Origin of the sequence: Vibrio stylophorae (genome assembly GCF_921293875.1) — a bacterium.
GTDB lineage: Bacteria > Pseudomonadota > Gammaproteobacteria > Enterobacterales > Vibrionaceae > Vibrio_A > Vibrio_A stylophorae.
In genome coordinates, this window is record NZ_CAKLDI010000001.1 from 2,133,103 (window position 1) to 2,190,773 (window position 57,671).

General features: G+C 48.7%; 55 protein-coding genes and 7 tRNA genes (2 of these 62 only partly in view). 13 read left to right on the plus strand and 49 right to left on the minus strand.

Annotated elements, in window-relative coordinates; genetic code table 11:
- The 20 genes from fliO to L9P36_RS09945 all read right to left on the minus strand — a co-directional run.
- A protein-coding gene (gene fliO, locus L9P36_RS09850; protein ID WP_237466505.1) for a flagellar biosynthetic protein FliO crosses the window boundary here: on the minus strand, positions 1 to 317 show its 5' portion. 136 nt of this gene lie to the left of the window's left edge; 317 of the gene's 453 nt are visible here — the first part of the coding sequence; the start codon lies at positions 315 to 317; its stop codon lies off the left edge, out of view.
- A gap of 10 nt (positions 318 to 327) precedes the next feature.
- Positions 328 to 738 (minus strand): flagellar motor switch protein FliN, encoded by a 411-nt coding sequence (gene fliN / locus L9P36_RS09855; protein ID WP_237466506.1) that lies wholly within the window; start codon positions 736 to 738, stop codon positions 328 to 330.
- 14 nt (positions 739 to 752) lie between these two features.
- The gene (fliM, locus tag L9P36_RS09860; protein ID WP_237466507.1) at positions 753 to 1,799 is read right to left on the minus strand and encodes a flagellar motor switch protein FliM; all 1,047 of its coding nucleotides are present in this window, start codon (positions 1,797 to 1,799) and stop codon (positions 753 to 755) included.
- Positions 1,800 to 1,810: 11 nt separating this feature from the next.
- Positions 1,811 to 2,284, minus strand: a complete 474-nt coding sequence (fliL, locus tag L9P36_RS09865) for a flagellar basal body-associated protein FliL (protein ID WP_237466508.1) — start codon at positions 2,282 to 2,284, stop codon at positions 1,811 to 1,813.
- Between the two features lie 20 nt (positions 2,285 to 2,304).
- Complete coding sequence (locus tag L9P36_RS09870; protein WP_237466509.1) at positions 2,305 to 3,987, minus strand: flagellar hook-length control protein FliK; 1,683 nt, start codon at positions 3,985 to 3,987, stop codon at positions 2,305 to 2,307.
- Positions 3,988 to 4,228: 241 nt separating this feature from the next.
- Positions 4,229 to 4,678 carry a flagellar export protein FliJ gene (gene fliJ / locus L9P36_RS09875; RefSeq protein ID WP_237466510.1) on the minus strand — a complete coding sequence of 150 codons (450 nt, stop codon included), beginning with the start codon at positions 4,676 to 4,678 and terminating at the stop codon, positions 4,229 to 4,231.
- Positions 4,679 to 4,690: 12 nt separating this feature from the next.
- Positions 4,691 to 6,010: a flagellar protein export ATPase FliI gene (fliI, locus tag L9P36_RS09880; RefSeq protein ID WP_237466511.1), complete on the minus strand. Its 1,320-nt coding sequence runs from the start codon at positions 6,008 to 6,010 to the stop codon at positions 4,691 to 4,693.
- Complete coding sequence (locus L9P36_RS09885) at positions 5,997 to 6,899, minus strand: flagellar assembly protein FliH (protein WP_237466512.1); 903 nt, start codon at positions 6,897 to 6,899, stop codon at positions 5,997 to 5,999. Before L9P36_RS09885 ends, fliI begins: the two co-directional genes overlap by 14 nt.
- Before the next feature lie 20 nt (positions 6,900 to 6,919).
- On the minus strand, positions 6,920 to 7,966 hold the full coding sequence (gene fliG / locus L9P36_RS09890; RefSeq protein ID WP_237466513.1) for a flagellar motor switch protein FliG: 1,047 nt from the start codon (positions 7,964 to 7,966) through the stop codon (positions 6,920 to 6,922).
- A complete protein-coding gene (gene fliF / locus L9P36_RS09895; protein ID WP_237466514.1) occupies positions 7,947 to 9,698 on the minus strand; it encodes a flagellar basal-body MS-ring/collar protein FliF in 1,752 nt (583 codons plus the stop codon). Before fliF ends, fliG begins: the two co-directional genes overlap by 20 nt.
- 17 nt (positions 9,699 to 9,715) lie before the next feature.
- Entirely contained in the window at positions 9,716 to 10,027 is a 312-nt protein-coding gene (gene fliE / locus L9P36_RS09900) for a flagellar hook-basal body complex protein FliE (RefSeq protein ID WP_237466515.1), read from the minus strand.
- A gap of 183 nt (positions 10,028 to 10,210) precedes the next feature.
- Positions 10,211 to 11,719, minus strand: a complete 1,509-nt coding sequence (locus L9P36_RS09905) for a sigma-54-dependent transcriptional regulator (RefSeq protein ID WP_237466516.1) — start codon at positions 11,717 to 11,719, stop codon at positions 10,211 to 10,213.
- Entirely contained in the window at positions 11,716 to 12,759 is a 1,044-nt protein-coding gene (locus tag L9P36_RS09910; protein ID WP_237466517.1) for a sensor histidine kinase, read from the minus strand. Before L9P36_RS09910 ends, L9P36_RS09905 begins: the two co-directional genes overlap by 4 nt.
- Before the next feature lie 138 nt (positions 12,760 to 12,897).
- A complete protein-coding gene (locus tag L9P36_RS09915; protein WP_237466518.1) occupies positions 12,898 to 14,361 on the minus strand; it encodes a sigma-54 dependent transcriptional regulator in 1,464 nt (487 codons plus the stop codon).
- Positions 14,362 to 14,524: 163 nt separating this feature from the next.
- Complete coding sequence (gene fliS, locus L9P36_RS09920; RefSeq protein ID WP_237467908.1) at positions 14,525 to 14,929, minus strand: flagellar export chaperone FliS; 405 nt, start codon at positions 14,927 to 14,929, stop codon at positions 14,525 to 14,527.
- A gap of 14 nt (positions 14,930 to 14,943) precedes the next feature.
- Positions 14,944 to 15,249: a hypothetical protein gene (locus L9P36_RS09925; RefSeq protein ID WP_237466519.1), complete on the minus strand. Its 306-nt coding sequence runs from the start codon at positions 15,247 to 15,249 to the stop codon at positions 14,944 to 14,946.
- 3 nt (positions 15,250 to 15,252) lie between these two features.
- A complete protein-coding gene (gene fliD / locus L9P36_RS09930) occupies positions 15,253 to 16,611 on the minus strand; it encodes a flagellar filament capping protein FliD (RefSeq protein ID WP_237466520.1) in 1,359 nt (452 codons plus the stop codon).
- A 16-nt stretch (positions 16,612 to 16,627) separates the two neighbouring features.
- A complete protein-coding gene (locus tag L9P36_RS09935) occupies positions 16,628 to 17,110 on the minus strand; it encodes a flagellar protein FlaG (RefSeq protein ID WP_237466521.1) in 483 nt (160 codons plus the stop codon).
- 81 nt (positions 17,111 to 17,191) lie between these two features.
- On the minus strand, positions 17,192 to 18,319 hold the full coding sequence (locus L9P36_RS09940) for a flagellin (protein WP_237466522.1): 1,128 nt from the start codon (positions 18,317 to 18,319) through the stop codon (positions 17,192 to 17,194).
- 445 nt (positions 18,320 to 18,764) lie between these two features.
- Complete coding sequence (locus L9P36_RS09945; protein WP_237466523.1) at positions 18,765 to 19,925, minus strand: flagellin; 1,161 nt, start codon at positions 19,923 to 19,925, stop codon at positions 18,765 to 18,767.
- A gap of 483 nt (positions 19,926 to 20,408) precedes the next feature.
- Here L9P36_RS09945 and L9P36_RS09950 point away from each other — a divergent pair, with 483 nt between their 5' ends.
- A complete protein-coding gene (locus L9P36_RS09950; protein ID WP_237466524.1) occupies positions 20,409 to 22,535 on the plus strand; it encodes a tetratricopeptide repeat protein in 2,127 nt (708 codons plus the stop codon).
- A gap of 244 nt (positions 22,536 to 22,779) precedes the next feature.
- Here the strand turns inward: L9P36_RS09950 and L9P36_RS09955 are convergent, their stop codons facing one another.
- From L9P36_RS09955 to L9P36_RS10020, 14 genes are all read right to left on the minus strand, one after another.
- Positions 22,780 to 23,286 carry a M48 metallopeptidase family protein gene (locus L9P36_RS09955; RefSeq protein WP_237466525.1) on the minus strand — a complete coding sequence of 169 codons (507 nt, stop codon included), beginning with the start codon at positions 23,284 to 23,286 and terminating at the stop codon, positions 22,780 to 22,782.
- A gap of 166 nt (positions 23,287 to 23,452) precedes the next feature.
- Positions 23,453 to 24,646 (minus strand): flagellar hook-associated protein FlgL, encoded by a 1,194-nt coding sequence (gene flgL / locus L9P36_RS09960; protein WP_435532741.1) that lies wholly within the window; start codon positions 24,644 to 24,646, stop codon positions 23,453 to 23,455.
- A 9-nt stretch (positions 24,647 to 24,655) separates the two neighbouring features.
- On the minus strand, positions 24,656 to 26,536 hold the full coding sequence (gene flgK / locus L9P36_RS09965; RefSeq protein ID WP_237466526.1) for a flagellar hook-associated protein FlgK: 1,881 nt from the start codon (positions 26,534 to 26,536) through the stop codon (positions 24,656 to 24,658).
- Positions 26,537 to 26,908: 372 nt separating this feature from the next.
- Positions 26,909 to 27,832, minus strand: a complete 924-nt coding sequence (gene flgJ, locus L9P36_RS09970; RefSeq protein WP_237466527.1) for a flagellar assembly peptidoglycan hydrolase FlgJ — start codon at positions 27,830 to 27,832, stop codon at positions 26,909 to 26,911.
- A gap of 8 nt (positions 27,833 to 27,840) precedes the next feature.
- Positions 27,841 to 28,932, minus strand: a complete 1,092-nt coding sequence (locus L9P36_RS09975; RefSeq protein ID WP_237466528.1) for a flagellar basal body P-ring protein FlgI — start codon at positions 28,930 to 28,932, stop codon at positions 27,841 to 27,843.
- Positions 28,933 to 28,960: 28 nt separating this feature from the next.
- Positions 28,961 to 29,734: a flagellar basal body L-ring protein FlgH gene (gene flgH / locus L9P36_RS09980; protein ID WP_237466529.1), complete on the minus strand. Its 774-nt coding sequence runs from the start codon at positions 29,732 to 29,734 to the stop codon at positions 28,961 to 28,963.
- A gap of 12 nt (positions 29,735 to 29,746) precedes the next feature.
- Complete coding sequence (flgG, locus tag L9P36_RS09985) at positions 29,747 to 30,535, minus strand: flagellar basal-body rod protein FlgG (protein ID WP_237466530.1); 789 nt, start codon at positions 30,533 to 30,535, stop codon at positions 29,747 to 29,749.
- Between the two features lie 25 nt (positions 30,536 to 30,560).
- Positions 30,561 to 31,310 carry a flagellar basal body rod protein FlgF gene (locus tag L9P36_RS09990; RefSeq protein ID WP_237466531.1) on the minus strand — a complete coding sequence of 250 codons (750 nt, stop codon included), beginning with the start codon at positions 31,308 to 31,310 and terminating at the stop codon, positions 30,561 to 30,563.
- 199 nt (positions 31,311 to 31,509) lie between these two features.
- A complete protein-coding gene (gene flgE / locus L9P36_RS09995) occupies positions 31,510 to 32,817 on the minus strand; it encodes a flagellar hook protein FlgE (RefSeq protein WP_237466532.1) in 1,308 nt (435 codons plus the stop codon).
- Between the two features lie 27 nt (positions 32,818 to 32,844).
- Positions 32,845 to 33,558, minus strand: coding sequence for a flagellar hook assembly protein FlgD (locus L9P36_RS10000; RefSeq protein WP_237466533.1), 714 nt, complete (start codon positions 33,556 to 33,558; stop codon positions 32,845 to 32,847).
- 15 nt (positions 33,559 to 33,573) lie between these two features.
- Complete coding sequence (flgC, locus tag L9P36_RS10005; RefSeq protein WP_237466534.1) at positions 33,574 to 33,990, minus strand: flagellar basal body rod protein FlgC; 417 nt, start codon at positions 33,988 to 33,990, stop codon at positions 33,574 to 33,576.
- Positions 33,991 to 33,992: 2 nt separating this feature from the next.
- Positions 33,993 to 34,388: a flagellar basal body rod protein FlgB gene (flgB, locus tag L9P36_RS10010; RefSeq protein ID WP_237466535.1), complete on the minus strand. Its 396-nt coding sequence runs from the start codon at positions 34,386 to 34,388 to the stop codon at positions 33,993 to 33,995.
- Between the two features lie 139 nt (positions 34,389 to 34,527).
- The gene (locus L9P36_RS10015; RefSeq protein ID WP_237466536.1) at positions 34,528 to 35,364 is read right to left on the minus strand and encodes a CheR family methyltransferase; all 837 of its coding nucleotides are present in this window, start codon (positions 35,362 to 35,364) and stop codon (positions 34,528 to 34,530) included.
- Entirely contained in the window at positions 35,365 to 36,300 is a 936-nt protein-coding gene (locus L9P36_RS10020) for a chemotaxis protein CheV (RefSeq protein ID WP_237466537.1), read from the minus strand.
- Positions 36,301 to 36,488: 188 nt separating this feature from the next.
- On the opposite strand from L9P36_RS10020, the gene flgA reads away from it, so the two are divergent.
- The 3 genes from flgA (at position 36,489) to L9P36_RS10035 (ending at position 38,042) form a co-directional block, all read left to right on the plus strand.
- Entirely contained in the window at positions 36,489 to 37,214 is a 726-nt protein-coding gene (flgA, locus tag L9P36_RS10025; protein ID WP_237466538.1) for a flagellar basal body P-ring formation chaperone FlgA, read from the plus strand.
- A gap of 95 nt (positions 37,215 to 37,309) precedes the next feature.
- Positions 37,310 to 37,618 (plus strand): flagellar biosynthesis anti-sigma factor FlgM, encoded by a 309-nt coding sequence (flgM, locus tag L9P36_RS10030; protein ID WP_237466539.1) that lies wholly within the window; start codon positions 37,310 to 37,312, stop codon positions 37,616 to 37,618.
- Complete coding sequence (locus L9P36_RS10035; RefSeq protein WP_237466540.1) at positions 37,611 to 38,042, plus strand: flagella synthesis protein FlgN; 432 nt, start codon at positions 37,611 to 37,613, stop codon at positions 38,040 to 38,042. Before flgM ends, L9P36_RS10035 begins: the two co-directional genes overlap by 8 nt.
- A 414-nt stretch (positions 38,043 to 38,456) precedes the next feature.
- On the opposite strand, the gene L9P36_RS10040 is transcribed toward L9P36_RS10035, so the two are convergent.
- Positions 38,457 to 38,882 (minus strand): LPP20 family lipoprotein, encoded by a 426-nt coding sequence (locus L9P36_RS10040; protein WP_290368692.1) that lies wholly within the window; start codon positions 38,880 to 38,882, stop codon positions 38,457 to 38,459.
- 10 nt (positions 38,883 to 38,892) lie between these two features.
- On the minus strand, positions 38,893 to 39,528 hold the full coding sequence (locus tag L9P36_RS10045) for a FlgO family outer membrane protein (RefSeq protein ID WP_237466542.1): 636 nt from the start codon (positions 39,526 to 39,528) through the stop codon (positions 38,893 to 38,895).
- 179 nt (positions 39,529 to 39,707) lie between these two features.
- Here L9P36_RS10045 and L9P36_RS10050 point away from each other — a divergent pair, with 179 nt between their 5' ends.
- The 6 genes from L9P36_RS10050 to L9P36_RS10075 all read left to right on the plus strand — a co-directional run bounded on the left by L9P36_RS10050 (position 39,708) and on the right by L9P36_RS10075 (position 44,796).
- The gene (locus L9P36_RS10050) at positions 39,708 to 40,847 is read left to right on the plus strand and encodes a flagella assembly protein FlgT (protein WP_237466543.1); all 1,140 of its coding nucleotides are present in this window, start codon (positions 39,708 to 39,710) and stop codon (positions 40,845 to 40,847) included.
- Positions 40,848 to 40,965: 118 nt separating this feature from the next.
- Positions 40,966 to 41,041, plus strand: a tRNA-Arg gene (locus tag L9P36_RS10055).
- Positions 41,042 to 41,173: 132 nt separating this feature from the next.
- Positions 41,174 to 42,028 carry an SDR family oxidoreductase gene (locus L9P36_RS10060; RefSeq protein WP_237466544.1) on the plus strand — a complete coding sequence of 285 codons (855 nt, stop codon included), beginning with the start codon at positions 41,174 to 41,176 and terminating at the stop codon, positions 42,026 to 42,028.
- A gap of 325 nt (positions 42,029 to 42,353) precedes the next feature.
- Positions 42,354 to 43,208 (plus strand): thioredoxin family protein, encoded by an 855-nt coding sequence (locus L9P36_RS10065; protein ID WP_237466545.1) that lies wholly within the window; start codon positions 42,354 to 42,356, stop codon positions 43,206 to 43,208.
- A gap of 209 nt (positions 43,209 to 43,417) precedes the next feature.
- Positions 43,418 to 44,332, plus strand: a complete 915-nt coding sequence (locus tag L9P36_RS10070) for an SPFH domain-containing protein (RefSeq protein WP_237466546.1) — start codon at positions 43,418 to 43,420, stop codon at positions 44,330 to 44,332.
- Between the two features lie 8 nt (positions 44,333 to 44,340).
- Positions 44,341 to 44,796 carry an NfeD family protein gene (locus L9P36_RS10075; protein ID WP_237466547.1) on the plus strand — a complete coding sequence of 152 codons (456 nt, stop codon included), beginning with the start codon at positions 44,341 to 44,343 and terminating at the stop codon, positions 44,794 to 44,796.
- Between the two features lie 23 nt (positions 44,797 to 44,819).
- Here the strand turns inward: L9P36_RS10075 and cueR are convergent, their stop codons facing one another.
- A complete protein-coding gene (gene cueR, locus L9P36_RS10080; RefSeq protein ID WP_354004723.1) occupies positions 44,820 to 45,311 on the minus strand; it encodes a Cu(I)-responsive transcriptional regulator in 492 nt (163 codons plus the stop codon).
- 64 nt (positions 45,312 to 45,375) lie between these two features.
- On the opposite strand from cueR, the gene L9P36_RS10085 reads away from it, so the two are divergent.
- Positions 45,376 to 48,156: a heavy metal translocating P-type ATPase gene (locus L9P36_RS10085; protein ID WP_237466548.1), complete on the plus strand. Its 2,781-nt coding sequence runs from the start codon at positions 45,376 to 45,378 to the stop codon at positions 48,154 to 48,156.
- Positions 48,157 to 48,535: 379 nt separating this feature from the next.
- Here L9P36_RS10085 and L9P36_RS10090 read toward each other — a convergent pair.
- Together L9P36_RS10090 and L9P36_RS10095 are read right to left on the minus strand one after the other, a co-directional pair.
- Positions 48,536 to 48,612, minus strand: a tRNA-Pro gene (locus tag L9P36_RS10090).
- Positions 48,613 to 48,657: 45 nt separating this feature from the next.
- Positions 48,658 to 48,734 (minus strand) — tRNA-Pro (locus L9P36_RS10095).
- 238 nt (positions 48,735 to 48,972) lie between these two features.
- Between L9P36_RS10095 and smrA the strand changes: the two genes are divergently transcribed.
- Positions 48,973 to 49,551 carry a DNA endonuclease SmrA gene (gene smrA, locus L9P36_RS10100; RefSeq protein WP_237466549.1) on the plus strand — a complete coding sequence of 193 codons (579 nt, stop codon included), beginning with the start codon at positions 48,973 to 48,975 and terminating at the stop codon, positions 49,549 to 49,551.
- A gap of 41 nt (positions 49,552 to 49,592) precedes the next feature.
- Here smrA and ybaK read toward each other — a convergent pair whose 3' ends face one another.
- The 5 genes from ybaK to L9P36_RS10125 form a co-directional block, all read right to left on the minus strand.
- Complete coding sequence (gene ybaK / locus L9P36_RS10105) at positions 49,593 to 50,072, minus strand: Cys-tRNA(Pro) deacylase (protein WP_237466550.1); 480 nt, start codon at positions 50,070 to 50,072, stop codon at positions 49,593 to 49,595.
- A gap of 154 nt (positions 50,073 to 50,226) precedes the next feature.
- A tRNA-Glu gene (locus L9P36_RS10110) sits at positions 50,227 to 50,302 on the minus strand.
- 4 nt (positions 50,303 to 50,306) lie between these two features.
- Positions 50,307 to 50,382: transfer RNA gene (locus L9P36_RS10115), tRNA-Ala, on the minus strand.
- A 166-nt stretch (positions 50,383 to 50,548) separates the two neighbouring features.
- Positions 50,549 to 50,624 (minus strand) — tRNA-Glu (locus tag L9P36_RS10120).
- 4 nt (positions 50,625 to 50,628) lie between these two features.
- Positions 50,629 to 50,704: transfer RNA gene (locus L9P36_RS10125), tRNA-Ala, on the minus strand.
- A 339-nt stretch (positions 50,705 to 51,043) separates the two neighbouring features.
- Here L9P36_RS10125 and L9P36_RS10130 point away from each other — a divergent pair.
- On the plus strand, positions 51,044 to 51,217 hold the full coding sequence (locus tag L9P36_RS10130; protein WP_237466551.1) for a hypothetical protein: 174 nt from the start codon (positions 51,044 to 51,046) through the stop codon (positions 51,215 to 51,217).
- Between the two features lie 86 nt (positions 51,218 to 51,303).
- Here the strand turns inward: L9P36_RS10130 and gltX are convergent, their stop codons facing one another.
- The 5 genes from gltX to zipA form a co-directional block, all read right to left on the minus strand.
- Positions 51,304 to 52,725 carry a glutamate--tRNA ligase gene (gltX, locus tag L9P36_RS10135; RefSeq protein ID WP_237466552.1) on the minus strand — a complete coding sequence of 474 codons (1,422 nt, stop codon included), beginning with the start codon at positions 52,723 to 52,725 and terminating at the stop codon, positions 51,304 to 51,306.
- A 203-nt stretch (positions 52,726 to 52,928) separates the two neighbouring features.
- Positions 52,929 to 53,636, minus strand: a complete 708-nt coding sequence (locus L9P36_RS10140) for a YccT family protein (RefSeq protein WP_237466553.1) — start codon at positions 53,634 to 53,636, stop codon at positions 52,929 to 52,931.
- A 74-nt stretch (positions 53,637 to 53,710) separates the two neighbouring features.
- A complete protein-coding gene (locus L9P36_RS10145; RefSeq protein WP_237466554.1) occupies positions 53,711 to 54,721 on the minus strand; it encodes a porin in 1,011 nt (336 codons plus the stop codon).
- A gap of 549 nt (positions 54,722 to 55,270) precedes the next feature.
- A complete protein-coding gene (gene ligA / locus L9P36_RS10150) occupies positions 55,271 to 57,286 on the minus strand; it encodes an NAD-dependent DNA ligase LigA (RefSeq protein WP_237466555.1) in 2,016 nt (671 codons plus the stop codon).
- Between the two features lie 108 nt (positions 57,287 to 57,394).
- A protein-coding gene (zipA, locus tag L9P36_RS10155) for a cell division protein ZipA (protein ID WP_237466556.1) crosses the window boundary here: on the minus strand, positions 57,395 to 57,671 show its 3' end. 707 nt of this gene lie beyond the right edge of the window; 277 of the gene's 984 nt are visible here — the last part of the coding sequence; the start codon falls outside the window, past its right edge; the stop codon is at positions 57,395 to 57,397.

Sequence of the window (57,671 nt, forward strand, 5' to 3'; positions counted from 1 at the left end):
TGACTGAGTGGCTGCTCCAACACGGCTAATTGATTGATTTGCTGCGCAGTGACACCGAGCAATACCTGTTGCTCGCCCACTTGTACCACCATTAAACGCTCTTTGGGGCCAATGGGAAGCTGCGCCACCACTTGTAGTTCTTGATGACGCACGGCCACACCCGGTAAACGCATTTTGCGCACCACGGCCGCCAGCACAAAAATTAGCACCAGCACAAAAAACAGCGCGCTCACCGTGCTGAATAGATCTAATTTTTCAGATTCTACTGCCCACGCGCTGGGCGAAAACAGCAGAGCAATCCATAGCAATCGCGCCATGTTTCGAATCCTATCGTAGTTTTTTGATGCGCTCTGTTTGGCTGATCACGTCGGTCAAACGAATACCAAATTTATCGTTGACCACCACCACTTCGCCGTGGGCAATCAAGGTGCCGTTGACCAAAACATCCAATGACTCACCGGCAACGCGATCAAGCTCGACCACGGAGCCCTGGTTAAGCTGCAGCAAATTACGAATATTGATTTGCGAGCGCCCCACTTCCATGGAGATGGTCACCGGAATATCGAGAATCGCATCCAATTTGCGACGCTCATCATCGCTAATTGGGCTGCTTTCATCAGAAAGCTCTTCCAGCGGAGCTTGCGCCACACTGTCATTTAAGATCGCATCTGCATCACCTTGTTCAGCAAGTGCTGCGGCCCATTCATCGGCCATTTGTTGTTGATCATCAGTTGCCATGGCATGAACCTCATTTAATCATTATCGAGCGGAATACTGTCGATAAGCTCTTCAGCGAGCCCATCATCCAAAAAGGCCAGATCGGTTTTTACCATTTCGGGCCGCTTCAATTTTTCTGTAATTTTGAGCGCAATATGATCGTTGCGCTGTCCCATCTTGGCGTGATAGGTCGGTAAATCTTCAACAAAGACGGTGATATTTTCAGGCATATCAATAGGGATAATATCGCCCGCCTGCAGTTCCATTAGATCGCGCAGTGCCAAGTCCATATCTAGCAGCTTGGCACGCAATGACACAGGCACATCCAAAATTTCATCGCGCAGCGCCATGCTCCAGCGCATGTCGGTATCCATCTTGTCACTTTGCACACCAGCATCGAGCAATTCACGAATCGGCTCGACCATGGAGTACGGCATCACCACGTGGAAATCGCCGCCGCCGCCATCGAGTTCAATATGGAAAGAACTCACCACGATCACTTCCGTGGGGCTGACAATGTTCGCCATGGTTGGGTTCACTTCAGAGTCAAGATACTCAAACTCAACCCCCATTACTGGCGACCAGGCTTCTTTGTAATCTTCAAACACCAACTTGAGTAGCATTTGAATAATGCGGCGCTCTGTTGGGGTAAATTCGCGACCTTCAATTTTGGCGTGGAATCGACCATCACCACCAAAGAAGTTCTCCACCAAAATAAACACCAAACGCGCTTCCATGGTGACCAAGGCGGTCCCCTTCAGCGGGCGAAAACGCACCATGTTTAAACTGGTGGGGACATAGAGGGTATTTTGGTATTCACCAAATTTGAGCATCTGCACGCCATTGATCGACACCTCCGCTGTTTTACGCAGCATATTAAAGAGGCTAATGCGCATATGCCGCGCGAAGCGTTCATTAATAAGCTCCAGCGTCGGCATGCGGCCACGCACAATGCGGTCTTGTGATGAAAAGTCAAAGGAGGTCGCACCATCATGTGATTCCTCAATGGTCTCTGTCTCATCAACATCATCGACCCCGTGCAGCAGGGCATCAATTTCGTCTTGGGTCAGCAGATCGCTCACAGTTTACCTTCTTATTGCATCACAAAACCGGTGAATAATACGCGCTCCACCACAGGGCGACCAGCCACTTTTTGCATCGCATCTTGGACGGCTTTGGTCGCTTTATCGCGCAGCGTCGTCAGGCCATCTGTCGCGCGAAGCTCTTCTACCGTAGCACTGGAGAAGGTCGACAAAATTTGGCTCTGAATCAATGGAATATTGTTATTCGCCACTTGGTAATTGGCATCGCCACGCACCATCAGCTGAACACTAATTTGTGCCACGCGATCGCGGTTACTACCGCTCACATTAAAGATAAATGGCTCAGGAAGATCGACATACAAAGCTGGGCCGCCAACATCAACTTGTGGCTTGGTTGTGCCTGGCGCTTGCTCTGGTGGCACATCCGCTTTATCGCCACCGCTCAAGAACATCCAACCGCCCACAGCAAGTAGCACGACCACAAGGCCAATACCGGCAAATATAATCAGCTTCTTTTTGTTCATGATTTTTCCTAGCTTATCTCTTAAACATAGTCGTCAATTCCGTCGCGACGACGGCTGACCCACATTTCGACGGCGGATTCTTGCTGCTCCATCCCATCATCTCGCCAGCGCCAGCTCGATTGCTGATGCTGACTTTGTTGTCCTTGCTGATGCTGCTGGCCCTGCTGCTGCGCAAAATGGCGAGAGCTATCTTGCTGCACTGAGCTTTGAGCCAATTGCAGACCATGCTGCTGCATCAGTTCGCGCAAACGTGGCATCGCTTGTTCCACCACATCGCGGGCTTGTGAATTGGTCACATGAAATTGCACATTGGCCTGATCTTGATTGAGCGAAAGGCGAATTTGCATCCGTCCCAACTCAGGCGGATCCAAGCGAATATCCACATGACGCAAATTTTTTGACGCCATCATCTGCACTTTATCTGCGAGCTCTTCTGCGGCTTGTTCGCGATGCAATTGCAGCGTTAAATTTGGTGTTTCACCTTTGCCTTGAACATGCAAATGTTGCGCGGCTTGGTTGTTAGAAACCCCAAGCGCGGCCGAAAGAGAGGCCAGCGTGCTATCGCTTTCTGGTTTTTTATCTTGGCTGCGCAGTGGCTGTTGACCCAATTGGCCTAGGCCGCCATTAACGCCAGCAAGTTGCGCGGCCAATTCAGGTTTCACCGCCTCAGCGCTTGGCTGCATACCTAGCACAGCCATGCCATCGGTTTTACCTGTCAGTTGCTGAGCGGCTGACTGCTGAAGTAGATTTGCACCTTGCTCAGCGCTACCTTTACTATCCACTGCCGCATCAGCGGCCGTCACACCTTGCGCACTAGCCGATTGGCCATTGAGCGCTTGCCCTGGTAAACCCGCTTGCTGTGCTAAATGACCGGCCAAAAGTTTAGCGGAAGCACCATCCAAGCTGCCATCAACTTTTCCCGCGGCCTCGCTGCTAGCTTGCGCCAGCAGTGGCGAGCCTTGCAAAGCAAATCCACCTGTATCGGCAAGCTGAAGACTCGCTAAATCATGGCCATCGGTATTCGCCTCAGCGCTGCTAGATGCGCCTTCATGCGGCAATGCTTTGCCAGTCGCTGCGCCACTTGTCGCAGCCGCTTTATCACTCAGTACCGCTTCCGATGCCGCAAGCCATGCCAGTAATTCATCACTGGCGGCTACAGCCGCTTCGGCATCATCGGTTTTGCCATCACTTGAATCGCTAGCAAGCTTGGCTAAATCCGCCTCAGACAGCGCCTTATCGGCGCCCTGATTATCGGCTTTGCCCTGCACTTTACCATCGGCTACCAGCAAAGACGCAACATCGCCTTGTGCATGTGGGGTCTGTTCGCTGGCTTGCTCAAGCGCCGCGTCATGATCGGCTGTGGTTTTCGCATGGGCTGTTTTGCCATCTGATTTTTTCAACGCCTCTGCTTTAACATCTGATGTGGCTTTCGCTTTTTCATTGGATGCACTTGCTTTGGCTGCCGCTTTGTCATTGGCAGGCGCTTGCTTTTTCTGAGCAGGCTCGCTTTGCTGCGGCTTTTTAGTCGCTTGCGACTGATGAGGCTCTTTGGCTGATGTTTTTGAACTGCGACGCTCATGAGCCGAGTGCAGTGCGTGAGAGAAACGATGATCTTCAGATGAAGGGCGCGCAGTCGAGGCCGTCGATGTGCTGCGACGACTCACTGGGGCGAACTCTTTCAGTAATACGGAAGATTGCGTCATGAAAATGGGCTCTGTTTTTGTTCAGCCAGCGTTTGAAATGCTTGCCTGTGGCATTCCCCGCATCTGCGGTGTCTGGCATGGTGACTACATAAATTGGCGATACAAAAACAATGCAAAAATCGAACCAACAATATGATTTATTTTCATTAAAACCCAATCAATCCAAAATCAAGCTCGCGATCTGGACTAAACACCAATCAATCAAACACGCCAAAGGGGCTCATCACAGACATGCCGAGGATTAGTCACGTCCTTGCATACGCCGAGCAAACTGAATGGTCGCCAGCTCATCCAACATTTTTTGCTGCTGTTTCTCTTCGCGAATTCGCTTTTCCTGCGCTTTTTTATCCAGCATCCATTGATAGGATTTTTTATCTTGCCGAGCCTGCTGCCAAGCTTGGGTTTTCTCTTCAACAGCCTGCTTAAAGTGCCACTCAGCTTGCCGCTGCTGCGAAAGGGTTTCATCCAGCTGGTTGAGGAATTTATGCAAATGACCATAGCTGCTCGCGGTCAAACCCTGTTGACCGCGCTCTGCCATTTGTCGGCTGTATTCCAAACGATACTGTTCGATTTGTGCCAGCTGCTGATAATAGTTTTCAAGTGACAGCCGCGCTTGATGCAGTGCCACTGCCGCGTTGTGTTCACGCTGCTCAGCTTGCTCTAATAATAGTTGAAGTGCGTTGGTTGACATGACGGTGCCCTATTAGCCCTGTAATGTTGCGCGCAGCATATTGACGCACATCTCGTAAGGCACCACCTCTTTCATCCCCTGCTGCAAGTATTGGTCGAGGCGAGGTTTTAACGTAAAGGCTTGGTCGATGCCCGGATCGCTGCCGGGCTTATAGGCACCAATGGAAACTAAATCTTGGTTTTTACGGCAAATAGAGAGGATTTGGCGCACCGCTTTGGCCATCAATTGATGCTCCGCATCGGTAATTTGCGGCATGACACGACTGACCGAGCGTTCAACATCAATGGCAGGATAGTGACCGGCATCTGCCATCTCACGCGACAAGACAATGTGACCATCCAAGATCGCGCGCGAAGCATCGGCAATGGGATCTTGAAGGTCATCCCCTTCCGTCAGGACGGTGAAAAATGCAGTGATAGAGCCTTGACCTTCGCCGCCATTCCCCGCACGTTCCACCAGCGCAGGCAGTTTCGCAAACACCGATGGCGGATAACCTTTGGTGGCCGGCGGCTCACCCACAGACAGCGCGATTTCACGCTGTGCCTGAGCAAAACGGGTGAGTGAGTCGAGCATCAACAATACATCGAGCCCTTGGTCACGAAAATATTCAGCAATGGTCAGCGCGGTTTGACAGCCTTTTAAACGCATCAAAGGTGATGCATCGGCAGGCGCGGCGACCACCACGGCGCGATGACGGCCATCAGGCCCTAAGATCTCTTCAATAAATTCTTTGACTTCTCGGCCACGCTCACCAATCAGCCCTACCACCACCACTTGCGCTGTAGTGCCCTGCGCCATCATGCCAAGGGTTACCGATTTACCCACACCGGAGCCGGCAAACAGACCAATACGCTGGCCTTTGCCCACCGTCAATAATCCGTTGATCGCTTTAATGCCCACATCAAGCGGGGTATCGATAGGTTTTCGTGCCAGCGGGTTTAAACGCACCCCGGTAAAATTAGCGGTTTGGTCAGTAAAAATCTCGCCCAAACCATCCAAAGGATTACCCACGCCATCAATCACCCGCCCCAATAATTCAGGACCAACTGGTAAGCCTTGCTCACCCGCAATGGGGGTCACCTTAGCGCCGGGCAATACGCCGGAAATCTGTTCGCTGGGCATCAAGTACAGTACGTCACCCGAAAAGCCCACCACTTCGGCTTCCATGCTGCCCGTCAAGGTTTCCACTTGGCATAAGCTACCAATGGGCGCGCGGCAGCCAATGGCCTCTAGAGTCAAGCCAACCACGCGAACTAAACGGCCAGAAGCCACAGCTCTTGCACCAAGACCTGTGGTTTTTAATGCTTTTAATCGCTGACTAAAGTGATTCATCTGGCTGCTCATTGACCGAATCAACATCGCTCATAGGCGCATCCTGCGCGGGCATCGGCTGATCAATGGAGGAGGCGGCTGGACTGGTTTGCACTGAAGGCGTGGGACGCCCTTGCAATTGATTGGCACCGATAAAGCGCTGCATAAGATCAGCAATGCGCTGATCCATATTGTAATCTACCGTGGAATCGCCCGCTTGCACGAGCACATCACCGCGATTGAGCGATGGATCGAGGCTCAATTGCCACTGCTTTTGCGCCAGCGTCTTGGCATCATAGGTTTGCTGCATTAAAGCCAAATCGGCTTCACTCAGCGCAATGGTGATCTGCTGCTTTTGCATCGGCAGTGAGGCGATGGCCTCTTTGACCGTTTGGTGCAAAATTTGCGGATTAGTACTGAGCTCGACACGAAATAGCTCTTTGGCCAAACTCATGGCAACAGAGACCACGCAAGCCTCAGCATCGTGATCAAAGGCCGCCAATGGCATGGCCATTTGCTCCATCACCGAGCTTAGCGCAGCCAAATGGGTTTCAATTTCCCCTTGCGCCGCCGCTAAACCTTGCGCGTGACCTTCGCTTTGCCCTTGCTCTAGACCTTGGGCATGACCCTCTTGCTGGCCCTGCTCAAAACCTTGTGCGTGACCTTGGGTGATCCCTTCTTGAAAGCCCTCTTCATAAGCGGACTGACGAATGGATTCCAAATCTTCTGCGGTCAATGGCGCTGGCGCGGGTTCATCCAGCGGCTCGTCAAAATCTTGCCACTGCGGATCGTAATTGAAGGCGGTCTCACGCGGTCCATGCTCTGACTGCTCATAGTTTGGCAACTGCCAACGCTCTAGCTCATCAGACAGTTGCTCCGAAACACGCAAATAGCCACGACGTGGATTCATGGTGTCGCCTCAATGATCAATTATAAAAATTCGTCTGCGCCGCCACTGCTTAGCATGATCTCGCCTGAGTCAGCCAAACGACGGGCAATAGATAGGATCTCTTTTTGTGCCGATTCTACATCTGCCACACGAATTGGTCCCATCGCTTCCAAGTCATCTTCCATCATTTCCGCTGCACGTTTCGACATGTTGCGCAGCATCTTCTGTTTCACTTGGTCATCAGCACCTTTCAGTGCTTTTTGTAGCAACTCTTGCGGCACTTCACGCAGCAAGGATTGGATGCCGCGATCGTCCACTTCTGAGAGATTCTCAAAGACAAACATCAAGTCTTGAATCTGAGTTGCCATATCTTCATCGTTGTCACGAATCTGATCCATGAGCAACCCTTCAACGTTATTGTCGAGGTAGTTCATGATTTCAGCCGCAGCCTTCAAGCCGCCAATTTTCGCAGCCTGTGCACCAGCTTGGCCTGCAAACTGTTTCTCCATGATTTCGTTCAGCTCGTTCAATGCCGCTGGCTGAACTTCCTCAAGGTTGGCAATACGCATCATCAGATCTAAGCGCACACGCTCAGGGAACTGAGACAAAATTTCAGCCGATTGCTCTGGATCCAAATAGGACAAGACGATGGTCTGAATCTGCGGGTGCTCATTATAGATAATGCTAGCCACTTGACGCGGATCCATCCATTTCAGTGATTCCAGACCTTTGGCACCACTGCCCATGAGGATTTGGTCGACCAAGTTATTGGCTTTGTCTTCACCCAGTGCAGCCACCAGCGCATTACGCACAAAGTCTTCGCTGCCCATACCAATGGCAGTGTATTTTTGAATATCTTCAATAAAGGCGCGATGCACTGCCGCGACCTTGTCTTGACTCAAATCACGCATGCTCGCCATGGCACCACCCACACGCTGTACCTGCTTTGGTTCAAGGTGGCGAATAATGCTAGCGGCATCTTGCTCGGTCAGCGACAGCAATAAAATGGCTGCACGCTCGGTTCCCGTTAAGCTGGAAGGGTCAAACCCTTCGGTTGTTTGTTCAACCTCAACGACTTGATTTGCCATCTTCCATCACCCAATTCTTAATTACTTGTGCGGATAGATCTGGCTCGTTAGCCACCAAGGCACGAACCGCTTTCAGTAGATCTTCATCTTTGTGCAAGTTTGGTAAATCCAATGCACTGCTTAAATCGAAATTGTCACTGCCATCAAGCTCGCTACCAATCAGGCCAATCTCTTCGCCATCCGATGTGGTTGCCAAGCCATCAGAGCCCATAGGCCCGCCTTTCTCGTTGAGATTTGGATACAGTAGTTTGCGCATTGCTGGGCGCACCAAGACCAAAATCACCACGATAATCACCAGCGCAGCGGCTAGCCAGCGAACCCAATCATTAAAGTTTTGATGTTCCCAAATCGGCGTCGCCACTGGCTCCAGATCTTCCACCGATGCAAAGGGAACAGAGACCACTTCAATACTATCGCCGCGTGCTTTTGAAAAGCCGATACTGCCTTCCAGTAGGCGACGAATTTTATCCAGTTCCGCTTGCGGAATTGGCGTGAAGGTAGTTTTACCATCGGCACCTTTAACGGCATCTTCTTTCAGTGCCACAGACACAGTTTGACGGGTCACGGTACCGGTTTGGTTACGGCGATGCTGAATGGTGGTATCCAATTCAAAGTTACGGGTCGCTTCACGATGCACCGAGCCTTCAGGTGTACGCTGACCGTCCTTCATTTGCTCGATATCTTCAGGGATCGCAGAATCAGCCGGCGGCTGGTTACTGAGCGCTCCCGGAATCCCCGCAACCACATTGCCACTGTTGTAATCTTCTAGGGTAAATTCACTGCGCGTTGACGGTGTTTTGGGGTCAAAACGTTTTTGGGTTTCTTCTACAGCGCTGAAATCCAGGGTGACATCCACCTGCGCGGTGTAATTACCCATACCCAAAATCGGAATCAAAATTGCGTCAATTTTTTCCTGCAGCGCCATCTCTTGCTTGCGCTCAAGCTCATACTCTTTACGACGGGCACTGGTCATTGGATCTTCCGTACCCGAGCTGAGCAAACGGCCATTTTGGTCTGTCACTGTCACGCGTGTCGGCTCAAGGCCAGGAACCGCAGTGGCAACCATATCGACGATGGAGTCCACCTCTTGTTGGCCCAAGGTGCCGCCACTGCGCAAGGTCAAAAAGACAGTGGCAGAGGCATCTTGATTATGACGAACAAACACGCTTTGCTGCGGCAATGCGAGCATCACCTGCGCTTTTCGCACTTGGCGAATACGCTCAATGGCACTGGCAATTTGACGCTCACGACTAAGCTTTAAACGCTCTTTTTCAAGGCGCTGAGAAACACCAAAGCCCATATCTTGCAGCAGAATATCGTCACCATCATTGGTGGGGGCATTGAGCCCTGCGCGCGCAAGATTCAGTTTCAGTTGTTCATATTGGCTGGCTTCCACACGAATGGTGTTGCCATTGAGGTCATAGGTCACCCCAGATTGATCCAGTTGGTCGAGAACGGCAATCAACTCATCTGTTTCATAGGTGCCAAGAGGACGCATCTCGGGCTCTTTAACCCAGAGAAAAAGCATCACAATTAAAGAAACGCAGATAGCGACAGCAAGCACCAAAATAACCTGGCGCAGCAGATCAAGGTTGCCAAGTGCATCTAGTCCAGATGAACTCTTCTCACCAGCGTCAAGATTTTGTTCAGTCAAACCGTCACCATCGGTGGCCGCAGGCATCGCCCCACCATCGTGTATTGCTAGGTTTGAATTAGTCGTTGCTTCAGCCACAGGCGTGCTCTCTTAAATTAAACCGGCATACTCATGATTTCTTTATAAGCTTCAACCAGCTTATTGCGAACTTGTACGGTGGCATCAAAGGCGACGCCCGCTTTATTTCGCGCAATCATGACATCAGCAAGGGAGATGGTTCGATCGCCTTGGTCAAAGCGAGTCGCCAAATCACTGGAGCTTTGTTGCAGCGAATTGACGTTATTCACTGCTTGATTCAATAAATTTGCAAAGGTTTCCGATACCTGTTGCCCCGTTACCGGAACAGTTTGGCTTCCTGCCGCAAGCTTCATCGCTTGCATCTCTTGTTGTAGGTTTTGTACTTTCATCGGATTGCCGTCCTGTAAGCCAATTAATTGACAGAAAAACATTCAAACTGGACACTTTCTCATCAGTTCTTGCAATTGTGAGGCCAACATTTTCCGGCATAGCTAAAAATATAAATTCGGCGCAAACATTGATAATGATATCAATAAATTTGCGCCGAATTAAACTACAGAGCGTAAGTTTATTTAGCTCGGGATCTCGATTCCGGCATCACGCATCTTGGCTAATTTATAACGAAGGGTACGCGGGCTGATCCCCAACTTCTCAGCAACTTCTTTACGCTTACCATCACAGGCACGTAATGTGTCCATAATGATCGCAAATTCTTGCTCGCGCAGCTCTCCGCCAAGGCCTGAATCCCCAGATGGCAATTGACCCGATGGAACATGAATTGACGCGCCGCGCTCAGAGGTGCCCAGTGGCGACGCTGGCACGGCGCTTGGCATCTCTGCTGGTGTGCTTGATACCGCAGCTGCACCTGCATAAGGAGAAGCCGCCGATGCCACATTGGCCACTTGTACCTGCGTCAATTCACTGACTGCGTGCTGCAATCCTGACGCATGTTGCCAATCGAGCCCTTCCAGCAAAATATGCTCTGCACCAATTTGCCCTGCTTCGGCCAAAATCAGCGCCCGCTGCATCACGTTATCAAGCTCTCGCACGTTGCCCGGCCATGGGTAGCACTCTAACTTGGCAATGGCGTTGGCTTGTAGCTGCGGCATCGCGCAGCCCTGCTTCTTGCAATGACGCTCGATCAGATGCTGCGCCAGTGGCGCGATATCTTTTTGGCGCTCACAAAGCGCAGGCCACGTCAGTGGGAAAACATTGAGGCGATAGTACAAATCTTCACGAAAATGCCCTTCGCTGACGTACTGTTTTAAGTCGCGGTTACTGGTCGCGAGCACACGCACATTAAGCTTAATGCTCTTGCGACCACCCAAGCGTTCCACTTCACGCTCTTGTAACACGCGCAGTAGCTTGGCTTGCAGATTGAGATCCATTTCGCTGATCTCATCAAGCAAGATGGTGCCATCTTGCGCCTGTTCAAATTTACCTGGGCAGGCTTGCACCGCGCCAGTAAAGGCGCCTTTTTCGTAGCCAAATAGCGTCGCTTCAAGCATGTTATCTGGAATTGCGGCGCAGTTAATGGCAACAAAAGGACCATTCACCCGCGGTGAGGCTTGGTGAATATGACGCGCCATCACCTCTTTACCCGAACCGCTTGGTCCAAGAATCATCACGTTGGCTTCTGTAGCGGCCACTTTATCGGCCAGCGCCATCAAGGCAAGACTCTTCTCATCAGCCACCACAGCCGCGGTGCTTTCAGTACGAACTGGCGCATAGCGGCTGACCATATTGAGCAACACTTCAGGGGCAAAAGGCTTGGCCATATAGTCAATGGCACCCTCTTTCATCGCTGAAACTGCATCTTCAATATTGGCGTAAGCGGTCATCAACAAGACTGGCAATTTAGGATAAAGCGCGCGAATACTACGCAGCAGCGCTAAACCGTCCATCCCCGCCATCTGCACATCAGAAACCACGATATCAACCGCTTCGCTTTTCAGCATGATCAGCGCTTCTTCTGCGCTTTCCGCTTCAAGCCATTGGTAACCGGCTAAGGCCAAAGTGTCGACAAGCGCTTCGCGCAATCCTTCATCATCTTCAACCACTAACACGCGACTTTGATTCATTGATTGGCTCCTACAGCTTGATTGAGAGGCAAAACTAAGCTGAAGCATGCCCCTTTTCCGACTTCTGAGATCACTTTCAGCTGCCCTTTATGGGCATGACACACCATTTGCACCACGGCCAAACCAAGGCCTGTGCCCTGTTTGCGGGTGGTGAAAAATGGCTCGATAATTTTTTGTTGAATTTCGGGCGCAATCCCTGGCCCATTGTCGGTGACACTAATCAGTAAGTGCTCACCTTGCACAGTCAGGTGCAGCGCAATGGCGCACCCCTTACCGGCAACTTGAATGGCATTGACGATCAGGTTACTCACCGCGCTTGCCAGCGCATTGACATTACCCAAAAGCTGCGCGCCTTCAGCCAATTGATGAACGTGATAATCCACCTGATTTTTTTGCACCAACATTTCAACCATGGGTGCTAGTTCAGTCAAAAATTCGTCACTACTAAAGGTATTGACCACTTTATTGTCACCGCCCTTGGCAAAGAGCAGCATATCGTTGACCTGTTTTTCGAGATCTTGCAGACGATCGAGCAACTTACTTTGAAAACGGGTTCGCGTCGCCTCAGGCAGATTAGGCGCGCCCAAATTAGCGGCATAAAGCATGGCGCTCGATAAGGGCGTACGAACTTGGTGCGCCAATGAAGCCACCATTTTTCCTAGTGAAGACAAGCGCTGCAGATCGCTGACACGAGACTGAAGCAGACGGGTCTCGGTCATATCGGTAATCAAAATCAGCTGGCCACTTTCTGAAGCCGAAATCGCCAACTTAACGCGACCGCCACTACGCAGGGACACTTCGTGGCCATCGTCATCTTTGGGGTCAAAGTCACGCTGAATCACTTCAAACCAACGCTGGCCCACCAAGGGTTCAGAGAGAAGGCGCTGCGCTTCAGGATTGGCTTCTGCAACCACACCTTGGTTGTTGAGCAAAATGACGCCTGCAGGCATCACATCGATCACCTGTTTATAGCGAATCAATTGTTCATTGATTGAGCCCAAGGCTGGGTTACTCTGCGCGCAGGCAGCTTCAGACAGCATGCTTTTTTCCGAGCAATAAAAAAGGATAATAGAGATATGCATTTTACATACCAACTATTATCCTTTATTTTCAGTTACTTATCGGTTTATTTTCGGTCAAATTATTGACCAATCCGTAAGCAAGGTGCTCGCACTCAATTAGATATAAGCGCGATCGTCTCGGTTATTCAGGCCATATTTGCGCATTTTTTCCACCAAGGTGGTTCGGCGCATGCCGAGCATGTCTGCTGCGCGCGCCACAACACCGGCTTGCGCGTCTAAAGCTTGGCGAATCATATCGACCTCAAGGTCAGCCAGCATCTCTTTGAGATTCAATCCTTCTGGCGGTAAGTCAGACGCCGTCGTGTGGTGCGGTTCTGAAGCCTGATTACCAAAGATATCGGCAAAAATCTGTTGCTCTGCCATCTGCTCATTAAAGGCATCTTGCTCTGGCTGGAACTGAGGCACATCACCGTAGCGATATTTAGCCGGTAGATGATTCACATCCACCAGATCGCCGGGATACAAAATCACCAAGCGCTCCACCAAGTTGGCAAGCTCACGCACATTACCTGGCCAATCATGTTCCATCAATGAGGTGATCGCGCGCGGTGTAAAGTGCACCGCGTTCGCGCCTTCTGCTTCAAGGCGCGTCAGTAGCTCTTGCAGCAGCAATGGAATATCTTCGCTGCGATCGCGCAGTGCTGGCATCTCGATAGGGAAAACATTGAGGCGATAATAGAGGTCTTCACGGAACAAGCCTTCCTGAATCATGCGTTCAAGATGACAATGGGTTGCCGCGACGATGCGAACATCGGCCTTAATACTCTTATTGCCACCCACGCGCTCAAAGCAGCGCTCTTGAATCACCCGCAATAACTTCACTTGCATTGGCAACGGCATATCACCAATTTCATCCAAGAACAAAGTGCCGCCACTGGCTAGCTCAAAACGCCCTTTACGCGACGAAATTGCGCCTGTAAAGGCACCCTTTTCATGGCCAAAGAGTTCACTTTCCAGCAAATCTGGCGGAATTGCGCCGCAGTTCACGGGCACAAATGGCCCTTCACCACGGTTTGAATGGTAATGAATATTACGCGCCACCACCTCTTTGCCCGTACCTGACTCACCTAAAATAAGGACGCTGGCATCGGTTTTCGCCACTTGGCTAATCAAAGTGCGCACTTCACTAATGGCGTGACTGCGGCCCACCATACTGCGAAACAGTGTGGTTTTACGTCCGAGTTGAGGCACTTGATAGGCACGGCGGCCGAGGAATTCCTGACAATGACGCAAAGCATCTGTCAGTTGAGGATAATTAAGTGGCAACTCTAACTCACCGACATAGCTCGGTGTTCCAACCAAGCTTTGGTGATGGTGAGTCAGTGCGATAATTGGAATATGGTTATGCAGACGAAGCTTTTCGAGCACCTTCCCATGCTGTTTAGCAGAGTCGATATGGCCCACCAAGCTGGCCGCCCATGCTTGTGTCCAATCGACAGATTCTAGATCGTCAGAAGACACAAACTCCGATGGTTCGCCAACAAATTGAAGAATGACACTAAGGTCATGTCTGAACTGTTCGTTATCATCGATAACGAGAATTTTTGATAAGCCCTGCATGAGATAGATATAGTCTGCCTTTATATCTGGATACTGAGTTCGCTAAAACAGATACTGTCGCAAACCACTTATTGTTACTATTCTAATTAAAGAACATGATAAGGCAACTGGGGATTCACAAAAGCTGTGACCCCCGTTTCAACTCAAGCAGTATAACCCCAAATTAATCAGGTGATTGTGTTAAATTGTGAAACTCAGCAGGAATTTGATCCCATGCTGATTTGATTTCACGCAAAATCTCAATCACATCATCAATCATCTCTGGATCATTATTGGCGTTGGCAATGGTTAGACGATGAATCATAAATTCATACAATGCGTCTAAGTTTTGAGCCACTTCACCACCATCTTCCATCGATAAGCAAGCACGCAAGCTCATAATGATATCCAGCGCCTTACCCAATCGTTCACCCTTCATTGAGATATTGCCCTGCTCCATGCAGACTTTGCCTTGAATCAAACGTTCAATTGCACCAGCCATCAACATTTGCACCACGCGGTGTGGTGAGGCAGAGCTGAGCTGACTATCAACGGAAACCTTCTTGTAGGCCTGTAGCGAACCTCGCATCATAATGAACTACCTTATCTTGAAAATTGATGATAAGCCTGAATCGAACGCCGACTATATTGTTGTTGGCGTGCGTTCTGGGCATATCCATCGCGACATTGAATCATTTTTTGTTGCAGTTGCTCACTGCGCACAATGGCAGCTTGCCAGCGAACGGTATCCAGCGATGCTTGGTAGACCGAAAACTGTGCCAACAACTGTTGTCGCGCTGTTATGAGATCTTCTATATCGGCGACCGCCACGGGAACTTTAAGCAAAATTTGTTCCAACTGCTCATCAATGTGATCCAGTTGGTCAAATAGTGCATCTTGAGACGACATTGATTAGCCTCCCAACATGTTGCGCATGTAATCGAGCTGCGCTTGCATCTGGCCTGTCGCCGACTGCATGGCCGAGAATTGGTCAAATGTGCGTTTGCGCACTTGCTCCATACGCTCATCAAGCTGCGTCATATCACCGTTGAGGCTGCGCATCTGCTCATTGAGGCTTTTTTCGCGCGAGCTAATGGCACCGGTGAATTTGGTATACATGCTCAGCTGGTCACTGACCTTACGCGCAAAGCCATCTCGCCCTTCAAAAAAAGCTTCAAAAGCAGGGAAATTATTATCCAGCTGTTTGTTGAGCTGGTCTTGGTCAATTTCCAGACGCCCTTGCAAGTTGGTGGTAATCCCCACTTGGCTCAGGGTTTTCATGCTCGGTTCTGCGCTGTCGATGGGCGTACCAAAAATAGCACGCAACTGATTAATTGCACTGCGTGTGACACTCTCACCAGACAGTGGACCCGCTTCACCCGTGGCTTTATTGACCCCACCTAACTGCTGGGAAACATCATAAAACTGGTTATAAGCATTGACGAAAGCTTCCAACGACTGATGCACAGCATCTCGGTTGTAGCCAACCGTAATTTCTGGCGGTGGTTGATTGGGATCTGACAATTTTTTGACTGTCAGTGTCACCCCTTCGATGGCGGTATCAATAGTATTGGTTGGGCTGGATACATGCGACAAACCATCAATCAGCAATTCAGCATCTTGCGGGGCCTGCATCTCCGTCATGGGGTTGAGCGATTGTGCGGGATTAAAGCCAAGCGCTTGCAATGGACTATCTGGTGGCGCTTTCACATTAATATCAAGGCGATTGTCTTTGCCCGTTTTATCAGAAGCAAGCACCAAACGAGAGCCCAAATCATCCTGCACCACAGTGGCGCGAATGCCCGGGTTTTTCTCTTCACTATTAATGGCGCGAACCAGATCGATCAATTGATCGCGGGGCGAGGTCAAACTGATATTCATCACCTCACCGCCTAAACGAAGGCTGACATCACCGCCTGAGAATTTGGCATCTTCAGGTAGCGGACGAGACACCAGCTTATGACCTGCGGCCAATTGTTTGACTTCAACGTTATAACTGGCAGGCATCGCCTGATAGGTGACCGATGCATCAAACAGCTCATCATCGGCAGCGATGGTGCGCGCTGAAAATACATGGTCTCGGTCGAGGCTCGTCATCAGGTCTTCGACACCTGACATCGACTCTTTCAATTTACCGTAGGCGCTAATATCCGTTTGAATATCAGCTTGTTTTTTCTCAATTCGCTCTGCTTTTGGATCGCGCTCAGCCGCCACGATCTTATTGACCATGGCTTTTATATCTTGGCCACCACCAATTGCACCTATCGACATTGTCTCAACCTACGTTTTACACTTTGGTACGCACCAATGCGCTGGCATGACGCGCAAGCTCATTGGCGATATCAAGCATCTCTTGTTCTGGAATTTGGCGAATTACATCGCCACTTTGCACCTCAAAAATCGTCACAACCTGACGACCCGATTCTTCATCGATTCGAAATGCCAAGCCCTTATTGATCGAACTTAAAAAATCATCCATTCGCGAAACAATAAGTGACATACGCTCTTGCTGTGCCTGTTGCCGTTCATCTAACAGTTCAGCCGCTTTGGCTTTGCCCGTGACCGCTTCTGCATGTGCAATGGGATCACTGGCTTTTAATGCCGCGAGCGCCTCTAGCGGCGGTCGCTGTTGAAGCGGCAAGTGACCTGAAACGGACGAACGCAAACCATCCGGTTGTCGATCGCTTTGTCGATTATTAACAGCAATATTCGTGCCAGTCCCCTGAGCCTGGGACGGAATAGCAGGCGCAATGGATGCTGACTTATCCATAACCTTCTCCTATGGCTAACGAAAAAAACGGCAAGGCGCGAAGGCCTTGCCGTTTGTGTTGCTTGGTCAAGCCCTTACAGATTAGCCAAGAAGGCTAAGTGCTGTAGATGGTGCTTGTTTTGCCTGAGCAAGAATCGAAGTAGATGCTTGCTGTAGGATTTGATCCTTGGTCATCTTCGTGGTTTCTTTCGCGTAGTCCACATCACGGATACGACCGTTAGATGCCGCTACGTTCTCTTGAACGTTTGCAAGGTTGCTTACAGCGTGGTCCAAACGGTTTTGGCTTGCACCTAGCTCTGAACGGTGCGCATCGATGTAGCCCATTGCTGAGTCAAGGATACCCACAGCCATTTGCGCGCCGCCAACTGTACTTACGTCGATGTCAGCAACAGTTTTTGCTGCACCAGCACCCATTGCCAGTGAACCTGCAAGTTTACCGCCAAAGGTTACTGTGCTTGAACCTGCGCCAGTAAACACTTGAAGGTTACCTTTGCCATCAACAGAAGCTTTTACTTTGTCAGTTTGACCGTTGATGTAAGTTGCTAGTTCTTCAATGTTGTCGCCAGCTTTAGCGTCAATTTGAAGGTCAACTGTTTTACCTTTTGCATCAGTAAACTTCATAGTCAAAGTTGCAGCTGCGCCGTCTACGGTCCAGTTTGCATCTTTGCCTTTCGTTGCAACATAGCCAGTACCGCCCATTTTTTCTTCGTCGGCACGGATGTTGTTGATTGAAATCATCATCGCCTCACCGGAATCAGAACCGATTTGGAATGATTTAGTTTGAAAAGAACCGTTCAATAGTTTCGCACCACCGAAAGAAGTTGTTTCGGCAATACGGTTCAATTCGTCTTGAAGCTGAACCACTTCGTCTTGGATTGACGCGCGGTCTTCGTCGCTGTTTGAGCCGTTCGCAGACTGTAGGGATAGGTCACGCATACGAGTGATAATGCTCGTTGCTTCGTCCATTGCACCTTCTGCAGTTTGCGCAATTGAGATACCGTCGTTGGCGTTACGCATTGCAACGTCCAAACCGCGGCTCTGTGCAGTCAAACGGTTAGAAATTTGTAGGCCAGCTGCGTCATCTTTTGCACTGTTGATGCGGTAACCTGAAGACAAGCGCTCCATTGAAGTATCAAGTTCATTGGTTGCCTTGTTAAGGTAACGCTGAGCGGTCATTGCTGGTACGTTAGTATTCACTGAAACGGCCATGGTCATATCTCCTTTGGCATATACTCTTGGCTTCGCCCAGCGTATCCGGGAAAACCAACCTGTTTATCTCTTACACCTTCTTTAACGGCATGGTTTGGAAAACCTTTAAGCTTTTTTTGAAAATTTTTTTATTTTTTTCTAAAAGCCTGTCGAAATCTGGTGCTGCAAGTTTCTTGTGCCTAATACATCGACTCAAACTGACAAAACTTGAGTATTTTTCTATGTGAGTTTGCGCACATTTTGTAAACACTGGGTAATCGGCTATAGAGAAAGACAACCATAGGCCGCAGGAACGCAGGAACGCAGGAACGCAGGAACGCAGGAAGCGTAAAAAAGAAAGAGAAAGAGAAAGAGAAAGACCAATTAGCCAAAAATAAAAAAGCGGCAAGAGGTTGCCCTGTTGCCGCAAAAAGTAGTGACGTAATTATCGCGAGGCGATGATTTGTTATTGCAGTAGGTTGAGTGCCGCCTGCGGAATTTTCTTTGCCTGTGCCAAAATAGAGGTACTGGCTTGTTGTAGAATTTGGTTTTTCGCGAGATCGGTTGTCTCTTTTGCGAAATCCGTATCTCGAATACGACTATTCGAGGCCGATACGTTCTCCTGAACATTCGACAAGTTACTAATGGTGTGCGACAAACGGTTTTGTGCTGCACCTAGCTCTGAACGTTGCTTATCGATGTAGCTCATAGCTGAGTCATAGACACCGATTGCAAGCTGCGCGCCACCGACAGTTGAAACATCGGTATTGGCAACGGCGACATCGGTTTTCACAACGTTACCAGCAGTCAAGCCCAATGATGCAGCCAAGCCACCGGTAAAGGTTACGCTGCCAGAAATCGCATTTTCAGCAACGAACACCTGCAAACGGCCATTGCTGTCAACAGATGCTTTCACATTCTCAGACTGACCATTGATATAGGTGGCCACTTCTTCAATATCATCACCGGTTTTACCTTGGATATTGATTGAAACTGTGCTGCCTTCTTTATCAACAAACTTCATCACTAAAGTATTGTTGGTTGCACCCACTTCCCAGCTAGAATCTTTCATCGCTTGGGTTGCAGCGGCTTTAGAAATATATTGCTGACCACCCATGCGCGAGTCATCACCACGGATATTATCGATACCCATAATGATCGCTTCACCCGCATCGGCACCAATTTGGAATGAGGCTTCACCGAAGCTACCGTTAAGTAGACGGCGGCCACCAAAGGCTGTGGTTTCAGCAATTCGGTTCAATTCAGCTTTCAGTTCACCAATTTCTTCTTGAATTGATTGGCGATCTTCGTCTGAGTTCGCGCCGTTCGCCGATTGGATGGCGAGGTCACGCATACGAACCAAAATGTTGGTTGATTCTTGCATCGCACCTTCTGCGGTCTGCGCGATGGAGATACCATCGTTGGCGTTACGCATTGCCACGTCAAGACCACGAGTTTGTGCAACGAGACGGTTTGAGATCTGAAGACCTGCAGCATCGTCTTTTGCGCTGTTAATACGGCTACCCGAAGATAGTCGCTCCATATTCGTGTCAAGATCACCCGTAGCCTTGTTAAGGTAACGCTGCGCAGTCATCGCAGACACGTTGGTGTTCACTGTTACACCCATTTTGCTCTCCTTTGACTTTCGCTCTCTGTTCTGTTGCGAAACAGCCTACCCGCAACATCACTTCGAGTGACCAACGGGACCAGCCATAATTACGTCAATTTATTTTTTATCTCGTCGACATTGCCGACATGAGATTATATTCAAATAGCGTGCCAACTTTTTATTTATCTTGAAAATCATCAGGTTAAACATTTAACTTGCCGCTTTTCAAATTTAAGCCGACTCAAATCACGCTGCTTTTGCCACCGACTTGCCGCTTTTTACGGCAATCTTGCCGATGGCCTGTATTCCTAGCTCAGCAAAAAGCTTGCCAATTTATGGCAAATATAAAAAACGGCTTAAATTTTGCATTGATTTGCGATGAAAATGGGCATGTAAACTCAGTGTTTTTAACTCGCCGACAAGGTAAGAAAAACCGCACTGTAGCCCATAAAAATAGCGGCCTTTCGCTTCGATTAACCCCTCAGCAATCAGGGAGTTGCCATGACGACACAAACACCCTCGACCGACGGTCGTGACCGTGAACCAATGACATTTCAACAGGCCTTTGATTTAGGTGTTCGTCATTACCAACAAGGTGACAAAGCGCAAGCGCAAGCGATCTTTGAGCAGATCCTTGCCGCCCTGCCCGATTCATTGCCAACCTTGCAAGTTCTTGCCACCCTGATGATGGAACAGCAGCACTGGCAACAGGCGCAGCGTTATCTTGAGCAGGCGCTCAGCCACCATGGGGATAATCTCTCGGTGTGGTTTGATATGGCACAGCTTTGCCGCGCTCAGGGGAAAAATATTGAAGCGCTGCAATGGGTCGAGCAAGTTCTTGAACAAGCGCCAACCAATACCGACGCCCTTGCCCTGCGGCAAGCCTTAACCGCCACCATGGGGCAACGTAAGGCCAGTCAGCAAAGTAAACAGCAGCTCGACACAGTGCTGCAAGCGCAAGACAGCACCTTTGCCAATGAAATGGCGCAATCCCTTGAGGCCGCCCACCAGCTTCACCAGCAGGGCCATACAGAGCAAGCCAAGCAACTATTGCAAGCGCTGGTGATGGTCAGCCCTGACCAACCTATGGTGCGCTTAGCATTGGCGCGCATTTTGGGCGATCAAGGCCACTTTGATGACGCCATTGTACATTTAGAGCATGCGCAAAAATTAAGTGATGATCGCGGCTTGTTATTGCTGCTTATCGCTTGTTACGCCAAAGCCGAGCGTTATCAAGCGGGCCGTCGCTGCGCCATTGCCGCCCTGAAAATATACCCACAGGATCTCGACCTGCAAATTCAACAGCTGCGTATTTTTTGCTTAGGCAAATATTGGCCAGAAGCAGAAAAGCTGGCCATTCAGCTGATGCGCCAACATCCTGAAAATGTCGATATTCACTATCGCTTAGCACAAGCGAGCTACTACCTTTTGACCAGCAAGCATCGCTTTGAGCCTGAATATACGCAAACCACCTTAGAGCGCTTGCACTACAGCATGAGCCGCTGTTTGCCAGAACAAGCGGTGACGCTACAAAAATATATGGGCGAGGTATTGTTCTATTGCGGTGAGCTTGAGGCGGCAAGAGATATCCTTGAAGACAGCCTGAAAGTCACTGGGGAAGATGCCGACCTGCTATGGAATTTAAGCTTTATTCAGCGCGCCCAAGAGGATTGGGATAACTACTATCGCAATTTTGAGCTCGGTATTCCTCTCGGCAAGCGTATTAATGCCTACGGTAATAAGCCAATTTGGCACCCAGAAAGACAGGATCAATGCGTGCTGATTTTGGGTGAACAGGGCGTGGGTGATGAGCTGCGTTACTACCACAGTCTTGACATCGTATTAAAGCGCGTCGCCGAAGTGCATTTGGTCTGCGATCCTCGCCTGATCCCAGCCCTACAGCTGGCCTACCCGCAGGTGCATTACATTGGCTCAAAACGTGAAGAGGGGAAAACCATTGCCATTGACGCGGCATTGCTTGAGCGCATCGACAGTTGGGTGCTTGCCGGCAGCTTGCCAGGCATGGTTTATGCGCAAAGCGGCAAACACCTTGCCCTGCCCTACTATTTAAAAGCGCCAGAAGCCCTGCAAACCACTTGGCTGCAACGCATTGCCGCGCTGAAAAAAGCGCAGGGGCCAGTGATTGGTCTTTGCTGGCGCAGTGGCATGCTGGCATCAAGTCGCAATATGCACTATCTCAACATGGATGAGCTCTGTCATTTAATTCAAACCCTGACCAAGCTCAACCCAAATGTCACCTTGGTCAATCTGCAATATGGCGATACCAGCAAAGAGCGCAAACAGATTGAAAAACGCACCGGCGTCACTTTGGTCGATTTTGCCGATCTCGATCTCAAGGATGATTTTCTCTCCACTTGCGCGCTGATGCGCTCACTGGACTGGGTGATCTCAGCCTGTACGGCGGTTCATATGCTCGCCGTGGCCAGCGATGTCCCGGTGGATCTCTTTGCCGCACGCGGCAATCAAGATCAGTTTGAGGGGCAAACATTGTCCCACGACAAAGAGTTTGGCTTTTTCTATCCACCGCTGATTCGCTCCAAATACGCCCTTCTTGAGCGTATTGCCGAGCATGCGCTGACGCAATCAGCAAAAGCGGCCAAACACTAAGTACAAATTTCTCAGTCCAAACACAAAAAAGCTGAGCTCAGTGCTCAGCTTTTTTATACCCCTTCGATTTGAGACAACTTGAAGGCCTATTGGTCCAAAACGCATGCCCCAAAGAAACCAATCGAGTACGCAACGCCTTTGCTATTAGTACCTTTTCTATGAGCGCTCTACCTAAACTTAAAGTACCTAAACACAAAATAACGAAGCATCAAACACCTAAACATCAAACACCTAGCATCAACAGCTAGGCGTAGAGCGGGCCAATGCGCTCTAAATGGGTTAAATAAAGGCGGGTATCTAACTCTAGCTGATGATAGTTCGGCTCCATATGGCAGCAAAGTTGATAAAAACTCTTGTTGTGATCTTTTTCTTTTAAATGTGCCAGCTCATGGACCACGATCATACGCAGCATCTCTAGAGGGGCGCGCTGAAACACTTTGCCGATACGAATTTCATGTTTGGCTTTGAGCTTATTGCCCTGCACGCGCGAGGCGTAGGTATGCAATCCCAATGCGCGGTGCACCAATTGAAGGCTGCCATCAAAACAAACTTTACTTAGCGGCGCTGATTTTTTTAGGTATTGGCGCTGTAGCCCCACCACATAGTCATAAAGTCGCTTTTCAGTACTGTATTCATGCACCTTGGGATATTTGTTTTGCAGATAAGCGGTCAATTTTTGCTGCGCCAGCAACTGCTCGACTTGGCTCAAAATCGATTCGGGGTATCCCGCAAGATAAGTTAATTCAGACATCACTAGGCTTCTACCTTTGACCACAACAAACAACCGGCATCCATCATCAATGCGCAGCGCAAAAACAATCCCTCGATTGTACCGAGAGTTGGCGCAAAACAAAAAACCACGCCAAGCGTGGTTTTCAAAACAGGGGAGCATCACACCAAAATTTTAGGCGTTCGCACTAGATATAGTTAAACAAAGACAACTGCTTGGTTTTTTGGAACGCCTGCTGCGATGCTTTAAGCGCCATCATGTTCTCATTAAGATCGATCACCGCAGAGGAGTAATCCAAATCTTCCAAGGTGCCGCGCGCCTTTTCAAGCTCTAGGTTAAAGTCTTGGTGCATAGAGTCTTGGCGATCCAAGGTTTTCAAACGCGTGCCTAACTCTGAGCGCACTCGGTTAAAGTGCTTAAAGGAAGCACTAAACTCTTCCGCCACTTTATTAAGCTCTGCGGTTGCGGATGCATCCGAAACAGGGGCATTGGCCAGTTTTAAACCGCGCTTAAATGAGTCAAAAATATTCACGGTTTCTTGGCGTTTTAAAGCGATGGTATCGCCATCTTTGATATCGCCTTCAAAACGCAGCGCCATACCGTTCCAATCAATACCGGTTTTAGCGTTATACGCTGCGGTATTGACCACCTTGCCATCTTGCGACAGTTCATAATTTAAACCTGTCGCACCTTGCACAAAACGCACCTGATAACTGGCGTTATCGGCGCCATTGCTATTGAGCGCACTGGCAAGCTGAACCGTAGAGCCCATTTTCAAATCGTAACTTGGTGAATAATCGCCATAGGGGTTTTCCACCTCCATAAACACCCTGTCACCCGCATCACTGGTTTGCACCTTGACCGATGGCGCAACAATGGCATAGCGCTGGCTGCTATCGCCGGTATAAGTCACCTGATTATCACGATCGACAAAGAAAGGACGATTGCTGACTAACGTACCAGAAAACAGATAGTTACCAGATTCATCACGAATATTAGCCACTTCTAATAGAGCTTCAAAATTACTGTGCAGATCTTGGCGGTGCGCTTCACGGTCATCAGCAGATAACGAACCGTTAATCATCAACATCACCCGGCGCTTGGCTTCATCGGCAATCTGCTCAATCTCATTCACCGCGGTCTCTTCACGGGTTAAGCGATTTCGCGCCAAGTTAATGGTGTCTTGATATTGCTTCAGCTCCACCTGCTGTTGGTGAAAGTTCTGAATCGAGATGGAAGCCACGGGATCATCGGCCGCAGTATTGACCCGCTTACCCGTCGCGAGCTGCTCTTGGTTATGTGCCACTTTCACCTGCTGGCGCATGGTGTCATTGGCCACCGATTGGTAGTTATGAAAACTGGCGATACGACTACTGATCATGACTTACTCCTATCGCGTGGCATTGAGCAAAGCATCAAAGGTTTCATTGGCGGCGGTCATAATCCGTGATGACGCCATATAGGCTTGCTGAAATTTCATTAAATTTGCCGCCTCTTCATCAAGGTTGACCCCTGATACCGCTGCAACGCGCTCTGCCGCAGCATTGTTTTCTGCTTTTGCCACCTGCCCCATTTTGTCCACCGTGGATTTATCCACACCAATCTCAGTGGTGATCGCCTGATACAAGTCGATAATGGTGGAGCGGTGATCGTCCGTGGTTTTCTTGGTTTGTAGCTGCTGCATCGTCAGCAAGTTACTGTTGTCACCATCAGCCAATTCCATATTGATGGTAAACATATCCTGAGGATGCGCGCCGCTGGATAGCGAAAACACCGTGCCGCCTACAGTAATATCCCCTTTCGGTGGATAGGCCTGATTCGCGAGTAGTAGATTGCCCTGCATATCCAGCACATTAAATTTGTCAGCGGTATCATTGATGGCCACATGAAACTGCTTCAGCGGTCCCACGGTTTTTACTTCCAATGAAGCGCCGCCCAAGGTATGGCTGGCGTTACCGACAAAAGCTTGCGCGGCAATGTCCGCAGCATCCTTCATCACCATGGCAATATCTTGCGCGCCAGTACGTGTCGGTCTTAATAAAATTTTCTCGCCCACTTCTGGCGGCGTTTTCATCTCAACGCGCAAACCATCCAGATTAAAGGTTGGTGGCGTGCCCGTTGGCGTCACCGTGATGGTTTTGCCATCTGGATTTTTTACATGGTATTGGCTGCCATCAAATTTCAGCGCATATTCACCGGATTTCAGCGCATTCACATCGTCGATATAAACGCTGATGCGGGTTTTCGAATCAGCTGGAATTAGAGCGCGCGAGGCCGCAATTTTCGGATCATTCACGTCGGTAAACATATCGCCACCGACCGCGTTTTTCAGGGTGATCCCTTGCTTTTGCAGCGCATTGACTTGATCGGAAAACGCGATGGACATACGACCAAGCTGATCCATCACCTTTGGAATCACTTTATCGCGATACTGTGAAAGCGCCGCCAAGCGACCATCAATACCATCGGTTTGAATGGTTTTGAGCGATTTACCTTCCACTAGCGCAAATGCAAGCTGCTGTGAGTCTGGGTGCCCAGGGACCAAACGAAGCTCAGAGGACATCGGGCCTGACACCAAGTTATGGCCACTACCAATTAAAATATTAAAACCGCCATCTTCACGGCGATTTTCAGAAACGCGGGTATATTGCGATAGCTCTTTAATCAGCGAGTCGTGACGGTCCAGCAAATCATTGGCCGTGCCCGTCGGCGCAGACATCAAAGCATGGTTAATGTCACGCAGCTCATTGGCAAGGCCATTAACGCGATCAACAGCCGCATGAATCTCTTGGTTGGAGTCGAAATATTGTTGCTGCAGCGTGCTATACACATCGTTCATATTGGCGGCAAAGAGTTTGCCTTGCTCAAACAGCACCTTGCGTGAGCCCATATCATTAGGGCTATCGGCCAAGGCTTTCAGCGCTTCATACCAATCATTCATCGACTGCGGCACTTTGCTGCCACTTTGTGACAACAAGTTGTTGACGATGCCAAGACCATTATCCAGCTCATCAAAGTGGCTGACTTGGGTGGTGGTATGGTTGAGCTCACGCACCGCAAATTGGTCATAGAGTCGGCGGACACTTTCAATATGAACGCCATCACCGTAAGCATTGCCCCCCCAGAATCGCGCATCATTGGCCTGCTGCACGACTTGCTGGCGACTATAGCCCTCAGTGTTGACGTTATTGATGTTGTGACCTGTTGTATTAAGCTGGCGCTGAGTGGTCAACACCCCTTGCGAGCCGAGCGATAACAGATCAAATCCCATGTGTGCCTCCGAATATTGGCATCCTTTGCTCAATCAAATGAGCGAACCTAAGGAATACCTAGCAATTTTAAGGCCAACTTTTAAGTTGTTTATTTTCAATAAATTAGATGAAGTTCATTCTTGAGCGGCAAGGCATTGCCAATGAAAAATAGCGGGGAACGCATGGGTGAATGACATATAAGAAATGGATCAAAGTTCCAAAGGATAAGATGAAGACAGAGAATGATGCTAAGGCTGAGTCCAAGTTCAGCAGCCGCCGCAGCCATTACCGTAGCCATCATGATGCCGATTGACAAAAGACATCGACCTCAGGACATCGACTTCAAATAACCGACGAGAGCCTAACAGCTCTCGTGCTGCGGTCACTTAACCTTAAATCGAAACCACTCGCTGATAGACGCCCATCACTTTTTCGGCGTATTTCGGGTCCGTCGCATAGCCAGCTTGGTGAATGGCATTCACGAACTGCTCTGGCGACTCCGTTTGCGTCAGTGCATGTTGATAGCGTGGGTTTTGCTGCAAAAAGTTCACATAGTCATGAAAACTTTGCTGGTAGTTATCATAGGCGCGAAATGCTGCGCGCTCTTGCACGGGAATATCGTTGTAAAATTCCAAAGTCTGGGTATTAATTCGCTCACCCTGCCAGCGTGGATCGGCCTTGATGTTAAATAGGTTGTGGCTAGAGCGCTGGGCATTAGCAATCACCTTTTTACCCCAACCGGTTTCAAGCGCCGCTTGCGCAATCAAAATCGCTGGATCAACACCCAACATTTTGCCCGCCTTTTCCGCATAAGGGCGAAGCGCCTTTACGAAATCTTCAGGGGAATCAAAACGTGTCGGCAACTTGGCCATCACCTGTTCCAGCGCTTTTTGCTGCTCCATTCGGGTCGCTGCTGCCTCCGCACTCTTACGGGCTAAATCAGGATCCACAGGCAAACGCAGTGAGTTATCCATGGCCACATTGCGCATCGCTTGCGGTGTTGGCTTATCGGTTTTACCGCCAAGCTGCGCCACAATCATATCAGCCAACCCAAGCGAGCCGTTTTGGCTTAGCTCAAGTGACAACTGCTCATCGCGCATCTGCTCATAAAATCGCGTGTTTTTATCGCCAAACAGATCGGTACGAAATCCCTCGTTGGCATCACGCATCGATTTAAACAGCATCTGAGTAAAGATCGCTTCAAACTGTCTTGCCGCTTGTTTAAGCGCCGTTTGATCATCGCCCTTTGACGCTTGACGAATTCGGTCAAGGCTGGAGAGATCATTGAAAAAACCGACATCCACTGGCTCTTGCATGCTGCCTCCTAGATAATGATCAGTTGGCCTTCGATAGCGCCGGCCTGTTTTAGCGCCTGCAAAATCGACATCAAATCTGAAGGTGCTGCGCCCACCTGATTCACCGCACGCACCAAATCATCTAAGGTCGCGCCCGGCTCAAACTTAAACATGCGCGCTTTTTCTTCATCCACATCCACATTGGAGTTGGGGACCAATTTCGTCTGGCCACCAGAAAATGAGTTCGGCTGACTGGCTTTCCAGTTTTCCTTGATGGTCACGGTCAAGCCACCATGGGTAATAGCCGCAGGCTTCAAACGCACATGCTGGCCCACCACAATGGTACCGGTTTTCGAGTTAACGATGATTTTTGCCGCGCCTTCAGCGGTATTAAATTCGATATTTTCCACCACAGATAAAAAGGCCACGCGCTGACTCACTTCGCGGGGGGCTCGCACCTGAATTGAGGTGGCATCAAGCGCCTTGGCGGTTTCTGGGCCAAGGAAATTATTGATCGCATTCACCATATTCTGCGCCGTTGAGAAATCGGCATTAAATAGGTTAAAGGTAATAAAATCACCGCGCGCAAAGGGGTTCGGAATTTCACGCTCAACAATGGCGCCGCCGGAAATTCGACCCGCCGTTGGCGTATTGCCCACCACGCTAGAGCCATCGGCGCCGCTGGCACTAAAGCCACCCACCACCAAGCTGCCCTGTGCGACGGCATAGATTTGCCCATCCAAACCTTTGAGGAAGGTTTGCACCAAGGTACCACCGCGCAAACTCTTAGCAGAGCCAATGGAAGAGACATTGACATCAATGGTCTGCCCCTGCTTAGTAAATGCGGGTAGCTCAGCGCTCACGGCCACTGCCGCCACGTTCTTGGTCTTTGGCTTGGTGCCTGGCGGCAATTGAATGCCAAAATTTTGTAGCATGGCATTGAAGCTTTGATCGGTAAAAGGTGTGGACTCACCAGTGCCGGGCAAACCAACCACAAGGCCATAACCAATCAATTGGTTACTGCGCACGCCAGCAACACTCGACACATCTTTAATGCGCGCAGCATGGGCTGGGCTCAGCAGAAAACTAAAACTAATGATCAGGGTAAGCCATCTTTTCACGTCAAAACTCCGTCGCTCACGATTGCGATTAGATGGTTACATTGAAGAATCGTGCCAACCATCCCTGCTCTTGTGTATCTTGTCGATCACCCGTGCCGGAATATTGGATTCTTGCGTTAGAAATACGTGTTGAAGCAACGGTGTTGTCATGGGCAATATCGTCAGGACGAATGGTGCCACTTAAACGAATGTACTCTTCACCCGTATTTAAGGTGAGCCATTTTTCACCGCGGATCACTAAGTTGCCATTGGCCAAGACTTCCACCACTTCGACGGTGATCGACCCTTTGATGCTGTTGCTTTGGTCAGCCGTGGCTGAACCCGTGAATTTATTGTCATTGCTCATTTTATAGGACAAGGTGCGATCTTTGATTTTCACCTCTTGGCCACCCAATGACAGTGGATCCATGGATAAATCGTTGGATTTTTCCATATCTGAAGTGGCACTTTTTTTCGCTTGCGTGCGCTCTTCAAGCATCACCGTCACAATGTCACCTACCCCATGTGGTTTGGTGTCATCGTAGAGATCTTGCACTTTACCCGCATTAAACAAAGAGCCTGTGGCTGCGGTATAACTTTCTTCTGGCTGCTGCGGCTTTACTGGCGCCCAAGATGGGTCGCCTGCCACGGGATCATCACGGCGACGAATGGCATCCACCAAACCACCGCTTTGATCTTGATTGCCTTCTACGGCATCCACCGTGGTATTGGCAACTTCCTGTTTTTCAGGCTCAACGGGTTGTAGCAAAGAAGCACAACCGCTCAGCGATAATAGAACAAGCATCCATAAGATACGCATCACAGTCCCCTTAAATTAGAGTTGCTGGTTGACGTAAGAGAGCATCTGGTCAACTGAAGAGATCACTTTTGAGTTCATCTCATAAACGCGCTGCGCTTCAATCATATTCACCAGCTCTTCGGTTACATTGACGTTTGAGGTTTCAAGCATCGATTGACGGATGGCGCCCAAGCCATCAATCCCTGGAATCCCTTCAACGGCATCGCCACTGGCACCCGTTGGCAAATAGAGGTTTTGACCAATAGGCTCCAAGCCGCCGGGATTGATAAAGCTCACGGTATTGATCTGACCCAAGACTTGGTTTTCGGTCTGGCCACGAATACGTGCCGACACTTCACCGTCATTGCCCACGGTCACTTGCACCGCATCTTCAGGAATTTGAATTTCAGGTTGCAACACGTAGCCACTGCCCGTGGTGACCATCATCCCTTCATCATTGACGGTAAATTGACCATTTCGGGTATAACCGATGTTGCCATCTGGCAATTGAATTTGGAAAAAGCCTTTGCCTTCAATCATCATATCCATGGCGTTGTTGGTGGTTTGCGCATTGCCCGGGGTGAACACTTTCTGTGTTGCCACCACTTTGGAGCCAGCCCCCAACATCAAGCCACTTGGTAGCTCGGTATCTTGCGACGAGCGGCCACCCGGTTGGTTGATATTTTGATAAAACAAATCTTCAAACACCGCACGACTCTTTTTAAAGCCAATGGTTGAGGCGTTGGCCAAGTTGTTTGAAATGGTTGAGATATTGGTTTGTTGGGCATCTAAACCTGTTTTACTAACCCATAATGCTGGATGCATGTGCGTTATCTCCTGAACTCAGACCTTAACTTAGGCGCAACAACGACGCAGAGGACTCATCCATCTGTTCGGCGGTTTTCATCAGCTTCACTTGGGTTTCAAAGTGACGCTGCAAATCAATTAAATGTGTCATTTCGCCCACGGCGTTGACGTTACTACCCTCAAGGGCGCCTGATAACAAGCTCACGCCAGCATCAGCGGCGACAAATTGCCCCGGGGTTTTGGTCTTAAATAGACCGTCGGTATCTTTATAGAGATTTTTATTGCCTGGATTGACCAACTTCAAGCGGTCAACAATCTCCATCGCCTCAGCAGGCGCACCTTGTGGCAATACAGAGATGGTACCGTCGGTGCCAATTTCGATTTTACTGATCGGAATCGGCAGCAAAATTGGCCCGCCGCTTTCACCCACCATCAAATTGCCGCGGCCATTGTGTAGCAAACCGGTTTGGTCGATTTTTAAATCGCCCGCGCGGGTATAGGCTTCATTGCCGCTGGCATCTAACACCGCAAACCAACCTTGGTTTTCAATGGTCACATCCATATCGCGACCTGTGGTGATCACAGAGCCTTGCTCAAAATTTTGCGATGGGCGCTCAGTCATACTGAACACGCGAGTCGGCAAACCTTCGCCATAGGCCTGCATGGAGCGCGCATTTTCCAGATCCGCGCGAAAGCCAGTAGTGCTGACGTTGGCGAGGTTATTGGCACGAAGTTGCATCGCATACATATCTTGTTTAGCGCCACTCATGGCCAGATACAGTGCACGATCCATAACAGATTCCTTAGCGAAAAATAGAACTAAGGAAGATAAAGCAAGGATGATGCCAATTTTTTAATCAGTTGATAATTATGAGGAAAGGAGATGATTAAAGGGATGGGAGGTCAGCTGGGAGCAACAGAATGCGCATCAAACGGCGCACAGTTGCCGCCTACTCAAGTAAGCGGCAACTGTATATTCAGAGATCAATCGATTAGCGAATTTGCAAAATCGTTTGTTGCAATTGGTTGCCCACTTCCAAAGAACGGGAGTTGGCTTGGAAGTTACGCTGGGCGGTAATCAAATCCACCAGCTCTTGGGTCATATCGATATTCGATTGCTCCAAGGTACCGCTTTTCACTTTACCAAAAGCGCCCTGCGCCGCTTCACCCCAAAGGGCTTCGCCTGATTCTTGACTCACTTTCCATTGGGTACCGCCAATTTGCGATAGACCTTGGTCATTGGCAACGCGCACCATGGCAACGCGGCCAAGGTTGACGTTTTCACCGTTACTATAGGTGGCCATAACGTTACCGCGTGGGTCAATATCCACTTTTGATAGGTAACCTGTGGTCGCGCCATCTTCAGAGAAACGGCGAATTTCAAAAGGTGCCGCATACTGGGTTGGTGAATCAAAATTAAAGGTCAGGGTTTGCTTTTCATCGGCACCGTTCAAGTCAATTTTTGCCCCAGTGCCGCCCAGTGGCACGGTTACAATTGGCTTGCCGCCATTGATGCTTTTGACTGAACCATCTGGGTTAAAGGTCAACGGGTGACCCAAATGACCATTGGCACCAGCACTGGTCCCTTCTGCCACGTTCAATGGTTTTTCACCATTGGCATCGGTCACGGTATAAAACGCCGCCCAACTATTTGGCGCCGCATTATCTTTGACGTAATAGGTGGTCATTTTATAAGGCTGACCCAGTGAGTCATAAATGGTCGCTGAGGTCGACTTGTTGTATGTGTCCGGATCTGAGAAATCAAACTTGCTGACATCTTTTGCCGCCCCTGCCGCTGGCAAGTTCATGCTGATATCCACATTTTGAGAAGGTCGTGGCTGACCAAATTTATCGGGCACATTCAATGGGCGCGGCTCGTAAGAGGTCACTTGCCCGGTGTCTTTGTCCACGTCATAACTTTGTAGATATTGCCCTTCTGAGTTGACGATATCGTTGTTTTTATCAAGGTGGAAAGCACCGTTACGGGTCAAGCTCACATCAGCAGAGCTCAGCTTATCGTTAGACAGGGCAAAATACCCAGTCCCGGTAATTCGTAAATCCAGCGGGTTATTGGTGTAAACGCTTGAGCCCTCATGGAACTGCTGCGCAACCGTTGAGGTTTGCACACCGCCACCCGTGGTGGTTTTGCTATTTGAAAAAATAGAGGTTGAATAAACATCGCCAAATTCGGCACGCGACTCTTTAAAGCCAAACGTATTTGAGTTAGCAATGTTATTACTGGTGGTATTCAGGTCTTTTTGTGACGCTGATAGACCACTCAATGAAATACTGAATGACATAGCTCGCCTCCTTTGGCGGTGTATCGGTTAGGCTTCGCCTACTTGTTTCACGTCAGCCAACTTCACTGGCGCATTAAAGCCGGCGAGGTTGAGTAGGACATTGCCATCCCCTTTGCCCATCAATACGCTATTGACGCTGGCAAAGACCGACATATCAAATTCCTGGTTTTCACCATTGATCAAAGCATTTGCCTTAATGCGGTAGTTCCCCGCAGGCATAACTTGTCCTTGATCATCACGGCCATCCCAATGGATGCTTTGCTCGCCCACCGCTTTAGCGCCCATATCAATGCTACGTACCAATTCACCTTGTTGGTTTTCGATACGAACCATTAAACGGTCAACCGCTTGCGGCAAGTTTGCCACTGCATCCAAACCAGTTTCTGCGCTCTTGGTGGCTTCGTTGCCTGACACCAACACGTTGCGACCCACTAAAGAGGACGCTTGTAGTGCTTGGTTCGAAGTCATCGCGGCGTTCAAGCTGGTGAACTGACCATTCATCTTATTGATGCCATCGACAGTGGCAAAAGATGCCATCTGCGCGATCATCTGGTCATTACTCACTGGCTTAAATGGGTCCTGCTGCGCCAGCTGTTTGGTCAGTAGCGACAAGAAGTCTTCCTGCTTGAGCTCATTTTGACCTGTGGTCTTTTGCTCTTTTTGGACTTTCTTCTCTTGCAGTTCCTTTAACTGGTCAACATAGGACAAGCCACTGTTGCCAACGCCGTTAATACCGGTCATGACATGCTCTCCTTATTACTGACCCATCTGCAATGTACGCATCAGCATTTGCTTGCTGGCATCTGCCACTTGTACATTGGTCTGATAGGAACGTGATGCAGAAATCATATTGGCCATCTCTTCAACCACATTGATATTCGGTTTGAAGATATAACCTTCCGCATTCGCCATGGGATGGTTTGGATCGTACTCAGCCACCAAAGGCTTCTCACTTTCCACAATACCCAATACACGAACAGGTACACTGTCTTGCTGGCCAAATGTTGCCTTATCCAGTTCAGCGGCAAATACAGGGTGGCGAGCGCGGTAGGTCTCATTGGCTGAGCTACTGACGCTATTGGCGTTCGCAAGGTTACTGGAGGTGGTGTTGAGTCGCACTGACTCTGCACTCATGGCAGATCCAGCAACATTAAAAATATTAAATAGACTCATCATTATTCTCCTTTAATTGCTTTACGCATGTTCTGAAACTTGCCGCCTAAGAAATCCAAAGACGCTTGGTATTCCAAGGCGTTTTGCATAAACAAGTTGCGCTCAAGTTGAACATCCACTGTGTTGCCGTCGCCGGTATCAGGCTGAGTTGGCACGCGGTAGAGGGTTTCGCCCATCACATTGGCGGTGGCAGCAATATGCCGCCCATTGGTACGACTTAGGCTAACACTTGCCCCTGCCGTTGCCGCTTCCAGTGCTTTTTGAAACACCACATCCTTTGATTTATACCCTGGGGTATTGGCATTAGCGATGTTACTCGCCAGCATTTCTGCACGTTCACCCCGTACACCAACCGTGTACTGGTGAATACCAAGCGCTTTATCAAATGAGATGGACATGGGTTGCCTCCACAAACAGTCATGATGTTATTTGCAAAGGGTGTGCCAAGTTTATTTGAAATGGGAAAATGTGAAGAGAAAGTAGGAAAAACAACATTGGCGCAGCAAAATCTGCGCCAATGAAGAGACAGTTAAAGCCTTAACGCGCCTTTAACTGGTAGATAATGCCTGGGTTGCAGCGCACCATCTCAAAACGGTCGCTTAAACCAGAAAGCGATTCAGATGCGCCCAGCATCAAATAACCACCTGGATTCAAGCTATTGGCCATTTGATTGAGCACCTGCGCTTTCATCTCAGGTGAGAAATAGATCAGCACGTTGCGGCAAAAGATAATGTCAAATTTGCCCAGTAGCGCGTAGCTATCTTTGAGGTTTTGCGGACGGAAGTTGACCATGCTTTTCACCTTAGCGGTGACACGCATACGACCTTCATCTGCCGCTTCAAAGAACAAACGCTTACGCTCAGGCGACAAACCGCGGCTCAATGCCAAGTTGTCATACTCACCCTTGCGGCAAGCTTCCAACATCGCACTTGAGATGTCCGTTGCGGTAATTTGTACACCTGCAGGCAAAATGCCTGGACGACGGCTTTGCAGTTCAAGCACAGACATCGCCATGGAGTAAGGTTCTTGACCTGAAGAGCTCGCCGCAGACCAAATTTTAATCGGACGTTTATGCTGAGCCAGCTCAGGCAGTAGCTTGTCCGTTAAAATCTCATATGGGTACACATCACGAAACCAAAGGGTTTCGTTGGTGGTCATCGCATCAATGGCAGCAATACGCATTTCACGGTTGATCCCTTGAATCACCCCTTTAATCAACGCGCCCAAAGAGGGTTGTTGATAGCGAGCAACCAAAGGCGTTAAACGAGAGCGCACCAAATATTGCTTTGCGGCACCGAGCACGATGCCACATTGTTGTTCCAAGAATTTACTGAATTCTTGATATTCTTGTTCAGTCAGAGAAGTTGCTGTCATCTATTTTGCTTGCTCTTGTCGTTTTTCTATTGCTTTTAGCACTGCGCCGCCTAGCTCATCCGGATTAAATTTCGGAATAAAGGCGTCCGCGCCCACACGCTCTACCATGGCTTGGTTAAACACGCCACTGAGTGAGGTATGCAAAATTACATGCAGATCTTTTAGGCGGCTGTCACTGCGAATCTCTGCAGTTAAGGTATAGCCGTCCATTTCTGGCATTTCGATATCCGAAATCACCAGCGCCAACTGCTCAAGAATATTACCTTGAGTCGCCATCTCTTTCAGTTTATTGATCGCCTGACGGCCATCTTTCACCAGCACAGCTTCGTAACCAATGGTTTGCAGTGCTCGTTGAACTTGTTTACGCGCTACAGATGAATCATCAGCAACCAAAACAACTTTCGGGATCTCGAGGTTCGGATCCACTTGGTCAAGCAAGCCCGGATCCATTTCAGATTTTGCTGGAGAGATCTCCTCCAAAATCTTTTCAACATCGATAATTTCCACCAATTCGTTATCGATTTCAGTGACCGCTGTCAGGTAGTTACTACGACCCGCACCTTTTGGTGGCGGCAAAATAGATTCCCAGTTCATGTTGACGATACGTTCAACAGAAGACACCAAGAAACCCTGAATCGAACGGTTAAATTCAGAGATGATCATAAAGCTATTTTTCACATCTTGAATTGGACGACCGCCGGTCGCCATGCTGAGATCGATCACCGACAGCGTTTGTCCGCGAATTTGCGCAATCCCTTTCACCAAAGGATTCAGGTTTGGCATCGATGTCAACGGTGGACATTGCAGTACTTCTTTTACTTTAAATACGTTAATCCCAAAACGTTGGCGTCCAACCAAACGAAAAGTGAGCAACTCTAATCGGTTTTGGCCAACCAGCTGTGTTCTTTGGTTAACCGTATCAAGAACGCCTGTCATAACAACCCCGTTTTATTTTTAATCGTTTCGGTATAATTTTTGCTTGTCTTTATTTATTGGTTCAATTTGTCAAAATTTTGAAGCGTAAAACCTGAGTAATTCAAGATGATAGCGGTACTGAGTTAGTCTAAGCACCTATTCAGCATAGAGAATTCTCAAGCTCAGCAATATTTCAGAGGCAAGAAAGCGTGATTCAGAGAACAACACATTCCAGCGGTAACAAAGTAACAAGCCTATTCCGCTTTATCGGCATTATCTCGCTTTGCTTGAGCTTTAATTTGCATGCCGCAACACAATCACAAATCGATGCGGTTCGAAGCGCTGCATTGGAAACCGTTTATGGCCAAGTTGCAGAGCCTGAACACGGGGAATTAGCATTAGAAGCCAACCGTATTGATTCCCGTTTAAAGCTCACCCATTGCCCTGAGCCACTCATCACTTCAATTCCTGGCAGCCAAAATATCCAAAGTAACGTCACAGTGCTAGTCCGCTGTGAACCAGACAACTGGCAAGTTTATGTGCCAGTCCGCGTCAAGGTTTTGGTCCCCATGGTCGTCGCCACTCGGCCATTGGCTCGCGGCGCGATGATCACCGCAGCAGATTTAGATCTACAAATGCTCGACAGCCGACACATTCGCGGTCATATTTACACCGATGCCCGTCAAATTATTGGCTCTCGCATCAAACGCAACGTCGGCATGGGCCAGGCAGTACAAAGTAACGATATTTGTGTGGTTTGTCGAAACGATACTGTCATTATTACTGCGCAAGGTGGTGGTTTGTCCGTAATAGCCAAGGGCACAGCACTCAGTGATGGTACCGAAGGTGAAGAGGTTCGCGTTCGTAACAGCAAATCAAGACGCATCATTGATGGCGTCGTCACCGGCGTTGGTGAAGTTCGCGTGCTGTTTTAAAGCCGTTTAAATTTTTGAAAAATTACTAAAGTTTGCTCTCTATTCGCCGATAGCAGTGCAAGCAAGAAATTTAAATACAACAAAGGTTGTTTATTATGACTGGTATTGACCATCTTCGCGGCAGTGCGCATTTAACCGCCACCCGCACCAGCCAAGGCAAAAGCAGCAATGTTGCCAGCACCAGCGACAGCAGTGCGAGCCGTGCCAGCAGTAATGTTCAAGGTGATGACGTGCAACTGAGTGAGCAAAGTAAGATCCACCAGCAACTTGCAACTGAGCCTGCATTTGATAGCGATAAAGTCGCCGCCATCAAAGCCGCAATCGCCAGTGGTGCTTATCAAATTGATGCCGATAAATTGGCAGATAATATGATGAAGTTTGAAAGCGAGCTGCGCAATGTCTGATGACTCGTTATTGGCGATTCTTGAGCGACAGCTCAGCACCGCCAAGGCATTGCAGCTTCATTTGCTCAAAGAGCGCGAAGCCATTGCTAAGCGAGATGCGAAAAATATTGAGCATCTTGCCAAAGAGAAGCTGCAGTTTTTAATTGCGCTGGAGCAAAATGACAAGCAAGCCGCTGCCCATGAGCAAGTGGCGCGTCTTCGTGAGGATCCAAATTGCCAGCAGCAAATTGATGCGATCCATGCGGTGATCGCGCAATGTCAGCAAGACAATGAGATCAATGGCGAGCTTTTACAAAACGCCCAGCTCACCTTTAATCGGCTGCACAATCTATTTCAGCAGTCGCGTGGCCGCCAAACCATGACCTATAACCAAGCAGGGCAAACTCAAAATATCCGCTCTCTGGGAACCAACCTCAAAGCCTAGCGTTCTGGCGCCAAGTCCGTCATTTAAAATACCTTGTTTCACATATTTGTTTGCTGGATTAGCTAAACAGACTGAACGAAGGGTATTGAAAGCACGCTGGGTCTTTGTTTTCGCCTCTCTTTATTTGTCGCTCTTTTCTTTGTCCGTCAGGCCAATTTATTCCTTTTCAAAACTCATATACCAAAGTACCGACTCCAAAGTGCCTGTCGCAAAGTACCTATCACAAAGTACTATCCGTGACGATGCAAGTTCTCTATTTGATCGTTCTCTATTTGAGAGTTCTCTTTGACGCAGGTTTTTAGGCGATAAAAAAAGAGCCCACCAAAGTGAGCTCATTTGTTTTCAGATCATTCGCTAGCCAGTCTTAAGTCATATGAGGCAATAGAGACTCACCCGCGAATTTTTATCTTTTTATTAGAACAGCGTTTGTTGCTGAGCCGGTACGTGGATCGCTTCGCCGTGCTCTTTCATCTGCTCCATAACACGAAGGTCGAGCTGCATTTCGGTGACATAACTGTCGCCCACGCGATAACTTTTCAGCACTTCCGCGCCACGAATAATGCCATCTGCGGCGGCCATGGTGCTTTCATCTTCCAGCGCAAACTCATCTAGCTCTGAGCGCGCGTTAATGCGCAAACCGTAGACTTGCTCGGTCAACTCGCGATAAGCATCCAGCTTAGACGCGCGCATGGCACGAAGTTGCCGCTCTTCGGCCGTTTTGCCTTGCTGATCAGAGATGGTGGCGTAACCCACCGCATGGAGCAATCGCCCTTGTCCCATCGGCGTCAGCGGCTGACAGCCCACCAAGAGCAACACAAATAGATAGATAAAATGACGCATCATATTGCCCTTATGGTTTTAAAATCACGTTATAGCGCTCAGTCATCACCGCATCATCGCGAATGATGGCGCCATCTTCTAAACGAACGCGATTGAGGTTATCCAAATCACGGCCAATGCGATCCTGTGGCAAAAAGCCTTGAGCAGATGCCACCACCACGCGCGAGCGAATGCCCACGATGCGCGCATTGATCATCACCCCGCCACTTTGACGCAGCATAGTGCCCGTGAGTACATAATCCACCTGCTGCGACTGCGCAAGCTCTTCCCAATTTCGGCTCAGCGCAAAATCACCATCCGGGGTCACTTGAATCGAACCTGTCGCTTTAAAATCGATCACCGTAAAACCGCGCTGCTGCATTTGGTACATAAAAGCTTCGCTAACGGTATTACCCAACCAATCTGTTTCTTCAAGATTTTGCACCTCAACAAATGAGGTGATGGCAATTGGCGTGCGCGGTGTCAGATATTGATTGGAGGCAACCAATTGATCCGCCATACCTTGCACAAAATAGTCCAGGGTGTGGCGCGGCGTATAGTCAAGCAAATAACCAGCGCCTGAATACTCCTCTTTACCGTTATACACCGGCGTGTAGGCGCATCCAGAAAGCGCGAAGCTAGCAAGCAGGAAAAACCACGGTTTCATCTTTGAGCTCCAATCCTAATCCATGGCGGAATTGAGCAAAACATCTGTCTCTCCGCCGATCTAAATTCGGTCAGTGCAAAATTACGGAATAAATTTTGCATCTATTTTCTAGGTCTATCGGTCACGATGACCTGCCGACAAAAACAACAATGCAAAATGTGTTCCACTTAGGTGTAAATATGCTGAAAAAAATATTTCAGGTTAGTTTAAGCTTGCTCCTTCTGAGCTTAAGCCTTCCCTCACAGGCGATGTGGTATGAAACCACAGGCCAAGCTAATATTTTGAGCCGCAATGATAGTGGCCGTCAGGCAGCCATTGAGGACGCACTTTATCAAACCATTCAATTTGCCGGTGCTGATCTAACCGCCTTAGCCCCGATTCGCGAGTATCTTGCCGAAGATAAGGCTATTTACCAATTTAGCGGCAGCGATATTCGAACCATTCAGGTGCTCAAAAGCCAGCGCCGCGATAACAAACAATATGTGACCATTCGCGTTGACCTCTACCCAACGGCAAAGAGTTGCCATCGAAAGCAGTATCAAAAAACACTGCTACTCGGTGAGTTCCGCTTAGTTCATCAACAACAAGCGGCATTGGGCAGCATCTATCAAGTGGGTAATGACTTTACCCGCGTGCTTGCCAATATGATCAACAAAGAGTCGCAAAGCTTTCATGTCAATGACATTACCCGCGTCAATATTGGTCCCGACAACCCATCGGTCATGACGATGCTGGCGCAGGATCACAACAGTCAATATTTAGTCAGTGGCTATATTCACGATTTAACCGCGACGCTCGATGAAAAGATGCTGCGCGACGATCAAACCAACCGTCAATTTGCTCTCACCGTTCAAGTCCTCGATGGTAAAAATGGCGAACTGGTTTATCAGCAAGATTATCGAGATGTGGCGATCTGGCCTTTTGCTCGCAATAGCCATGTCGATACAAGCAGCGCCCGCTTTTGGGTCTCCTCCTACGGCAATATGGTGCAGCGTGTGGGGCGCGATATTTTGCTCGACTTAGAAAATGAGCTGGCCTGTCGTATCACCATTCCTGAGATCATTGCGATTCATGGCCAAAACGTACAAATCAATCTCGGTCGTGTTCATGGCGTCAAGCAAGGGGATCGCCTAGAGCTTTGGCATAAAGCCAGCTTTATTGACCCTTATGGCATTACCCGCACGCGCATTGTGAAATCTGATGTTCGCTTGCAGGTCGATCGCGTCTATGAAACCAGCAGTGAGCTGCGCATTTTGCAACCTGAATTGGCGCAAGGGATTCAAATTGGTGATTACGTCAGTCAAATCAGCAAACGCTAACCACCATTCAATGTATTGATTGATCGTAAAAAAGCACACTAATGTGTGCTTTTTTCTTAGCTGCAGAATTGATAAGCCATTGAATTCTTCATTTATCTGGGCTATAAAGTCGGCCTTCGTCCTCGTAGGTAAACAGGATATACCGGCGGCCTCCTAAGCTGCTATTCCAGGTTCGAGTCCTGGCGGGGACGCCATTTTATGGCAAAAATCTCATCTTCTTTTGATTCTCAGTTTGTTTGTACCCACTCAAGGCTATTTATTTCAATTGCTTAGGTAATTTGTTTTGCTATGCTTTGAGCCTAATGAGCACGACCTGAGGAGCACGGATGTCTTCAATTCCCCCATTTGCCGCCGCGCAAAAAACCATACTGATCACCGGCTGTTCCTCTGGTATTGGCCGCTGCGCTGCATTTGCCATGCACCGTTTGGGCATGCAAGTCATTGCCTCTGTGCGCCAAGAAAAAGATATGTCCGATTTTTATGAACGCGGCATTCCCTGCGTTCAGCTAGACTTGGCTGACTTAGAAAGTATTGATCGCGCGATAGCCCAGGTACTCACCATCACCAATGGCAAACTCTTTGCGCTCTTTAATAACGGTGCTTATGGTCAAACGGGCGCTTTAGAAGATTTACCGACACAAGCCTTGATCGAGCAATTTCACACCAATCTTTTTGGCTGGCACCACCTCACCAAGCAAGTGATTCCCATCATGCGCGCGCAGGGGGAAGGACGCATCATTCAATGCAGCTCAGTGCTTGGCATTGTCGCCATGAAATATCGCGGCGCCTATAATGCCAGTAAGTTTGCCCTTGAGGGCTATACCGACACCCTGCGTCTTGAACTTTCCGACACCCCAATTCAAGTGAGCTTAATTGAGCCCGGTCCCATTGAAACGGCTTTTCGCGCCAACGCCTTGGCAAAGTTTCAGCAATGGATTCAGCCGGCAATAAGCCGCCACCAACAGGCCTACCAGCTGCAAATTGACCGCCTCAGTCAAAGCCAATCCAAAAGTAAATTTTGCCTGCCGCCTGAGTCTTGCTTACCGCCGCTTTGCCATGCGCTCAGTGCCAAACAAAGCAAAGCGCGTTATCGCGTCACCCAGCCAACCAAACTTTTTGCTTTTTTTAAACGAATTTTATCGACTAAGCAGTTGGATAAACTATTAAAACGCGGCGTGTAAGAAAAACACGCTGCGTTTATCACGAAACTGTCATATTTAATCGCCATACTGATGCTGTCCCTGATCGCTATCGCTGTCGTGATACTTCAGGTTCACCCTCAATCTTGATTGTATGGAGAATGGTCAATGTCATTGGATCGGGTAAATTGGCTCTGCTGTGCCTTGGTCTTTACCTTCATGCTTTTGATCTAGCGCAGTTGCTCAGCGTCATCACTCATGGGGAAGCGACAGGCTTCCCTTTTTTTATGAAATTCGAACTCAAGCCATTGATTCTTACCCTGCTTGCCCCCACTAAAGATAACAAGACAGCGAACTGGATATCCTCATGAGCACAGAATTTATCATTGATCTCAATGAACAAAATGCACAAGCCACCTTGCAACAATCCATGGAAAAGCCGGTATTGGTTTATTTCTGGGCTGAAATGATGCCAGAGAGTTGTGAATTGTTGCCTGTAATGCAGCAAATCGCCCAGCAATACCAAGGTGCCTTTACTCTCGCAACTTTAAACTGCGAGCAGCAACAAATGCTTGCGGCGCAATTTGGCGTGCAAACACTACCGACCATGGCGCTGTTCCATCATGGTAAACCTGTGGATGGTCTTGCCGGCCCACAGCCATTGGATGCTATCCATGCAATGCTCGAAAAGCACCTACCAAGCCAAGCTGAATTAGATTTCGAAAAAGCCCAGCAACATCTAGCGCAGAGCGAATTTAGCCAAGCGCAAGCATTACTCAAACCGCTACAGCAACAGCAACCAGAGCAAGGTCTATATGCGCTATTACTCGCCCAATGCAATATCGAACTGGGTGAATTTGACAGTGCCGAAGCGCTATTGGCGACAGTCATGATGAAAGATCAAGACAGCCTTTATCACAGCTTAATGGCAAAAATTGACCTACATAAGCAAGCCGCAGATAGCCCAGAAATTCGCGCCTTGGAAAAGGAATACCAGCAGCAGCCAAATAATCTGCAAGTTGCCCAGCAATTGGCGCTGCAATACAGCCAAGTGCAGCGTCATGACGAAGCACTCGCCATTTTGTTTGCGATTTTAAAAACCGACCTCAATGCCCAGGATGGCGAGATTAAAAAGACCTTTATGGAGATGCTCTCCGCCCTTGGCCAAGGCAACGCCAGCGCTGCGCAATATCGACGCCAGCTCTATTCACTGCTTTACTAAAAGCGCATAGAATCCCATAAAAGCCCAATTTTCTAATTGGGCTTTTTTAATTGAAATCAAAAGGATATGATACGCAAGCAGTTTCTGGAACGGATCACAAAATCACCTTTTTCTGCTCATTTTCGCGCCACCATGCAACCTATTTCATCAACTTTCTAGGCAAAGCATGGTAGCGTTACTCGATCCAATACCACACAGGAATTGCCCCTATGCCAACATCTCTTATTGTGATTGCAGCGATTGTCTTTGTTGCTGTCGTCATTATTGCATCTAGTGTAAAAACCGTACCACAAGGAAATCAGTGGACCGTAGAGCGCTTTGGTCGCTACACCAACACCCTGCGCCCAGGGCTCAACTTCATCATGCCTTTTGTCGATAAAATCGGCCATAAAGTCAACATGATGGAGCGCGTGCTCGATATTCCAGCGCAAGAAGTGATCTCCAAAGATAACGCCAATGTCACCATTGATGCGGTCTGCTTTATTCAAGTTGTGGACGCGGCAAAAGCAGCCTATGAAGTGAGTGAGTTGGTTCATGCCATTCGTAACCTCACCCTCACCAATATTCGTACCGTGCTTGGTTCAATGGAACTTGATGAGATGCTCTCTCAGCGTGACACCATCAATGGCCGCTTGCTCTCCATTGTTGATGAAGCCACCAACCCATGGGGCGTGAAAATTACCCGTATCGAAATTCGTGACGTGCAGCCACCGGCTGATTTGACTGCAGCAATGAATGCCCAGATGAAAGCTGAACGTAATAAACGTGCCGAAGTTTTAGAAGCCGAAGGTGTGCGCCAAGCAGAAATTCTGCGCGCTGAAGGTCAAAAACAATCGGAGATCTTAAAGGCAGAAGGTAATAAGCAAGCGGCAATCCTGCAAGCAGAAGCACGTGAGCGTGCAGCAGAAGCAGAGGCGCGCGCGACCTCCATGGTTTCAGAAGCGATTGCCAAAGGTGACATGCAGGCCGTGAACTACTTTATCGCTCAGGGCTACACTGAAGCGCTGAAGAACATTGGTAGTGCAGAGAACAGCAAGATTGTGATGTTGCCGCTTGAAGCCGCAGGTCTCATGGGCTCTATCGCAGGTATTGCTGAGATGTTTCAAAACAGCAAAGAGAAATAGGAGGCTTAATGCAAGCCCTACTCTCACAGATTGATTTTTGGCACTGGCTGGCCTTTGGCCTCGTTCTGCTTCTTGTGGAACTGATTGGTGCTGCGGGCTACTTACTTTGGCTTGGCCTTGCCGCGCTGCTGACTGGCCTTATCATGTTGATCGCGCCAGAGCTCGCATGGCAGCTCCAGTGGGTCACCTTTGCCGTGCTCTCTTTGCTCTCGACCATTTTGTGGTGGCGATATCAGCACAATAAAGACAAAGAGGATGATAGTGGCCGCTCACTCAATCAAAAGATGATGCAGTTGGTGGGTCGACGTTTTCGCCTTGAAGAGGATATTGACCAACGTGGCCGCGTCAAGTTAGGCGATACCACTTGGTCTGTCTATTGCGCTGAACCTATTGCTGCGAGCACCTTGGTTGAGGTGATTGCCGTTGACGGTATTGTGCTAGAAATCAAACCCGTCGAGGTTTAAACCACCCAGTATAAAAAACCGCGCTAGTCGCGGTTTTTTTTATGTGCGCCACTGTTTTTATGATGCGAGCAACAATGGTGGGTTTCTGTCGTATCAACGCTATCGCTCTGCTGGTTTTGGATGTCACCGTCTTTCACCAAAGCATCTAAAATCGGACACTGACTCTGACCATCGCCAGGACAAGCCTGCGTTAACGCTTGCAGCGTGGTTTTCATCGCCATTAGCTCATCGATTTTTCGATCAATTTCAACTAACTTTTGCTCGGCCTTGGCTTTTACATCGGCAGCCGTGCGCCCGCTATCGCGAGAAAGCGCCAGCAATGCACCGCTCTCTTCAAGGCTAAAACCAATCATCCGTGCGCGCTTGATCAGCAGCAGTGCTTGTAGATGCACATCGCGATAATCACGATAGCCATTATCTTGCCGTTCAGGGGCGCTGACGATCCCCTTTTCTTCATAAAAACGAATGGTTTTGGTGGTTAAACCGGTTTGTTTTGCAACTTCGCCAATTTTCATATTGACCTTACTCTTTCTGGAAGGTTTAGAATCAGCTTAAATCAAAATGACAGGAGCTGACAAGATGAAAATCAGCGCAATTCATGCCACCCCCAGCGACAGTGCACTGCAAGTTCAATTGCCACTTGCAAGCCTGCGCTGCCAAAACTGCGTGGCTAAGCTCAAAGCGCACTTAGTCAAAAAAGGCGGCTATCAACACACAGATATCACGCTGACGGATGCAACATTGGTGAGCGTCCACTCACCTTGGCAAATGGCCAGTGATATTGCTGAGCTCAATTACTTAGCGCCTAGCTGTCAGCGCTTTACGCTTTCAGGTTTAAGTTGTGGTCACTGCGTACAAAAACTCACAAACGCGCTAAATGCACAACTACCAAGCGCGCACATCCTGACCTTAAATACTACGCAATTGATGCTAATCACCGATGCAACGGAGCAAACCGTTCTCGAAATCATCAGCGACTTGGGTTATCAAGCGCAGTCACTACGGGCACCGCAAAGCTTTACCCATTCAGAGCAAAAGCGCGAAGCCTCAGAACAAACGCCAAGCATCACCAATACCCATGTCGCGCAAGTGAATGCCTCACCCCAACAAGCCATTCGTTTAAGTATTGAAGGCATGACCTGCGCCAGTTGTGTCGCTACCGTTGAAAAAGCGCTAAGCCAGCAATCAGGCGTCTCCAACGTTCGCGTTAATTTAGCAGAGCAGTGTGCTGATTTTGATCTGGCTGATTCAAGCCAGCTTGCTCCTATTCAACAAGCGCTGGCCAGCCAAGGTTATACCAGTCAGCCCATTGTCGATGCCAAAATCCAACAGCAAGAACAGCAGCAAAAGGCGCGTCGTCACTATCGTCAACATCTCACACGCGCAGTGATTGGTACTGGCTTTGGTGTGCTACTCATGGGTTGGGGACTGGCTGGCGGCAGCATGATGATCAACAGCGCGCAGGATCAAATTGGCTGGGGCGTGATCGGCATTCTGACCTTTGTTTTACTTCTCACCTTAGGTCGCAGCTATACCCAACATGCATGGCAAGCCTTTCGTCATCACCGCGCTACCATGGATACCCTCATTGCGCTGGGTACTTGGAGTGCATGGCTGTATTCTGCCGCTGTCGTGCTGATGCCCGATCTTTTTGCACCGCAATCACGCCACGTTTATTTTGAAGCCTGCGCCATGATTTTAGGTTTGGTCTCCTTGGGCCATGCCTTAGAGCTTCGCGCCAAGCAGCGTACCTCAGAAGCCATTCAGGCACTGCTATCACTGCAACCTGAAAGCGCCTTGGTAATTGACGAGCAAGGACGGGAACAACCCATGCCGCTCAATCAGGTCACGCTTGGCATGAAACTTCGCCTGCAACCCGGCGGCAAAGTGGCCGTTGATGGCATCGTCCTTGATGGTGAAAGTTATCTCGATGAGTCGATGCTCACTGGTGAGCCCTTAGCTAAACGCAAAGCGGCTGGTGATTTACTGCATGCAGGCACCCTCAATCAACAAGGCAGCATCATTTATCAAGCGCAAGCTGTGGGTGAGCAAACACTACTGGCGCGCATTGTGGCGCGGGTGCGTCACGCGCAAACCAGTAAACCGAAAATTGCCAAATTAGCCGATCAAATTGCAGCCGTGTTTGTACCTAGCGTCATGATTATTGCGCTACTCACCACCTTAATTTGGCATTGGTTTGGTCCCGAACCGCATGCCATGTATATGCTGATCACCGGCTTGTCTGTGCTGATCATTGCTTGTCCTTGCGCCTTGGGTTTAGCGACACCGATGTCTCTGATGATTGGTGTCGGCCGCGCAGCACAAATGGGCGTCTTGATTCGAGATGCGGATGCTCTGCAACACGCAGCAAAAATCGACACCATTGTGCTGGATAAAACCGGCACCCTCACCCAAGGTAAGCCTGAGCTGCTCAGCAGCCTTTGGTCTGACGAAATCAGTGAAATACAAGGCTTAGCCATTGCCAGTACACTTGAGAAAAATTCAGAGCATCCGCTTGCCAAAGCCATTATCGATGGCGCCAAAGCAAAAGGTACGAATACATCATTAAACGCTGAGAATTTTGCAGCGATCACAGGTTTTGGTGTACGCGGGGAGATAAACGGGCAAACCTACTGGCTAGGCAATGCTCGCTTACTCGTGCAACATCAGATTGAGTGCGCCGCGCGCTTTACTGAATTTGCCAATCAGGCATCAAGCCAAGGCTATACACCCGTCTTTATCGCCAACGATAAGCAAGTCCTTGGCACGATGGCCATTGGCGATGCCCTGCATGAAGACAGCGCGCAAGTCGTCGCACATCTTCAAGTGCAAGGATTTGAAGTAGTAATGCTCACTGGCGATGTGGCGCCAAGCGCCAAAGCTATTGCCGCGCGCTGTGGGATCACCCAGTTTTATGCAGAATGCTTGCCTGAAGATAAAGCCAATATCATCGCAGATTTACAAAAGCAGGGTCATCATGTGGCGATGGTGGGCGATGGTATGAACGATGCGCCTGCACTGGCTCAAGCCAATGTCGGGGTGGCGATGGGGACAGGCAACCAAGTTGCGATTGAAAGCGGCCAAATGACGCTGCTACATCCATCGCTCAGTGCGCTGGGTGATGCGCTGCAACTTTCCCGCGCAACGCTAAAAAACATCAAGCAAAACCTATTTGGCGCATTTGTTTATAACAGTTTGGGTATTCCCATTGCGGCCGGTCTTTTATATCCGTGGACAGGCGATCTACTCAGCCCAGTAGTGGCAGGCGCGGCTATGGCCTTGTCATCAGTGACCGTGGTACTCAATGCCAATCGACTTCGCCGTTTTGCACGCCAACCATCTACACAGGAGAACAGCTAATGCTCTATACCGCGTTTGTCATTGCATTGATTGCAGCTATTGTCTGGTGGTTTTGGCTCGCGCCTAAATAAACCTGCGAACCGGATACACAATTCTAAAACGAAAAAGCCTCGTATTTGCGAGGCTTTTTTACTTGAAATTGGTCGGTGAAGCATCGATGAAAATGCATCAATGAAAAAATAGAATCGAACCCTCACCCTCTGGTTCTGCGTTTTTCATAAAAAGGTGATGCGCTACCAAACTGCGCTATTTATCCTACTGGGATAGCTTTAAGCTGACAAATATAAACCCACTACAAACAATCAGAATACTGAGCATATCAAGCTGAACAGCTAAAACGAAAAAAGCCTCGCGTTTGCGAGGCTTTTTTACTTGAATTTGGTCGGTGAAGAGGGATTCGAACCCCCGACCCTCTGGTCCCAAACCAGATGCGCTACCAAACTGCGCTATTCACCGATAATTCTTTATTTTTTAACTCAAGCCGAAGCTCAAATTGAAATTTGGTCGGTGAAGAGGGATTCGAACCCCCGACCCTCTGGTCCCAAACCAGATGCGCTACCAAACTGCGCTATTCACCGAATCTCATGCCTTGTCTCACCTCAGTGAGCCCCGACAACGGAGCGCTATAATACGCCAGAATTCGGGGAACTCAAGTATTTTTTCAGGCTTGGTTCAAATTCGTGTTGTCAGCCCAAGTTTACAGAACAAAATACCATCAACCGATAAACAGCAAGCCATAGGAGGGATGCAAAATGATTGACCCACCATTCACCATCCATACACTAATACCAAGAATCAAAGATGTGGATAGACAAGATGAACGAATCAGACTTTTCAGATGATTTTGCCAGTTTGATGGGCGACGTGAAACCCATCGCGCAGGATAAAGCGAGCCATGCGCAGCAGCATCAAGTCAGTGCAGCTCAACTCGCACGTCAACAATCTGCACAGCAATTTACCAGCCAATCAAAAGATGGATTAAGCCTAACCAATGCTCCTATGGTAAAACCCGATCAACCCTTAGGTTTTAAGCGTGATGGCATTCAAGATGGCGTTTATAAAAAACTTCGATTAGGCAAATACCCGATTGGTGCGCGATTGGATCTACACCGTAAAAGTCTGCAACAAGCACGAGATGAGGTGGTGCAATTTCTTAATCGTTGCCAACGTCTGGATATCCGCTCACTGATCATCGTCCATGGCAAAGGTGAAAAGAGTAACCCGCCCGCATTAATGAAGAGCTATGTTGCCTATTGGCTCACCCAATTAGAGATGGTGGTTTGCTACCATAGTGCGCTCGCCCAACATGGCGGCCAAGGTGCGCTCTATGTGATGATCAAAAAAAGTGCTGAGAGCAAATTAGAAAACCGCGAACAACATCGTCGTCGCGGTTAATTTTAATCTTTACACGAGAGACGAAATCGCCGCTTGGCGACTCATTGCTCATCAATTAAAGGTGCAAATTGCCCACCAACAGCTTGCGCAAGCAATGCCGGCGCAAGCTCAATCTCCAACCCACGCTTTCCGCCGCTAAAGAAGATGGTGTCAAAATCTGTAGCGCCTTGCTCAATAAAAGTAGGCAGACGTTTTTTCTGTCCCAGCGGACTGATCCCGCCTACCACGTAACCTGTCACTTTCTCGGCTAACTTAGGGTCGGCCATTTCCGCTTTTTTCGCGCCTGCCGCTTTGGCGATCAACTTGAGATTCAGCTGATGGCTCACAGGCAACACGGCGACGGCAAGCTTTTTGATGTCACCGTTGAGGCTCACCAGCAATGTTTTAAACACACGTTCTGGATTTTGTCCCAGGGCATTCACCGCCTCGTCACCAAAGGCGTGACACTGGGCATCATGGTGGTATTGATGGATTTGATGAGGGATTTTTTTGCTTTTGAGTAAGCGTACTGCAGGTGTCATTTTCCGGACCTCGCAATTCGACAAGCGCTTACTATGAGTAAATCAGGGTCAAAAGGCAATGAACCCGAAAGAGAAAATCAAAGTGTGGCGAAGCTTTTACCGCTTTCTGCCGCTCATACGAAAAACGCCACGCTAAAAAGCGTGGCGTTTAATTTGGCGTCCCGTAGGGGAGTCGAACCCCTGTTACCGCCGTGAAAGGGCGGTGTCCTAGGCCTCTAGACGAACGGGACTCTTTGGTGGAGCTAGGCGGGATCGAACCGCCGACCTCTTGCATGCCATGCAAGCGCTCTCCCAGCTGAGCTATAGCCCCAAAGGGTCTTCACCGAAGACGGAGCGAATATTAGAGAAGTTCCCCTACCCCGTCAAGGCTAAAAATCGAATTTTCTTTGCAGTCGTGTTTAACTGCACATTTCATAGTCAAAACAGCATCTTTGCCACTAACGAAAAACGCCACGCTAAAAGCGTGGCGTTTAATTTGGCGTCCCGTAGGGGAGTCGAACCCCTGTTACCGCCGTGAAAGGGCGGTGTCCTAGGCCTCTAGACGAACGGGACTCTTTGGTGGAGCTAGGCGGGATCGAACCGCCGACCTCTTGCATGCCATGCAAGCGCTCTCCCAGCTGAGCTATAGCCCCAAAGGGTCTTCACTGAAGACGGCGCGAATCTTAATCGATCTTCATTTTTTCCGTCAAGCATGTGCTGCAAAAAAATCCACACATCACCACCGATCGCTGAGAAAAAATACAATTTCCAGTATTTCTTCGTGAAAAAACCAATATCAGAATAAAAAGCCAGCAATATGTGGAGGTTAAATCAGCAGTAAATTCGCTGGATGCAGCCCTGTTGCTCGTTTGTGAAACAGCTTGTGTGTCAGTTTTGAAATTCAAATGTAAAGGAATCTGTATTTTTGTGAGCGCGATCTATATTGAATATCGAACGACGAAAACGTCGCATACACAACATGGAGAAATGCAATGAAAAAACTATTTATGGTTCTAGCGATTGGTATGGCAAGTGTGAGTGGCATGAGTGTTGCGGGTTCACCAACCTCAATTGACCAAGATGCGTTCCGCTACTGCATTACCTCAGGTGCGGGCACCGACACTTTCCGTTACTGCATGGATCAATATGAAGAGTTAAAAGGCTAATTCTCGCCAAACACGCAACATCAGCTCGCAAAGATGAAAAAAAGGAAGGCCAAAGCCTTCCTTTTTCTTTTTGTTACATCAGCAAATTAAGCTTGTTCACGCTCTGCGATAAAGGCAAGCGCCATATCAATCCGCGCGAGTGTTTTATCACGACCCAACAGCGAAATTACCGCGTCAATGGATGGTGACTGACCAACACCGGTCACAGCAACACGCAGTGGCATCCCCACTTTACCCATACCTTGACCTAGATCTTCAGCCGTTTGCGCAATGGCATGGTGAATGGCTTCACTTTCCCAGCTATCCAATGCTGCGAGTTTTTCTTTCACTAGCATCAATGGCTCTTTTGCTACTGGACGAAGATGCTTTTTCGCCGCGCCTGCTTCAAACTCAGAAAAATCATGGTAGAAATAACGAGATTGCGCAGCAAGCTCAACCAAGGTTTCAGCGCGCTCAGCCAAGATCGCAATCACATCGGTGATCGCAGGACCATTTGCCACATCAATTTGCTGCTGCTCAAGGTGCCATGCCAAATGCTTGGCCACTTCATCCGCTGGCGTGGTCTTAATATAGTGGTGGTTCAACCAACGCAATTTATCCGTATTAAATGCAGATGCAGATTTACTAATTGCAGTCAGCTCAAACAATGAAATCATCTCTTCCATGGAGAAGATTTCTTGGTCACCATGAGACCAACCCAAGCGAACCAAGTAGTTCAGCAAAGCATGTGGCAGGTAACCTTCATCACGGTATTGCATCACGCTCACCGCGCCATGGCGTTTCGATAGCTTGGCACCATCATCACCCAAAATCATCGCACAGTGTGCAAAGGTAGGCACAGGTGCGCCCAAAGCTTCGTAGATGTTGATCTGACGTGGTGTGTTGTTGATATGATCTTCACCACGCACTACGTGGGTAATCCCCATATCCCAGTCATCCACAACCACACAGAAGTTATAGGTTGGCGAGCCGTCGCTACGACGAATGATCAGGTCATCCAACTCTTTATTGGCAATTTCAATACGACCGCGAATTTGGTCATCAAATACCACTGAGCCTTCCGTTGGGTTACGGAAACGAATCGCAAAAGGACTATCTGCAGTTGCAGCATCATTGGCAGCTTTGATTTTAGGATGGTTGGCATCGTAACGTGGTTTCACGCCTGCAGCCATCTGCTCTTCACGCACTTCATCCAGCACTTCTTTCGGGCAGTAGCACTTATATGCTTTGTTCTGCTCAATCAAAACATCAATCAAAGCGTTATAACGATCAAAACGCTTGGTTTGATAGTACGGACCTTCATCCCAGTCCAACCCCAACCAAGTCATCCCTTCGATAATGGCATCAATGGCTTCTTGGGTTGAACGTTCCAAGTCGGTGTCTTCAATGCGAAGTACAAATTCACCATTAAGGTGCTTTGCATAAAGCCAAGAATAAAGCGCGGTACGTGCGCCACCAACATGCAAAAAGCCCGTTGGGCTTGGTGCAAAACGTGTTTTCACCGTCATTTGATTGCCTTGTATTGAATAAATGGACCAAAAATAGAAAGGCACAGCCTAGAGCCGTGCCTCAAGTCTGAGCGCTATTTTAGCACTCCGCTTAAATTCTACAATCATCACAGAATATCATCGCACTATTCTCAACCCTTTGTGGGTTGCAAAGTCGATGCATCTGGTCATGGTTGATTGCCGACTTGCATGCAGCAAGCGGATTAATTCACGTTTTGTACCGCCCAGCTCAAGAATGCTTGGCGCTGCTCTGGGGTCATTTGCAAGTACATGGCTTGCATTGGCGCAGAGAAATCTGTCACCGGTGCAAAATCTTTGCTTTGCACTGTAGTTTGTGGCTGTTTCGCTGCAGGCGCTGTTTGGCCATCCACTTGAATGGCTGGCGTACTTTCGACTACTGGCATCGCCGCTGTGACTGAGAAATCACCCGTATTGAAACTATAGTTATGCACTTTATTATAAGTTTCTAGCTCTTCTTCATAGTCACGCATCAGCCCTTTACCGCGCATTAAGACACCTTGATGAACAGAAAATGGCTTACCATCTGTATCTTTCACTGTCATCTGAGGATTTGCCTTATAACGTTTCAGTTGATCCAAACGCTGAATCACAATGGATGGTTCAACCAAAATCTCTTGATTCGAGGCATTAAATGTTATTACAACCGGTGATGAATTAAACTTTTCAAAGCCATCTGTACTTGGAACTAATTTTGCGACACGTACCACCAACTGATTCATGCCATCAGGTAATTCTATTTCACGTTGGGAACCAAATGTTAATAGCCCCACCTCTTCACCATCAATAAGAACAGGCTCAAGATCTTGATGAAGTTTTACCGTCACTGCAGCAAAAGTTGAAAAAGAACACAGCAAACTTGCCATTAGAAAAGTAGAACGAATCAGCTTCATCGTTATCATCCTTAAAAAAAACGAGCATTCCGAAGAATGCTCGCATAATCATTTTAGAGTATCAACTAATCAAATTAGAAGTAGTACTCAACACCGAACATTGTACGAGTGCCATCACGTGACTCATCGTCACCTAGCATGTCGTAGTTACGAACGTCCACATAGATTGCAGTACTTGGCAACATGTATAGAACGCGACCTACCATCGCAGTTGAGCTATCATCAGCTGTAGCTTTATCAGACTCGAACGTATGAGCATAACCAGCTTTGAACAACCAAGAACCAGTCACATATTGTGCAGTTGCAGAAACTGCATCTTGTGAATCGTTAGTTAGGTTGTTTTCCATCATCTTATAGCCAGCAGTCAAAGTCACAGGACCTAGGAACACGCTACCACCAACTAGTGAGTAAGACTGGTCGCCCTTGTCTGTAGTTACACCTGCATCAGTCACAGAGTATTTACCTTGTGAGTAATGACCCGCGTGAACGCTGAACATATCGTTGGTGTAAGATGCAGCAAGGCTTAGACGTAGTGCATCGATATCATCTTGCATACCGCCTGCAGATACTTGGAAGTTAAAACCACCCCAAGTTGCAGAATCAAAACGTAGCATGTGGTCTTCACGAAGTGCAGGTGTCAAGCCGATAGTGTTATGCTCTTCAAACACTACACCTAGACCTGGGTTTGTGTGTGGCCAATCTACATAAGTATATACTGCGTCAAGCTGACGGCCATACTTAATAGAACCAACACCTTCGAAATCAAAACCAACCCAAGTATCACGGCCACCGACTAGACCTGAATTACCCCATGGTGAACCAGTGTCCCAGTTACCTGTTTCCATTTGGTAGATGAAGTTAGGTGCAAAGTTATCAAACTCAACAGTACCTTTGATACCGAAACGAGATTCAATTTCTACACGAGCTGTATCATTACCAACTTCTGGTGTCCAGATTTGATAAGAAGCAGCTGCTTGACCGTAAAGCTGAACTGCTTGGCCGTTAAGCTCGATTGCTGCGTTAGCTGAAGTAGCTGCTAGTGCAACTGCTGCGCCAAGAAGCGTGCGTTTGAACATTTTTTCCATGGAAAACTCCTAAAAGAGATTATCTCAATTTTCACTTTTATCATGACGAAATACTCGTTGGTTTGGCCGCCGCAAGTATTTCGTGCATTCCCTCGTAATCACTTTTTCAAAAAGTCATTACAAAATTTGTTGTGTCATTGAACTATCTGTTCGACCACGTGCCTAAGACTAACTTTCCTAGCTAAAACATCAATTGAATCTTTATTTGCTTTTCAAAAAATATGAGCCAGCGCAAGAATTAACCAAGACAGTGATCCACATCACTGGCACCGCGTCAGGCCTCAAAAACAGGGCGTTTCGCAAGGCTTGGTCACATATTTTAGTGGGAAAATAAAACAAAATGAGATCGCGATCGAATTGTCATGTGTATCAACTTCTTAGCACAAAACAAAACGAGATCCGCGCGTAACTTCACTTTCTCCCTGCCTAATCCAAGTTACTTTTTTGCCTTCAAGAAATAACATCATCATTTTTTGATAACAGCCACAAAAAAAGGCACTTAAGCAGCACCTTTTCCATATTCCAAATAGCCCTTAAATTAAATAAGGACTAATTCTGAAGTTGTGACAACAAAGTCGCTTCATCCCAAATTCGAATACCAAGCGACTGTGCCTTGTCTAATTTGCTACCCGCAGCTTCACCAACCACCACAATGGTGGTTTTTTTCGATACACTACCGGTCACTTTGGCGCCGAGCGTTTCAAGCGCCGCTTTAATCTCGCTGCGTGACATGGCAGTAAAACTGCCTGTGATCACCACAATTTCATCAGCAAGCGTGGCACTTTCGCCAATCACTGGCGCGCTCACTTCTGGCCAACTGATACCCGCACCCAGCAGCGCTTGTACCACCTCTCGCTGATGCTCAGATGCAAAAAAGGTCACAATATGCTGCGCCACCACTTGCCCCACATCAGGTACAGCAAGTAACGCAGTTTCATCTGCATTCATCAATGCATCTAAGGTCAAAAAATGCTGCGCAAGGTTTTGCGCCGTAGCCTCACCCACTTCGCGAATACCAAGGGCGTATAAAAAGCGCGCCAAGGTGGTTTGTTTTGCCACATTGATTGCATCCACCAATTTTTGCGCTGATTTTGGCCCCATGCGCTCTAAACGCGTCAGTTGGCCTGGTGTGAGTTGAAAGAGCTCGGCGGGCGTGTGCACCATCTCTTTATCCACCAATTGCTCGACAATTTTGTCGCCCATACCATCCATATCCAGCGCTTTTCGTGATGCAAAGTGCTTCAGTGCTTGTTTACGCTGAGCGGCGCACACCAAGCCACCACTACAGCGGATCACAGCTTCGCCTTCCACCCGCTCGACTGGTGATTGACATACCGGACACAGGGTCGGAAAAACAATAGCTTTGGCATTTTCAGGGCGCTTTGAGAGTACCACGCTGGCTACCTGTGGGATCACATCACCAGCGCGACGGATCACCACCGTATCGCCAATCATCGCACCAAGACGTGCAATTTCGTCGGCATTGTGCAGCGTGGCATTACTCACAGTCACACCACCGACATAAACTGGCGCCAATTTTGCGACAGGCGTAATCGCGCCAGTACGGCCCACTTGAAACTCCACATCTTGCAGCGTGGTGAGTTCCTCTTGCGCGGGGAATTTAAAAGCAATGGCCCAACGCGGCGCACGTGACACAAAACCCAGTTGCTGCTGCTGCGCAATACTATCGACTTTGGTGACCGCCCCATCAATTTCAAAAGCAAGATTATTTCGGGTCTCACCCATTGCTTGAATATATTGCAATACAGCTTGCGTACCTGTGACTTGTTTCACCGCATCACTGACAGGAAATCCCCAGGCTTTAAGCTGCATCAGCATGCCGTAGTGCGAGTCAAAGTTTTGCTGTGGCTCACTGATACCCATGCCATAGGCATAAAAACGAAGTGGACGGGTCGCAGCAATGCGCGCATCCAACTGACGCAAACTGCCAGCTGCGGCATTGCGTGGATTGGCAAAAAGTTTCAACCCTTTGGCGCGAGCATTGTCATTAAGCTTTTCGAAACCCGCTTTATCCATAAAAATCTCACCGCGCACTTCAAGACGTACCGGCACATGCTCACCTTGCAATTTGAGCGGAATCGCGCGGATGGTACGCACATTTTCAGTGACATTTTCGCCCGTACTGCCATCACCGCGCGTCGCCCCGCGCACTAAAAGACCATTTTCATAGAGCAAGCTAATAGCCAGGCCATCTAATTTCGGCTCACAGCAAAAAGTTAAAGCTTGCGACTGATTTAGGCGATCCATCGCGCGGGACACAAAACCCTGCATCTCTTCGTCATTAAAGGCGTTATCCAAAGAGAGCATCGGCATTTCATGCTGCACCGATTGCAAACTTGCCACCGGCGTACCGCTCACGCGTTGGGTTGGCGACTGCGGGGTAATCAACTCTGGATGCTGTGCTTCCATCGTCTGCAACGCACGCATCAAGCGATCAAACTCGGCATCAGGCACCTCAGGTGCATCTAGGACGTAGTAGCAATGTTCGTGATAAATAATCTGCTCGCGCAGCGCTTCTATCTGCTGCTGTAGGGTGTCTGACATCTTTTTGTTCCAGCCATTTCAAACAAAGAAAGAAGGCCCACTAGGGGCCCTCAATCAATTTTTCATTGTTGTTACAACCAGTTTTGGTTGCAACCATTTGAATTTCAATTATTGCACCGACTTAATTTTCTGGCGGTAACCATCAATGCGTTGCGGTGTGAGGAGCTGGCGCTCATCATCCCATACTTCACCATTGAGCTCATCTGCAATTTGTTGTGCGCACTGAAGCATCAATTTGAAGTTTTGCAAACCATCACCATAGCTTGGTACCCGCATGAAAAATGAGATCCCTGGGGTTTCAAACTTATCCAAACGATCAAGGTCGATGATCCCAGGGTTGATCATGCTGGCAGCACTAAACAAAATTTCCTGAGAGCCTGCAAAA

Bases quoted from the DNA above. Each gene is read 5' to 3' on its own strand.
- L9P36_RS09885 (WP_237466512.1), bottom strand. From the start codon at position 6,899: ATGAATCCACGTCGTGGCTATTTGCGTGTTTCGGAGCAACTGTCTGAT.
- L9P36_RS10000 (WP_237466533.1), bottom strand. From the start codon at position 33,558: ATGACCGGTATTAACGGCGTTGGCAACAGTGGCTTGTCCTATGTTGAC.
- cueR (WP_354004723.1), bottom strand. From the start codon at position 45,311: ATGAAAATTGGCGAAGTTGCAAAACAAACCGGTTTAACCACCAAAACC.
- flgC (WP_237466534.1), bottom strand. From the start codon at position 33,990: ATGAGTCTATTTAATATTTTTAATGTTGCTGGATCTGCCATGAGTGCA.
- L9P36_RS10050 (WP_237466543.1), top strand. From the start codon at position 39,708: ATGCTGAAAAAAATATTTCAGGTTAGTTTAAGCTTGCTCCTTCTGAGC.
- flgM (WP_237466539.1), top strand. From the start codon at position 37,310: ATGACTGGTATTGACCATCTTCGCGGCAGTGCGCATTTAACCGCCACC.
- fliJ (WP_237466510.1), bottom strand. From the start codon at position 4,678: ATGTCAACCAACGCACTTCAACTATTATTAGAGCAAGCTGAGCAGCGT.
- L9P36_RS10020 (WP_237466537.1), bottom strand. From the start codon at position 36,300: ATGACAGGCGTTCTTGATACGGTTAACCAAAGAACACAGCTGGTTGGC.
- smrA (WP_237466549.1), top strand. From the start codon at position 48,973: ATGAACGAATCAGACTTTTCAGATGATTTTGCCAGTTTGATGGGCGAC.
- L9P36_RS09935 (WP_237466521.1), bottom strand. From the start codon at position 17,110: ATGGATAAGTCAGCATCCATTGCGCCTGCTATTCCGTCCCAGGCTCAG.
- ybaK (WP_237466550.1), bottom strand. From the start codon at position 50,072: ATGACACCTGCAGTACGCTTACTCAAAAGCAAAAAAATCCCTCATCAA.
- fliE (WP_237466515.1), bottom strand. From the start codon at position 10,027: ATGAAAGTACAAAACCTACAACAAGAGATGCAAGCGATGAAGCTTGCG.
- fliI (WP_237466511.1), bottom strand. From the start codon at position 6,010: ATGAATCACTTTAGTCAGCGATTAAAAGCATTAAAAACCACAGGTCTT.
- L9P36_RS09870 (WP_237466509.1), bottom strand. From the start codon at position 3,987: ATGACGCAATCTTCCGTATTACTGAAAGAGTTCGCCCCAGTGAGTCGT.
- L9P36_RS10065 (WP_237466545.1), top strand. From the start codon at position 42,354: ATGAGCACAGAATTTATCATTGATCTCAATGAACAAAATGCACAAGCC.
- L9P36_RS10060 (WP_237466544.1), top strand. From the start codon at position 41,174: ATGTCTTCAATTCCCCCATTTGCCGCCGCGCAAAAAACCATACTGATC.
- flgL (WP_435532741.1), bottom strand. From the start codon at position 24,646: ATGATCAGTAGTCGTATCGCCAGTTTTCATAACTACCAATCGGTGGCC.
- L9P36_RS10045 (WP_237466542.1), bottom strand. From the start codon at position 39,528: ATGAAACCGTGGTTTTTCCTGCTTGCTAGCTTCGCGCTTTCTGGATGC.
- fliD (WP_237466520.1), bottom strand. From the start codon at position 16,611: ATGTCGATAGGTGCAATTGGTGGTGGCCAAGATATAAAAGCCATGGTC.
- ligA (WP_237466555.1), bottom strand. From the start codon at position 57,286: ATGTCAGACACCCTACAGCAGCAGATAGAAGCGCTGCGCGAGCAGATT.
- flgG (WP_237466530.1), bottom strand. From the start codon at position 30,535: ATGCATCCAGCATTATGGGTTAGTAAAACAGGTTTAGATGCCCAACAA.
- gltX (WP_237466552.1), bottom strand. From the start codon at position 52,725: ATGACGGTGAAAACACGTTTTGCACCAAGCCCAACGGGCTTTTTGCAT.
- fliG (WP_237466513.1), bottom strand. From the start codon at position 7,966: ATGGCAAATCAAGTCGTTGAGGTTGAACAAACAACCGAAGGGTTTGAC.
- L9P36_RS09940 (WP_237466522.1), bottom strand. From the start codon at position 18,319: ATGGCCGTTTCAGTGAATACTAACGTACCAGCAATGACCGCTCAGCGT.
- L9P36_RS10015 (WP_237466536.1), bottom strand. From the start codon at position 35,364: ATGACAGCAACTTCTCTGACTGAACAAGAATATCAAGAATTCAGTAAA.
- L9P36_RS10070 (WP_237466546.1), top strand. From the start codon at position 43,418: ATGCCAACATCTCTTATTGTGATTGCAGCGATTGTCTTTGTTGCTGTC.
- flgE (WP_237466532.1), bottom strand. From the start codon at position 32,817: ATGTCATTCAGTATTTCATTGAGTGGTCTATCAGCGTCACAAAAAGAC.
- flgJ (WP_237466527.1), bottom strand. From the start codon at position 27,832: ATGCAAGAGCCAGTGGATGTCGGTTTTTTCAATGATCTCTCCAGCCTT.
- L9P36_RS10035 (WP_237466540.1), top strand. From the start codon at position 37,611: ATGTCTGATGACTCGTTATTGGCGATTCTTGAGCGACAGCTCAGCACC.
- L9P36_RS09990 (WP_237466531.1), bottom strand. From the start codon at position 31,310: ATGGATCGTGCACTGTATCTGGCCATGAGTGGCGCTAAACAAGATATG.
- L9P36_RS09945 (WP_237466523.1), bottom strand. From the start codon at position 19,925: ATGGGTGTAACAGTGAACACCAACGTGTCTGCGATGACTGCGCAGCGT.
- flgB (WP_237466535.1), bottom strand. From the start codon at position 34,388: ATGTCCATCTCATTTGATAAAGCGCTTGGTATTCACCAGTACACGGTT.
- flgK (WP_237466526.1), bottom strand. From the start codon at position 26,536: ATGGGATTTGATCTGTTATCGCTCGGCTCGCAAGGGGTGTTGACCACT.
- L9P36_RS09950 (WP_237466524.1), top strand. From the start codon at position 20,409: ATGACGACACAAACACCCTCGACCGACGGTCGTGACCGTGAACCAATG.
- L9P36_RS09955 (WP_237466525.1), bottom strand. From the start codon at position 23,286: ATGTCTGAATTAACTTATCTTGCGGGATACCCCGAATCGATTTTGAGC.
- L9P36_RS10075 (WP_237466547.1), top strand. From the start codon at position 44,341: ATGCAAGCCCTACTCTCACAGATTGATTTTTGGCACTGGCTGGCCTTT.
- L9P36_RS10140 (WP_237466553.1), bottom strand. From the start codon at position 53,636: ATGAAGCTGATTCGTTCTACTTTTCTAATGGCAAGTTTGCTGTGTTCT.
- fliL (WP_237466508.1), bottom strand. From the start codon at position 2,284: ATGAACAAAAAGAAGCTGATTATATTTGCCGGTATTGGCCTTGTGGTC.
- L9P36_RS09905 (WP_237466516.1), bottom strand. From the start codon at position 11,719: ATGAATCAAAGTCGCGTGTTAGTGGTTGAAGATGATGAAGGATTGCGC.
- fliS (WP_237467908.1), bottom strand. From the start codon at position 14,929: ATGCGAGGTTCGCTACAGGCCTACAAGAAGGTTTCCGTTGATAGTCAG.
- L9P36_RS09915 (WP_237466518.1), bottom strand. From the start codon at position 14,361: ATGCAGGGCTTATCAAAAATTCTCGTTATCGATGATAACGAACAGTTC.
- L9P36_RS10040 (WP_290368692.1), bottom strand. From the start codon at position 38,882: ATGCGTCATTTTATCTATCTATTTGTGTTGCTCTTGGTGGGCTGTCAG.
- L9P36_RS09910 (WP_237466517.1), bottom strand. From the start codon at position 12,759: ATGCTGTCTGAAGCTGCCTGCGCGCAGAGTAACCCAGCCTTGGGCTCA.
- fliN (WP_237466506.1), bottom strand. From the start codon at position 738: ATGGCAACTGATGATCAACAACAAATGGCCGATGAATGGGCCGCAGCA.
- L9P36_RS10130 (WP_237466551.1), top strand. From the start codon at position 51,044: ATGAAAAAACTATTTATGGTTCTAGCGATTGGTATGGCAAGTGTGAGT.
- L9P36_RS09925 (WP_237466519.1), bottom strand. From the start codon at position 15,249: ATGTCGTCTCAAGATGCACTATTTGACCAACTGGATCACATTGATGAG.
- L9P36_RS10145 (WP_237466554.1), bottom strand. From the start codon at position 54,721: ATGGAAAAAATGTTCAAACGCACGCTTCTTGGCGCAGCAGTTGCACTA.
- L9P36_RS10085 (WP_237466548.1), top strand. From the start codon at position 45,376: ATGAAAATCAGCGCAATTCATGCCACCCCCAGCGACAGTGCACTGCAA.